Raw genomic sequence first — 57,671 nt, 5'->3', positions numbered from 1 at the left:
CACCCGAAGTCGGCGTCGCCGAAGGTCGTGTTCTCCTTGCCGAACGCCCCCAGCACCTTGAGCAGCAGCGCCGGCAGGAAGGTGATCAGGAGGCCGTTGAGGAAGGCGCCCACGACCGCCCCGCGCCGCCCACCGGTGGCGTTGCCGTAGACGCCGGCCGCGCCGCCCGTGAAGAAGTGCGGTACGAGTCCCGGCAGAACCAGTGCGAGGCCGAACGCCGGGTGGAACGCCCAGGTGAGCACGCCGAGGCCGACCAGGCCGCCGACGAAGCTGGCGAGGAAGCCGATGAGCACGGCGTTCTGCGCGTACGGGAAGACGATGGGTGCGTCCAGCGCCGGCACCGCGCCGGGCACGAGCCGGCCCGCGATGCCCTGGAAGGCGGGGACCAGCTCGGCCAGGATCGTGCGCACCCCGAAGAGGATCACCGCGACCGCGATACCGAACTGCAGGCCCTGCATGACGGAGTGCATGACGTAGTTGCCGAGGTCGGCGGCCGGGCTCCCGCCGCCGGCCGCGAACGCCTTGAAGGCCGTGGCCCGGCCCGCCTTGGCCAGGTAGACCAGCGACATGATGACGTAGATCAGCACCATGGACAGCGCGGTGGCCACCATGGAGTCGCGCAGGAAGCGCAGGCCCTCGGGGAGCTTCATGTCCTCGGTGCTGCGGCTGCGCTTGCCGACGAGCTGGCCGGCAGCGCCGGAGAGGACGTAACCGGCGGTGCCGAAGTGGCCGATGGCGATGCTGTTGTTACCGGTGACCCGCTTGGTCCAGGGATGGGCGAAGGCCGGCAGCGCTACCAGGAGGATGCCGAGCAGCAGCCCTCCTACGAGGACCACGAGCACCGAGGTCTGGCCGGAGGTGGCCAGGACCATGGTCAGCAGCGTGGCCATGAAGAGGATGTGGTGGCCGGTCAGGAAGACGTAGCGCAGCGGCGTGAAGCGGGCCAGGAGGAGGGCGACGGCGAAGCCGAGGATCATCAGCCAGGCGACCCGGGCGCCGAACTTCGCCTGGGCGATGCCGACGATCGCCTCGTTGGTGGGGATCACGCCGTGCGCGCCGGTCGCGCCCTGGATCATGCCGCCCAGTGGAGCGAGCGCGCTGACGACCAGACCGGCACCCGCGCCGATCAGCAGGAAGCCCAGCGTGGCCTTGATGGCGCCGCCGACGATCTGCCCGGCGGACTTCTTGAGCGCGATGAGACCCGCGGCGGTGATCAGGCCGATGAGGTACGCGGGTTGGCTGAGGATCTCGTTCACGAGGAACGTGGCGAGGGATATGAGCCTGTGCATGGTCCGGTCCGTCCTCCTGAGGCTGGCTGGGGTGGAGGGGGTGAGAGGGGGTGGCGGTGGGGTGGTGGGGTGGGAGGGGGTTGGAGGGGATGAAGGTGGGGGTGGGGTCCTCAGCCGTGTGCGGGGAGAGCGGGCGGCTCCGGGGCGGGCGGATCAGGACGGCTCAGACAAGGGCGGATCGGCGCAGCTCCACGAAGAGCGGGTCGGGTCGGCTCCGGGAAGGGCGGATCGGGGCGGCTCAGACGTCGTACGTATCGCGGAGTACCCGGTCGACCTCGGGGCCGCTGGTGAAGTCCTCGACGACCCTGACCGGTACGCCGACATCGCCCAGCGTCCTGGCGATTTCCCGGGAGGTGAGGATCGCCACGGCCTCCGACGCCTTGCCCCGGGCCGAAATGGTGTCGGTTGCCTCGACCGTCACATGCCGGGTCCATCCCCAGCGGTCGAGCACCTGCTCCAGGGTGTTCTTGAGGAAGAGACTGGTGCCGACGCCATTGCCGCATACGGTGAGGATCTTGTGGACGGACGGGCCGCGGGAAGGCTGTTCGCCTCGCTTCTCCGGTACCGCTCCCTTACCCGGTGTCTCCGGGAGGGCGGCTGATTCCGCCAGCACCGTATGCAGCGCCTCTGGATCGGCCGCGTCCTGGAGGGCTTGTGCCGTTGCCGGGTCGGCCAGGAGCTTCGCGAGGGCGGCCAGCGCTGCCGTGTGCGCGTCGGCGTCCTGAGCGGCGAGGCCCACGACCAACGTCACCGGATCGTTCGTCTCATGCCCGAACTCCACCGGCCGGGACAGCCGGACCCAGGAAAGTCCGGTTCTGAGGACGGCGGGTGAGGGGCGGGCGTGGGCGAAGGCGAAGCCGGGGGCGAGGACGATGTAGGGACCGTTCTCCTCGACGTTACGGATCATCTCGGCGGTGTACGCGTCGGTCGTGGCCCCCGTCTCCACCAGCAATCCGCCGACCGTCCGGATCGCTTCCTGCCAGTCCGCCGCCTGAACGTCCAGGCGCACAGCGGCAAGGGGGAGAAGATCACTCAGCGCTGCCATGGCAGCGGACTCTACCTACGCACCGGTGGCTGCGCACGGGTGCGGAAGCAGAAATTCCGGCGTGCGACGAAGTTATCCACAGCCTGGACGAGCAACCTTGACAGCCAACTCGGGCCGGAGAAGCCTTAGTTCTGGATCCAGTTCTTTTCGGCAGTTGGTGGAAGTACGGGTGATCCGGGGGTCCAGGAGACTCGAGGGATTTACGGGGCCTGAGGGACTTGCAGGAGTTGCAGGAGTTGCAGGACTTGAGGGAAGGAAGGCGAAAGCAGGGGGTTCTGGGGTTCTGGGTCTCTTGGGGCGCTGGGCCTCTGGGGCGATGGGGGCAGACGAGGGGATTCCAGAGTTCCTGAGTCCGAGGGTTGCGGGGTCTGAGGGTTCTGACGGCTCTCCGGAGTTCCATCAGACACCGAGCAATGCGGCAATACGGCACTTCAGCAATACAGCAGGATGCAAGCGGAATTGGGGGCCCGGTACCGGGAAACCGGGGGAATCAGGGGGATCAGGGGGATCATGAACAGATACATGTGGGTGCGGCGTACGCCGTCTCTGCGGGGCGGGTCGGGGGCACGGGCGCGGATGCGCCGCGGGGTCGCGCTCGGGGCGGCGGTGCTCGCTCTCTCGCTCCCGCTGTCGGCCTGTTCGTCGGGCGAAGGAAGCGAGGCCGGTGGATCGAGTGGGGTGAGCGGGTCCAGTGGTGCGTCGACGGCCGATGCGGCGTCGTCGCCCAACTCCTCCCCCACTCCGAGCGTCGACCCGGACTCCTACCGTCACGCCCTCACCAACGCCCTGGGCCCCCTCAACGGCGCCCTTCGCGCGGTCGACCGGGCGCAAGAAGGAGGATCGCTGAACCGGGCGCTGGACTCGGCGGCCAGCAAGGCCGAGGCGGCCGCGGACGCCCTGGAGACCGCCCGGACACCGGAGAACGCCAAGGCGGGCAACACCCAATTCGCCACCTCGCTGCGGGCCTTGGGACAGGACCTCAGAAGCGCACACGGGAGTGGCGGTCGGTGTGCCGACTCGCCGCGCGTGACGCTCAGTACGGCGGAGAGCCCGAAGAGCGTGAAAGAGGCGGGCCACGCGCTCACGAGCCTGGGGTACGACGCCACGCTGCGGCTGCCACGTACGGAAAAGGCGCAACACCGGCGGCTGGCCAATGGCGCGCTCATACGTGACAGCAGCCGGGGCGGGCTGGGCCGGCTGACGGTGAGGAACGGTACGAGCAGCGATGCCGTGGTGACGTTGACCCGAGGTACGCGGACGGCCTTCTCCGTCTACATACGTAAGGGATCCGACACCACCATACGCAGCGTCAACAGCGGTTCGTACACGGTGTACTTCACCACTGGAGAGGACTGGAACAGCCGGAAGAGTTCCTTCACCCGGGAGTGCAGCTTCGAGAAGTTCGACGACAAGGCGAATTTCCGGACCGTCCAGGTTTCCGGTGGGACGCAGTACACGGTGCTGACGTTCACCTTGAACAAGGTGATTGGCGGCAATGCGACCACGAGCGAGGTTGCGCCGGGCGAGTTCCCGTCGTAAGTAAGGGTTCGTTGGGCGGCGGGCAAGAGCGGAAGGTGGGTGTCGGGCGGCCGTTGGACTGCGGCGGTGGCTGGGTATTGTGCGCCGGGTGGGCGACAGCAGCTTGTGGACTATGGCAATCGCGGCGGTAACCGGCGGCACGGCGGTGTTGGCCAGTTGGGTCACCAGCCGGGGCAGCGCGCAGGCGGCGCGCATCCAGGCGGAGATCGCCGCTCGCTCGCAACGCGCCGAGCGACTGCGTGAGAGCCGGCGCACCGCGTACCTGGAGCTGATCGAACAGACCCACCGCATGGGCGAGTTGTACTGGGAGATCTCGGCGACACTGCGGCTGCCCGGCTCGGACGACCGCACGGCGACGCTGACTGAGCTGCATGACAGGGAGGTGGCCGAGTACGCCAAGATCCGTCGCTGCACGCGTGTCGTCGAGCTGGAGGGCCCGCCGTCGGCCGCAGCCGCGGCGCTGTCGCTCCAGAAGGCGACGGGCCCGTTCTACGCGGCCGTCAAGCAGGAGCTGGCCGGTGAGGGCGACGGCCGTGAGGCGTTCGACGTCGCCTACCGCCCGTTCTGGGCGGCCCTGGAGACGTTCGTGGACGCGGCCCGTGACGCGCACCAGAGGGCGGAGGCTTCGGGAGCAGATGCTTAGGGGCGGAAGCGGAAGCGGACGACGGACACGGACGCGGACGTCCGGGGCCATGGAGCACGCGGTCTGCCCCATAGGCTTGCCGCCCCCGCCCCGTAGGGCTCCCCACCCGCCCCCAGTAGGGCTCGCCGCCCCGCCGTCGTGAGGCTCGCCGACCTGCCTCGGGGCTCGTCACCCCACTCCGTAGAGTCCGCCGTCACCCTGCCCCGTAGGCCCGTGACCCCACCTCCGGGGACTGCCCGCACCCCATGGGCGCGGCGCGGCATGTGCCGTGACCTTTGTGGTCACCAGACCGGGCGGAGGGGTGGGAGGGGGGCGTTGGGGTGCAAGGCGCGGATGAGGTGGGCCAGTTCGGTGCGTAGCGGGGCGAGGTCTTGTTGGTCGGTGCCGCGGGCGGCTTCGGCTTCTACGTCGTGCAGGATGCGGCCGGCCACTGCCAGGTGCTGGTGTGCCGCGTCGGTGAGGACGACCAGTTTGCGGCGGCCGCCGGCCGGGTGAGGTTGCCGGCGTACGTAGCCGCGCTTTTCCAGGTCGTCGACGATCTGGCCGGCGGCCTGTTTGGTGACGCCCAGCCGTTCGGCGAGTTCACTGCTGGTGGCGCCGTGGCCGCGCAGCACCTGGAAGGCCATGCCGTGGACGGGGCGGAGGTCCGGATAGCCGGCCTCGGCCACGCGGCCGGTGAATTCTCCGAGCAGGAGCTGGAAGGCCATGCCGAGGAGGAAGGTCAGCTCGACGTTGGGCAGTTGGTCGTTGGGGGGCGGTGTGGGCTCGGTACCGGGGACGTTGTTGCCGGACGTCTCCGTACCGGAGTTGGCGTTGGTGGGTTCCTGGTTGCGGGGCACGGGGGCATGGTGACACAGGTGAGTCAAGCTGCTTTACTTGCCCCTCGAGAGAGTGAGTAAAGTGGCTTTACTTGCCGCTCGTTGCTCTGAGGTGTCGTGGGTTTTGAGGGGATGTTATGGACGTGAACTTGTTTGCGCGTGTGGTTACACCGTCGACCGAGGACGTCATCGCCACGCCCGCCGCCGTCATGACCGGGCTTGCCGCGCCGAGTCGGGGCAGTGCCGAACTGAGCACCTGGCAGGTGCGGATGGAGCCCGGGAGCGCCGGACCCGAGCATGTGATCGACCGGGAACAGGTGTGGATGCTGACCGCCGGATCGATCGAGGTGACGACCGGCGGGCGCACCGAGACGGTGACTGCGGGGCAGACCGTGGTGGTTCCCGCCGGCGTGGTGCGGCAGTTCCGTACGGGCGGGGAGCCGGCGGAGGCTCTGGTGGCCATGTCCGCCTCGGGGCGGGCTTCCGTGCCGGGAGGTAGGGAGAGCCGGCCGTTGCCGTGGGCGGAGTGATCCGGGTGGCGGGAGACGGCGGGAGACACCCACACCGGAACGCGCCTGGGCACTCCCGGACACGCCCCGGCGCGGGCCCGCCCCGCCCTGGCGCGCCCAGGCCCCGGGCGAGCCTGAACCCGCCCACGCGGCCCATGCGTTGGCGCGGGAAACGCCTTGGCAACCTGCGCACACCTGGGCAGCGCGCCTGCGCGCACTGGGCGCCCCGGACCCCGTAACCAACGTCCGCTCGCGACAGGCCTACGTGCGGATGCCGGGATGCACGGATGCTGGGATGCGCGGATACGCGGATACGCGGATACGCGGATATGCGGATATGCGGATATGCGGATATGCGGATATGCGGACGTGCGGACGTGATGGGCGACTTCGCGGTGTCATGTGCGGGCGGTGCTGGGCGGTGCCGGGCGGTCGTACGTAGGGCGGGTGCCGCGGCCGTCGAGGAGGGGGCGGGCGGGGTTCCAGGTGTCGCCGCGGCGGCGGGCCGCCAGGCCGGAGAGGGCCTCCAGGACGATGCGGTTGCCGAGGTAGGCCGTGATGTCGGCATGGTCGTAGGGCGGGGAGACCTCGACCACGTCCATGCCGGCCAGCGGGAGTTCGAGGGCCAGGCGGCGTACCGCGTCCAGGAGTTGGCGGGAGGTGAGGCCGCCCGGCTCGGGGGTTCCGGTGCCGGGGGCCATGCCGGGGTCGACGACATCGACGTCGACGGAGAGGAAGACCGCGTCGCAATCGTCCAGGGCGAGAGCCATCGCCTCCTCCAGGCAGGCGTCGAGGCCGCGGGCGGTGATCTCGCTCATCTCGTACGAGCGCATGTGCTGGTCGGCCATCCAGTCGAGCGTTTCCGGGCCGGGCCAGTAGCCGCGCAGGCCGATCTGGAGGAAGCGGTCGCCGCGGGCCGCGCCGGATTCGATGAGGCGGCGCATGGGCTGGCCGTGGCCGTGCAGATGCCCGAACTCGGTGTCGCCGGTGTCGGCGTGGGCGTCGAAGTGGATGATCGACACCCGGCCGAAGCCATGGGTGCGGGCGACGCCGGTCACGTCGGGGAGCGCGATGGTGTGATCGCCGCCGAGGACGACGGGTATCGCGCCGCTCGCCGCGATGGTGGCCACCGCGTCCTCGATGGCCTGGATGCTGCCCTCGATGTCGCCGGCGAACATTTCGACGTCCCCGGCGTCGACGACGCGGAGATCGGCGAGTGCGTCCACCCGCATGGCCAGAGAGGGCCGGGAGCCGTCGTGGGCGTTGTAATCGGTGGCGCGCATGGCCTGGGGGCCGAAGCGGGTGCCGGGGCGGTGGCTGACTCCGCCGTCGAACGGTGCGCCGACGATCACCACGTCGGCGCCGCGATAGGTCTCCGGCTCGTCGAGGGTGCAGCGTTCCACCCCCAGGAAGGTGATGTCGGGGCCGAACATCGATCCGTAGCGGGGCATGGCGTCCATCCATTCCTTGGAGGCGGGAACCGGCGGTCGGGACGGGTTGGCACGGGCGTACTGACGTTAAAGTCAGCCGATGGCGGGCCTGACGTTAACGTCAGGGGGTGGGGGTGGGCAATACCCGGTGTGGAAGGATCGGGCCATGGGTTCCGCGGACCGTCGCGCAGAGGTGGGTCGTCAGACAGCCGACGTCGATCGACGGACAGTCGAGGTGGATCGTCAGACAGCCGACGTCGATCGTCAGACAGCCGAGGTGGATCGACAGACAGCCGAGGCGGATCAGCACGCGCAGCTGGATCAACGCCCGCAGGTGGATCAGCCCCCGCAGGTGGACCGGCGGGCGCGGGTGTTGGATGCCGCCGTCGAGTTGATCGCCCGGGACGGTTTCGACGGGGTGCGGATCGCGGATGTGGCGCGGCAGGCGGGGGTCTCGACGGCGCTGGTGCACTACCACTTCGCCCATCGGGCCCAGCTGCTCACCGAGGCGCTGACGCATTCGCTGAGCCGGGCCGAGCAGCGGCTTGCCCGTAGCGCCGGCGAGGTGGAGCGGTCCGGTGCGGACCGGCGGCTGGCGGATCTGATCGACTTCGCGCTGCCGGTCACCGGCGACGATGTGCGGGAGGCGCGGCTGTGGGCGGAGCTGGAGTCGCGGGCGGCCGGCTCGCCGGAGCTCGCCGAGGCGCTGGCGCGGCTCAACCGGCGTACGGAGCAGCCGATCGCCGACGCGGTGGCCGCGGGGCTGGACGAAGGGATCTTCCACGACTGCGTGCCGGCCGAGGTGGCCACCGCGGCGCAGGCGCTGCTGGCGGGGCTGTCGGTACGGCTCACCGCCCATGACCCGGGGCTGGACCTGGCCGGCGTACGGGAACTGGCGGGGCGTCAGCTCGGTCGGCTGGTGGGGTACGCGGGGGTGCTGCCGTTCCGGCCGTTGCCGGAGGTGCTGAGCACGGGGCCCGGCACCGCGGCGGAGCGGGGGGAGCCGGATGGCGCCGGGCGGGCCGCGGTGACCCGGCGCCGGCGCGCCGCCCGGAGGCCGCCCGCCGGGCACTGAGTCACCAGGCATTGAGGTGACGGGCACTGACTCGGCGGGCACTGAGTCGCCAAGCACTCACCCGCCGGGCACTGACTCACCAAGCACCCACCCGCCGCGCACTGACTCACCAAGCACCCACCCGCCGCGCACTGACTCACCAAGCACCCACCCGCCGCGCACTGACTCACCAAGCACCCACCCGCCGCGCACTGACTCACCAAGCACCCACCCGTCGCGCACTGACTCACCAAGCACCCACCCGTCGCGCACTGACTCACCAAGCACCCACCCGCCGGGCACCGGGGTCGGCACGGACCACTACCGCGGCGGCCCCTCCCCCGCCCGGCCCTCCCCCACCCGGTCATTCCGGCCCCCGGTCGTCACGGCGCCCGGCCATCACGGCACCCGGTCGTCACGGCGCCCCCTGTGGCGCGATCGCCAGGATGGCCACGTCGTCGTGGAAGATCCGGGTGTGCCGGGGCAGGTCCGTGTTGAGGAAGTCGACGACGTCGGCGGGGCCGGGGGCGGGGCGGCCGGTGAAGTGGTGGCGGAGCCGGTCGAGGAGGGGGTAGAAGGCGCCGTCGTGGTCGCGGGCCTCGATCAGGCCGTCGGTGCACAGGAGCAGGACGTCACCGGGGGCGAAGCGGTGGGTGTAGGCGGTGGGCGGCACGTCGGCGAGGGCGCCCAGGCCGAGCGGGAGGGCGGGGGGTCCGAGGAGCGGGGTCACCTCGCCGTCGGAGATCAGCACCGGTTCGATGTGGCCGTGGTTGACGATCGTCACCTCGCCGGCCACCGCGTCGTACTCGACCAGGGCGGCGGTGACGAAGAGTTCGTCGTCGCGCAGCTCGGCGGCCTCGCGGGCCATCCGGCGTTCCATCCGGTCCGCGACGCTCAGCAGGTCGCCCTGGTCGTAGGCGGCCTCGCGGAAGCTGCCGAGGATGTCGGCGACGGTGCGGACGGCCTTCAGGCCCTTGCCGCGGACGTCGCCGATGATGGCGCGTTCGCAGGTCTCCGTGGCGCGGATGTCGTAGAGGTCGCCGCCGACCATGGTGCCGATCTCGCCCGAGCGGTAGAGGCCGGCCGCGAGGACGTGCCCGACCCGGTGCGGGACCGGCCGGAGCAGGGTGCGCATCAGGGCCTCGGCCACCGAGTGGGCGCGGACCAGGGACCGCTCCTGGCGTCGGCGGTGGGCGGCCAGCGCGACGCCGAGGAGGCCCACGAGGGCGGTGGCGATGTAGGCGGCGACGTGGTGGTTCTCCCAGAGCTGGTGGATGTTGTGGCCGGTGCAGCAGGGGGTGCCGGCGATCACGCCTTCCAGGGCGAGGGTGAACGCGGTGACGGCGGCGACGCTGAAGGGACCGAGGGTGTAGGCGGCGACCACGGGGAGGGCGATGAGCAGGAAGCTGACCGCCCATTCCGTGGGGGTGACGGTTTCGAGCAGCAGGACCATCGCGACGTAGGCGACCGGCAGCCAGCGCATCCAGGCCGGCGGGCGGGGGACCTCGAAGCCGCTGTTCTCCACGACCGCCGCGCGCCGGGGTGCCGGCCGGCCGCGGCCCGGCCGGCGGTCGCCGCGGATCCGTTCCATGACCGGACGGGGCGCCCCGTCCGGCCCCGAACCGTCCATCCCCGACCTGTCCACCGCGGGCTCCTGACACGACCGTGAGCACGGTCCTGCGACCGTGCTCAAGGCCCTTCAGCGTCGCGTGCCGGGACGGCCCGGCCCGGCCATTACGCCACCTGCGGCATGTCACACACAACTGTCGGACATGACCTGTCGGACCCACCTGGTGGGCGGGGCCGTCGGGCCGGTCCGTCGCCCGCCCGTCAGGGCAGTTCGAACGGCAGCTCCAGGCCCGCGAGGGTGACGGCGCAGCCGCAGGTGCGTTCCTTGGGGAGGCGGTCGAGGGTTTCCAGGACGAGGGCGCGCAGCCGCTCGGTGTTCTGGGCGAAGACCTTGAAGACCTCTTCCTGGGAGACGCTCTGGTGGGCGTCGATGCCCGCGTCGTGGTCGGTGACCAGGGCCACGGCGGTGTAGCAGACGGCGAGTTCGCGGGCGAGGACCGCTTCGGGGTGGCCGGTCATGTTGACCAGTGACCAGCCGGCCGCGGCGTACCACTGGGATTCGGCGCGGGTGGAGAACCGGGGTCCCTGGATGACGACCATGGTGCCGCCGTCGGTGGCCTCGGTGCCGGTGGCGGCGGCCGCTTCCAGGACCGCTTCCCGGCCGTGCGCGCAGTACGGGTCGGCGAACGAGACGTGGACCGCGCCCCGCTCGTAGTAGGTCTGTGCGCGGCCGCTCGTGCGGTCCACGAGCTGGTCGGGGACGACGACGGTGCCGGGGCCCAGCTCGGGGCGGAGCGAGCCGACCGCGCAGGGGGCGAGGATCTGGCGGACGCCCAGGGAGCGCAGCGCCCACAGGTTGGCGCGGTAGTTGATGCGGTGCGGGGGTACGGCGTGGCCGCGGCCGTGGCGGGGCAGGAAGGCGACGCGGCGGCCGCCGATCTCGCTGAGGGTGATCGCGTCGGAGGGCTCGCCGTAGGGGGTGTCGACGGTGATCCGTTCGGCGTCGGCGAGGAGTTCGTAGAAGCCGCTGCCGCCGATGACGGCGAGTTCGGCGGCGGGGGTGGCGGTGGTGGTCATGTGTCCTGTCTCGGTGGGTGGGCCGGGAGGTGGCTCAGGCGGCCGGGGGTGGCGGCGCGGGCGCGAGGTGGTGCAGCCCGGTGAGGTCGCCGTGGACGGGGTGGCCTGTGACGGACCGGCCGCGGGGGTCGTCCGGGCGGCGGACCGCCGCGGTCTGCCAGCCGGCCGCGGCCGCGGCGTCCAGTTCCTCGCGGACGTCGCTGAGGAAGAGCGTGTGTCCGGGCGGGACGGCCAGGGCGCGGCTGATGGTGCGGTAGGAGTCCGGTTCGCGTTTGGGTCCGGCGGTGGTCAGGTCGAAGTAGCCGTCGATCAGGCCGGTCAGGTCGCCGTGGTTGCTGTGGGCGAACCAGTCGCGCTGGGCGGCCACCGAACCGGAGGAGTAGATGTGGCGGGCGATGCCGGCCGTCCGCCAGCGGGCGAGTGCCCCGGGGACGTCGTCGTAGACGTGGCCGTGCAGGGTGCCGTCGGCGTAGCCGGCCGCCCAGATCTCACCCTGGAGGGCCTTGAGCGGGGCGGCCTTGACGTCGGCGTCGGCCCAGGCGTGCAGGGCTTCGGCGGCGCCCGCCTCGTCGAGGTCGGGGGCGTGGGTCTCGGTGCGCACGCCGTCGAGGATCCCGGTCCAGCGGGGCTCGCCGCGGTGGGCGGCGAGCCAGCCGGCGATCCGCTTGCGGGCGTACGGGAAGAGCACGGTGTGGACGTGGTCGGCGGAGCCGGTGGTGCCCTCGATGTCGAGGATGACGGCGCTGACGGGGGCACCGACCGGGGCGCGGGGCGGGGTGCCGGGGAGGGGCCGGTCGGTCACGGGGCCGCCGGTTCGGGCGTGCCGACGAGGGCGTCGAGGGTGGGGAAGGAGCGGGCGAGCGGGTCGCCGGTGAAGTCGCCGACCCAGCCGTCCTCCTCCTCGAAGAAGCGGATGGCGGTGAAGTCGGGGCGGGTGCCCATGTCGAACCAGTGGCGGGTGCCGGCCGGTACGGAGAGCAGGTCGCCCGCCTCGCAGACCGTGGCGAGGACCTGGCCGTCGAGGTGGAGGTAGAAGCAGCCCCGGCCGTGGGCGAAGAAGCGGACCTCGTTCTCGGCGTGGCGGTGTTCCTCCAGGAAGGTGGTGCGGGCCTTGGCGGCCTGCTCGGCCCAGGCGGGGTCGTCGCTGGGGTGCAGGCGTGCCACGTCGACGAGGCGGAAGCCCTCGCGGGCGCTGAGTTCGTCGACCTCGGCGCGGTAGCGCTCGAGGATCTCGTCGCTGTCGTCCTGGGGCGTGACCGGGCCGCGGACCGGCCAGTGCCGCAGTTCGACGCCGTGGCCGGCGAGGGTCTTGGCGATGACCGTGGTGTCGGTGGTGCGCAGCAGCACGGTTTCCGGTGCGTCGTCCGGCATCAGCTGAAGGAGCGTCATGCGGGGTTTCCTTCCGGTGTCGGGGCGGGCCGGGCCGGCCAGTTGCCGTCGTCGAGCAGGACGAGCCGGCAGATCGCCTCCAGGCACTCCAGCCGGTTGCGGGCCTGGGCCAGGTCCCGGCCCCAGACGGTGATGCCGTGGTCGGCGATGAGCAGCGCGGGCGGTGCCTCCGGCCGGTCCTGGAGGTGGTCGGCCACCTCGGTGGCTATCCTCCCGACATCCGCGTGGTTGGGGAAGACGGGCACTTCGGTGGCCGACGGGTCGGCCAGGCCGAGGCCCTTGAGGAGTTCGAAGGCGCGGAGCGGGAGCGGGGCCGGGCCGGTGCCGACGGCGGTCTCGCGGGCCCAGCGACCGGCCACCGCGGTGGTGTGGGGGGCGTGGACGTGGATCACGGCGCGGGCGTCGGTGGTGCGGTAGACGGCCGCGTGGACGGCGGTTTCGGCGGACGGCCGGGGGCCGTCGGAGGCGAGCGGGTCGGCGGTCTCGGCGTGCACGGCGACCAGGTCACGGGCCGTCAGTTCGCCCTTGTCGCGGCCGCTGGCGGTGATCAGCGCGGTCTTGGGGTCGGTGGCGGAGCGGACCGAGATGTTGCCGGACGTGCCGGGCATCCAGTCGCGTTCGTACAGCGCCCGGGACATGGCGGCGACCTCGGCGGCGAGTTGCCCGTCGTCGGGGAGGTCGGCGCCGGGAGGGGGTGCGGCCGCCTCCCGGGGGCGCTGCACCCGGCTCTCGGAGACGATCGCGGTGATCAGCTCGCCCGGGGTGACGTCGAAGGCCGGGTTGAAGACGGCGGTGCCGGCCGGCGCGACCGGGGTGCCGGCGAACTCGGTGACCTCGGCCGCGGCGCGTTCCTCGATGGTGATGCCGGCGCCGGTGGGCAGTGCGGGGTCGCGGGTGGATTCGGGGGCGATGACGAGGAAGGGCACCTGGCTGCGGTCGGCGGCGACCGCGAGGCCGTAGGTTCCTATCTTGTTCGCGACGTCGCCGTTGACGGCTATCCGGTCGGCGCCGACCAGGACGCAGTCGACCAGGCCGGTGGCGATCGCGGCGGCGGCCGCGGAGTCGACGCACACCCGGTGCGGCACGCCCGCCTCGCGCAGTTCCCAGGCGGTGAGCCGGGCGCCCTGGAGCAGCGGGCGGGTCTCGTCGACGAGGACCTCGGCGACTCGGCCGCGGGCGGCGAGTTCGAGGATGACGCCGAGGGCGGTGCCGACCGCGGTGGTGGCCAGCCGGCCGGTGTTGCAGTGGGTGAGCAGGCGCAGCGGGCGGTCCGGGAGCAGGTCGTCGAGGAGGTCCGCGGCGCGCCGGACCATCGCGCCGTTCACCTCGGCGTCCTCGCGCAACATGGCCAGGCCCTCGTCGAGGACGGCCCGGTGGCCTTCGCCGACCCGGGCCAGGACCCGGTGGACGGCCCATTCGAGGTTGACCGCGGTGGGGCGGGCGGCGGCCAGCCGTTGGGCGTCGGCGCGGACGGCCGGTTCGTCCAGGCTGCCGTCCGGGCGGCGGTGGCGCTGCGCGGAGAGGGCCACGCCGAGGGCGCCGGCCAGGCCGATGGCCGGGGCGCCGCGGACGGCGAGGGTGGTGATGGCCTCGATGGTCTCGTCGACCGTGCGCAGCCGCAGTTGCCGGTGGGTGTGCGGCAGGACGCGCTGGTCGATGGTGACGATGGCGCCGTCTTCCCAGTACAGGGAGGGCTGGCTGGCGTTCACGGGCCTGTCACCGCCTTAGCGCGGGCCGGATTTCCTTGGGGCAAACGGTAGTTGGGCCGCGTGGCGGCAGTATTGCCGGGGTGTTTCCGCGGTCCGGTCTCCGTGGGGCGTCGGCGGCGGGGCATGCTCCTCCTTGCGGCGGGTGGGCGGGGCCGTGGAACGGGTCAGTCCGGTGGGGCCGCCGCCTTGAGGGCGGCCTCGACGACCGGGCCGACCTCGGGCATGGCCGCGGCGGTGACGATGCCGGTGTGGTCGGCGCGGACGGCGACGGTGTCCACCCGGCCGTCGAGGAGCGGCCGCCAGTTCTCCGAGGCGGGCCCCGCGGGGTGCCGGCCGGCCGCCGCGTCGAAGCAGAGCACGGATCCGCTGTAGCGGCCCGGCCGGTGTTCGGCCAGTGCCCGGACGTTGTGCCGGGCGACCGCGACGAGCCGGCCGACGGTCCGTTCGTCGAGGGAGCCGAGGGCGCTGCCGGCGGCCCGCAGTGCGTCGTGCAGGGCGGCGGCCGGGGGCAGGTCGGCGCCCTCCGGCGGCTCGGCGGTGATGCCGTCCAGGGCGAGCGGCACCAGGGTCTGCGGGTCGAGGGTGGTGCCCCAGCCGAGGACGTCGCCGGGGTAGGCGTCGAACAGGACCAGCAGGGCGGGCGGTTCGCCCTGTGCTGCCAGGTCGGCGGCGATCTGCTGGGCGACGGTGCCGCCGAACGACCAGCCGGCCAGGACGTACGGGCCGTGCGGGCGCAGGGCGCGGATCCGGGCGAGGTAGCCGGTGGCGAGGTCGGTGACGGTGCGCGGGCCGGGGTCGCCGCCGGTGAGTCGGGGGTCCTGGAGGGCGTGCACCGGGTGGCCGGCCGGGATGTGCCGCAGCAGCGGGGCGTAGGTCCAACTCAGGCCGTTGGCGGCGGGGATCAGGAAGACCGGGGGGAGGTCGCCGTCGGCGCGGAGGGTGAGCACCTCGCCGAGGTCGGTGCCGGTGCCGCCGGTGGCCGGCAGGGCGCTCAGCGCGGCCACGGTCGGGGCCCGGAAGAGGTCCTGGACGCCGAGTTCCACGCCGAGTACCGAGCGGATCCGGTGGACCAGGCGGGTGGCGAGCAGGGAGTGTCCGCCGAGTTCGAAGAAGCCGTCGTCGATGCCGACCGGGGGCAGGCCGAGGACCTCTCCGAAGAGGCGGCACAGCACGACCTCGCGGGGGCCGCGCGGGGCCCGGCCGTGTGCGGCCGCGGCGAACCGCGGGGCGGGCAGTGCCCGGCGGTCGAGTTTGCCGTTGGGGGTCAGCGGGAGGGCGTCCAGGGTGAGGAGCGCGGCGGGCACCATGTAGTCGGGCAGCCGGTCGGCGAGTCGGTCGCGCAGGGCGGCGGGGTCGGGGGCGGGCCGGTCCGGTTCCGGCACGACGTAGCCGGCCAGGAGTTTCTCGCCGGCGGGGTCGGTGCGGACGGTGACGGTGGCCTGGCCGACGCCGGGCAGGGCGGCGAGCGCCGCCTCGACCTCGGCCGGTTCGATGCGGTAGCCGCGGATCTTGACCTGGTCGTCGGCGCGGCCGAGGAAGAACAGCCGGCCCTCGGTGTCCCGGCGGACGAGGTCACCGGTGCGGTACATCCGCTCGCCGGGGGCGCCGTACGGGCAGGCCACGAAGCGTTCGGCGGTCAGGGCGGCGCGGCCGGTGTAGCCGCGGGCCAGGCCCGCGCCGGACAGGTACAGCTCGCCCACGACACCGGCGGGGACCGGGCGCAGCGACGCGTCCAGGACGTGAGCGCGGGTGTTGTCCATCGGGCGGCCCAACGGGACGGGGCCGTCGGCGCGTTCACCGGGCTGCCAGGACGTCTGGGTGACGCACAGGGTGGTCTCGGTCGGGCCGTACAGCGCGCGGACGGCGGTGTCGGGGCAGGCGGCCAGGACCCGGGCGACGGCCTGCCCGGAGACCGCGTCGCCGCCGGTCAGCACCTCGCGGACGGGGGCGAAGCAGTGCGCGTGGTCCTCGGCGACGGTGCGGAACAGCCCTGCGGTCAGGTGGACATGGGTGATCTGGTGCCGGGTGATCAGCCGGGTCAGGGCCGGTCCGTCGAGGGCGCCCGGCGGTGCGACGACCACGCAGCCGCCGTTGAGCAGCGTCACCCAGATCTCGTACGTGGACGCGTCGAAGGCGTGCGGGGCGTGGAAGAGCACCCGGTCGCCGGGGCCGAGGCCCCAGCAGGAGTCGCGGGCCAGGTCGAGGACGCCTTGGTGGGTGGTGCCGATGCCCTTGGGCTCGCCGGTCGAGCCGGAGGTGTACATCACGTACGCGAGGTGGTCCGGGTGGGGGGCGGGCGGTGCGGTGGGCCGGCCGCGGTCCGCCGTGCGGCGGGCCCCGGGGGTCAGGACGGTGTGCCCCGCGGCCGCCGGGTGGTCCCGGAGCGCGGGGTCGGCGAGGAGCACCGGGCTGCCGGCCGCCGCCAGGGCCGCCCGGAGGCGGGCTTCCGGGTGGGTGGGCTGCAGCGGCAGGTAGGCGGCGCCGGCTTTCAGGACGGCGAGCTGGGCCACCAGGAGGTCGGCGGACCGCTCCATGAGCAGCGGGACGGCGGTCTCACGGGTCGCTCCGGACCGGATCAGTTCGCGCGCCAACTGCTCTGCCCGGTGGGCGAGTTCGGCGTAGGTCAGGGCGGTGTCACCGTGGACCACCGCGGGCGCGTCGGGTGCGGCGGCCGCCCGGGCGTCGAAGGCCTCGACGACGGTGCCGGGTGCGGACGGCCGGACGGTGCCCTGCCAGCCGCGGGTGACCTGGTCGTGTTCGGTGGCGGAGAGCAGGTCGAGGGCGCCGATGCGCTGCCGTGGGTCGGCCGCGGCCCGGTCGAGCAGCCGGAGCAGCCGCTCGCCCAGGGCCCTCGCGGTGGGCTCGTCGAAGAGGGCGGTGCGGTAGATGAGGGTGAGTTCCAGCAGGTCCTGGTCGGGCCGCTCGTCGAAGGCGAACTCCAGGTCGAACTTGGCCCCTTGGGCCTGCGCTCGGTCCGTGACGCAGGTCGCGCCGGGCAGTTCCAGGCCGAGGTCGCCGCCGTACGCCCAGGAGAGCATCACCTGGAACAGCGGGTGCCGGGAGAGCGAGCGGGGCGGCTGGAGTTCCTCGACGAGCCGGTCGAAGGGCAGGTCCTGGTGGCTGAAGGCCGCGAGGTCGGTGTCCCGCACCCGGGCCAGCAGGTCGCCGAAGGCGGGGTCGCCGGAGGTGTCGGTGCGCAGCACCAGCGTGTTGACGAAGAAGCCGATCAGGTCGTCGAGGGTGTCGTGGGTGCGGCCGGACACGACGGTGCCCAGCGGGATGTCGGTGCCCGCGCCCGTCCGGGTCAGCAGGGCGGCCAACGCGGCCTGGGTGACCATGAGTTCGGTGGCGTGGCCGGTCCGGGCGAGGTGCCGGATGCCGGCGCGGGTGGTGGCGTCGACGGGCAGGCGCAGGGTGCCGTGGGCGGTGTCGGCGCGGGCCGGGCGGGGGCGGTCGGCGGGCAGCGGCAGTTCCTCGGGCAGGTCGCGCAGCGCGGTGCGCCAGTGGGCCAGTCCGCGGGCGACCGGGGAGCCGGGCACGGACTCCTCGTCGAGTGCGGCGCGCTGCCGGAGCGCGAAGTCGGCGTACTGGACGGGCAGCGGCTCCCAGTCGGGCGCCCGGCCGTGCAGCCGGGCGGCGTACGCGGCGGACAGGTCGCGGCCGAGCCGGCTCACCGACCAGCCGTCGCAGGCGATGTGGTGCAGGGCGAGGACGAGCACCCACTGGTCCGGAGCGGACCGCAGCAGCTCGGCGTGCAGCGGGAGTTCGGCGGTGAGGTCGAAGACATGGGCGCTGGCGGCGGCCACCGCGGCCGGCAGGGTGTCCGGGGTGCGGTCGGTCACCGGCAGGTCGATGCGCACCTCGTCGGCGGGCAGTACCCGCTGGGTCGGCTCGCCGTCCCGCTCGCCGTAGAGGGTCCGCAGCGCCTCGTGGCGGGTGACGACGTCGCCGAGCGCGGCGGCCAGTGCGCGGTGGTCGAGGGTGCCGGTGATCCGGGTGACGACCGGGATGTTGTAGGTGGCGCCGGGGCCGGCGAGCCGGTCGAGGAACCACAGACCGCGCTGGCCGGAGGAGAGCGGTACGGATTCCGGGCGGGGCGTCACCCGGGTCACGGGGTGGGGCGCGGGGTCGTCGGCGGCGAGGTGGGCGGCGAGCTTGGCGACCGTCTGGGCGCCGAACAGTGCCCGCACCCCGAGCTTGACGCCGAGCACCGCCCGGATCCGGTTGATCAGCCGGACGGCGAGCATGGAGGTCCCGCCCAGCGCGAAGAAGTTGTCGTCGGGCGTCACGTCGGGGGCGTCGAGGACCTCCGCGAACAGACCGCGCAGGATCTCCTCGCGGGCGCCGCGCGGACCGTGCGGTGCGGCGCCGGTGCCGTCCAGTGTCATCGGGAAGACCTCATCCCATTGCGCTCTTAAGGAAATGCAAAAGGAATGTGCGGAAAGGCGATGCGGCGGTCATTCAACCGGCCGTCGGGAATCCGCACAAGCAAGGTCCGGTGTCCCGCCGGCGGGACACCTCGGGTTCCTTGACACCCCTTCCGGCGCCGACCTACGTTGCCGAGCGCCGTCGCCGGACCTCGGTGGAAACCGAATCCGGATCCGGCCCAACTCGTCCGCGCCGAAAGGGGATTCGGCTTGTCGGAAGCGCCGAGCACCATCACATCGGTATTCGCCGCCCGGGTGGGCGAGAAGAAGGACGCGCCCGCGGTCGGTCACGACGGCGGTGCCGCGCTGTCCTACGGCGCGCTCGACGAACGCAGTGACGCCCTCGCCCGCGCCCTGGCCGGTTGCGGGGTCCGGCCGGAGGACCGCATCGGCATCCTGATGGAGCGCGGCCCGGACGTGGTGGTCGCGCTGCTCGGCACGCTGAAGGCCGGGGGTGCCTATGCCCCGCTGGACGTCCGCTCCCCCGCCGCCCGGCTGCGGACGGTGATCGGCGAGTGCGGGACCCGGCTGGTGCTGGTGGACACCGCGGAGCGGGCCGCGGAGCTGCGCGCGAGCTGCGCCGCGGACCCCACCGGCGCTCTCGCCGGCGTGGCGGTGCGGGTCGTCGGGGAGCTGCTGGACCGCGCGCCGGCGGGCCCGGTGGCTCCCCCGCCGCCCGTGTTACCCGAGCAACTCGCGTACGTCATCCACACGTCGGGCTCGACCGGCCGCCCGAAGGGCGTGGCCATCAGCCACCGGGACGTGGTGGAGTTCGCGGCCGACGACTGCTGGGCCGGTATCGACGCGCGGGTGCTGCTGCAGTCGCCGCTGGAGTTCGACGCGTCGGTGTACCAGATCCTGGTGCCGCTGCTGCGCGGCGGGACCGTGGTCGTCGCGCCGCCGGGGCGGCTGGATCCGGCCACGCTGGTGCGGACCCTCGCCGCCGAGCGGATCACCTCCACGTTCATCACCCCGTCGATGTTCAACCTGATGACGGAGGAGTCCCCGGACGCCTTCGCGCACGGCTGCCAGGTGTGGATGGGCGGCGAGGTGGCCTCGCCCAGCGCGGTCGCGCGGACGCTGGCGGCCTCCGGCCCGGGGTCGGTGGTCAATGTCTACGGGCCGACCGAGGTGACCGTGTTCGCCACCCGGCACCTGGTCACGGGGGTGGGCGACGGGCCGGTCCCGATCGGCTCGGCGCTGGCCGGAGTCCGCACCCATGTGCTGGACGAGCTCCTGCGGCCGGTCGGCCCGGGCGAGGTGGGCGAGCTCTACCTCGCCGGGCGGGGCGTGGCGCGCGGCTACTGGGGGCGGCCGGAGCTGACCGCCGGCCGGTTCGTGGCGGACCCGTTCGCGCGGGACGGCAGCCGGATGTACCGCACCGGCGATCTGGTGCGACGCCGCGCGGACGGACTGCTGGAGTACTTCGGCCGCGAGGACAACCAGATCAAGCTGCGCGGTTTCCGTATCGAGCTCGGGGAGATCGAGCACCAGCTGACCCGCCGGGACGACGTCGCCGGGGCGGCGGTCGTTCCGCTGCCCGACCATCACGGCGGCAAGAACCTGGTCGGGTACGTCGTTCCGGCCGCGCCGGCCACCGCCGGGACCGTCGGGGAGGACTGGCCGGCCCGGCTGCTGGACGCGCTGCGGCTGGCCCTGCCCGGGCACATGGTCCCGGCCGCCTGTGTGGTGGTGGACCGGCTGCCGTTGACGAACAACGGCAAGCTGGATGTGCGGGCGCTGCCGGCGCCGGTGTTCGAGGGTGCCGGCCGGGCCCCGCGCGACGAGACCGAGCGGCTGCTGTGCCGGGTCTTCGCGGACGTGCTGGGCGTGGACCGGGTCGGCATCGACGACAGCTTCTTCGCGCTGGGCGGGCACTCGCTGACCGCGACCCGCGCGGCCGCGGGCATCGGCGCCGCGCTCGGCGTCCGGCCGGGCCTGGAGGACCTGTTCGCGGCGCCGACGGTCGCCGGGCTGGCGGCCCGGCTGCAGCACCGCAAGGAGGCCGGCCCGGCGGCCCGCGTCCCGCTGGTGGCGGGACCGCGCGCGGGCCGCGCCGAACTGTCGCACGCGCAGCGGCGGTTGTGGCTGCTGTACCAGCTGATGGGGGACGCCGACCCGGGCTATCACATCCCGCTGGTCTTCCACCTGCCCGGCCCGGTGGACATCGACGCGCTGCGCGCCGCCCTGGCCGATGTGACGGCCCGTCACGAGAGTCTGCGGACGGTCTTCCCCGCCGACGGCGAGACCTCCTACCAAAGGGTCCTCGACCCGGCCGACGCCCGGCCCGATCTGACCGTCACCGACTGCCGGCCCGCCGAGGTGGAGCAGCTGCTGGTTCGCGCCGTCCGCGCCCCGTTCGACCTGGAGAGCGAGCTGCCGCTGCGGCTGTCGCTGTTCCGCACCGGTGAGGAGAACGTGCTGCTGGTGGTGTTGCACCACATCGCCGCCGACGGCTGGTCCTTCACCCCGCTCTTCCGCGATCTGTCCCGGGCCTACGCCGCGCGGCGCGCGGGCAAGGCGCCCGATTTTCCCCCGCTGCCGGTCCAGTACCGGGACTACGCGGCCTGGCAGCACCGGATCCTCGGCGACCGCGACGATCCGGACAGCCCGCTCGCGCGGCAGCTGGCGCACTGGCGTACCGCGCTGGCGGGGATCCCCCGGTGCACCCCGCTGCCCGGTGACCGTCCGCGCCCGGAGATGGCCGGCGGCGCGGGCGACGTGGTGGAGTTCGTGATCCCCGCGGAGCTGCGCCGGGCGCTGGACGAGCTGGCCCGGACCAGCGGCTGCACGCTGTTCGTGGTGCTGCAGGCCGCGCTGGCCGGACTGCTGACCCGGCTGGGCGGCGGTGAGGACATCGTGGTGGGGACGCCGACCGCGGGCCGCGCGGACGAGGCGCTGGACGATCTCGTGGGCTTCTTCGTCAACACCGTGGTGCTGCGCACCGACACCTCCGGCGATCCGCCGTTCGGCGAGCTGCTGCACCGGGTGCGGCAGGCGTGGATCCCCGCCTACGCCCATCAGGACGTCCCGTTCGACCTGCTGGTGGAGGCGGTCAACCCACCGCGGAGCCTGGCCCACCACCCGCTGTTCCAGATCGCGTTCGGGCTGCTGAACACCGCCGGGTCGGCGCTGGTGCTGGACGGCACCGCGCATGAGTGGCGGCTGGCGGGCTCCGGCGCGGCCCGCTTCGACCTGGCCTTCGACCTGGTCAGCCGGACGGCGCCGGACGGTGCGCCGGGCGCGCTGGACGTCAGCCTGGAATACGCGACCGAGCTGTTCGACCGTGCCACCGTGCGGCAGCTGGCGGACCGATACGTCCGGCTGCTGCGCGAGGTGGCCGCCGACCCGGACCGGCGGCTCGGCGCACTCCCCCTCGATCCTCCGGAAAGGTCATCATCATGAACCCCTTCGACGACGCGGACGGCACGTTCAAGGTCCTGGTCAACGCCGAGGGCCAGTACTCCCTGTGGCCGTCGTTCGCCGAGGTCCCGGAAGGCTGGGAGGTGCGGCTGGACGACCGCGGGCGGGCGGAGTGCACCGCGTACATCGAGGAGCACTGGACGGACCTGCGGCCGGCCTCCCTGGTGGCGGCGATGGCCGCGGCGCAGGACGGCAGGGGCTGACCCGGGATGTCCGCGACGACCTCTGTCCCTGCCGGGCCCTTGAGCCAACTCGGCCTGGATCACCTCGGTTTCGCGGTCGGTGATCCGGCGGCGGCCGCCGAGCCGTTCACCGCGCGCTTCGGCTTCGGCGTCCTGGACCGCTTCCCCGGCGCCGCGGGTGCCCCTGAGGACGGTGTCCGTACGGTGGCGGTGGGTGCCGGCGGCATCCGGCTGGTGCTGACCGCCGCGCAGGACGCCGGGCATCCGGCCGCCCGGTACGTCGCGCGCCACGGCGACGGGGTCCGCGACATCGCGCTGCGCACGCCGGACGCGGCGGCCGCGTTCGCCGAGGCGGTGCGGCGGGGCGCCGAACCGGTGGCCGGGCCGGCCGGGCGGGACGGGGTGGTGACCGCCTCGGTCACCGGGTTCGGCGACGTGGTGCACACCTTCGTGCAGCGGCCGGGACCGGCGGCCGGTGTCCCGGGCCCGGCGGCGACCGGACTGCACGGGATCGACCACCTCGCGGTGTGTCTGGAGCCGGGGCGGCTGGGGCCGACCGCCGAATACTACGAACGGGCGCTGGGCTTCGCCGCGGTGTTCACCGAGCGCATCGTCGTCGGCGCACAGGCGATGGACTCGGTCGTGGTGCAGAACGACGCCGGGACCGTCACGCTGACGCTGATAGAGCCGGACACCGGCCGGGCGCCGGGCCAGATCGACCGGTTCCTGGCTTCCCACGGCGGCGCGGGCGTGCAGCACGTCGCGTTCGCGTCGGACGACATCGTTCGCTCGGTGGGGCTGCTGTCGGCGCGCGGCATCGGCTTCCTGGACACCCCCAGCACCTATTACGACCTGATCCCGGGCCGGCTCACGCTCTCCCGGCACTCGGTCGACGAGCTGCGGGACCTGAACGTGCTGGCCGATCAGGACCAGGACGGCCAGCTGCTGCAGATCTTCACCCGGTCCCGGCACCCGCGCGGCACGCTGTTCTTCGAGGTCATCGAGCGGCTGGGCGCCCGGACGTTCGGCAGCGGCAACATCAAGGCGCTGTACGAGGCGGTGGAGTTGCAGGAGAACAGGTCGGACGCGACCCGGTGAGCCCCGCCGGCCCGTGTCCGGGCCGGTCAGAAAGTCCGTTCCCGCGGAGCTGCGCCGGGCGGCTCGGGCAGCCACAGCAGGCCGGAGGTGGCCAGCAGATAGCCGAGCTGGGCGCGGCTGTTGCTGCCCAGTTGCCGGGAGACCCGGCTGATGTGCTTGGCGACGCTGCGGCGGCTCATGCCCATCCGGCGGGCGATGGAGTCGTCGGTCTCGCCGGACACCACGGCCTGCAGGATGGCCCGCTGGACGTCGGAGGTGATCAGCGGGGAACGGGCCGGTACGCCGCCCGGTCCGACCGGCACCGAACGGGACCAGGCACTGTCGAAGAGCGCGGCGAGGAAGCGCAGCAGGGCGGGGTGCCGGATCTGCAGGGCGCTGTCGCTGCGTTCCTCGGAGGTGGGGATGAAGGCCACCTGCCGGTCACAGATGATCATCCGCTCGAACACCTCGACCAGGGTGTGCACTTCGGCCCCGGCGGCGGTGACCTTCTCGACGTAGGCCAGCGTGGGTGCGTGCGAGCGGACGGTGTGCTGGTAGATCGTCCGCTGCCGGACGCCCCGTTCGAGCATCCGCAGGTCCCGGTCGAGCGCCTCGCTCAGCAGGTGTTCGGGGCGTCCGCCGCCCGGCTGGGTGGTCAGGAGTTCCTCGCGGCAGCCGTCCACGGCGGCCTCCAGGGCGTTGCTGATGACCGTGGCGCCGTTGAGGACGGTGAGCGTGGGCTGTTCGCGCTTCCTGGCGTCGTCGTAGGTCCGGGTGAAGACGGAGAGGGTGGCCTGGACGGAGCGGTAGGCGCGCTGCTGGTCGGCGATCGCCTCTTCTATGGGGCGCAGCGCGGCGATCGCCGCCGCCTCGGGCGGAACGAGGGTGGTGGCGCCGGGAGTCCGTGGATCGTCGGTGACGAGACCGAGTGCGCGCAGGCACGGCGGGGCGGTCTCGCGGCTCGCCGTTCCGTCACGGAGAATGCTCCGGTAGTAGCTCAGCGCATCGCCGCATACCCGACCTGAGGGTAATTCACCCCCATTGCACCGACATCGACCCAGTTCTTCATCGTTCACAACTATGCAGGTTACATTTGTGCACCCCGCCCGCAGTCCAATGATCTTGATGTGCCGAAGAGGATAAGCGGCGCCAGCCACACTCTTGGCCGCACAATGGGGGACCACGATGCCTCGCATCCTGCGCGTTTTCACCATCGCCGCCGTCCTGGCCACCGCCGCCGGATATGGAATTGACCATTCCGCTCCGTCCGTCGCGCGCGCGGGCCACCTCACCTCCGGCACCCCGGGCGTCGTCCTCGGCGACTCGGCCTGGGGCCGCGTTCCCACCCCTCACACCGGGCCGTTCTGAGCGCCCTGGGCTGAGCATTTTCTGACGGGCGGCCGTCCCACCCGGACCTCACACGGGGTCCGGCCGGTGCGCGGAACCCGTCCGGTTCGAAGCAACTGCACCGAGGAGAAGCTTTGAGCACATCGTCCGCAGCCCTGGGCACCCCTCCGCGCGCCGGGTCGGGCAAGGAAATCGCCGAACTCCCCGCCGTACGGCCCCGGCAGACCGCGCCGGACGACGCCGCGCGGGGCGTGTTCGTCACCCGCGTCGGCCTCCGGATCCCCGCCGCGGTCAGCTACGACACCTGGAAGAGCGCGGGCCGGAGGATCTCGGCCGTCGCCAACTCGTCGGCCTGGTGCCTGGGCGACTGGCTGATCTACGGCCAGTGGCGCTACACCGACCGCTACCGCAGGGCCGTCGACGCCGTCGGCCTCGACTACCAGACCCTGCGCAACTACGCCTGGGTGGCCCGGCGGTTCGAGGTGTCCCGCCGGCGGGACAGCCTCAGCTTCCACCACCACGCGGAGGTGGCGTCGCTGCCGCCCCATGAGCAAGACTACTGGCTCAACCGGGCCGAGGAACTGGGCTGGTCGCGCAACCAGTTACGGGCGAACGTCCGGGCCGCCCGGGAAACCGGACCGGCCGCCACCCGCAAGACCGCATCCGTCGGAATCCAGCTCACCCCGGAACGCATCGCCCGCTACCGCGCGGCCGCGGAACGCAGCGACAGCAGCCTGGAAACCTGGATGGTGGACCGGCTGGACCTCGCGGCCAGCAACGCGCTCGGCAGTTACAGCGGCTGACCTCCGGTGCCCCGGAACGCCGTACCCGAAAAGGCGCTGAGTGAAAGGTGCTGAACGTGCGTCCTGCCAACCTGCCGGATTCCCCGTCGCTCGCCTGGGAACTCGCCCCGGGAAAGCCCGCACTGGCCCGGATACCCGGCCTGGCCGACATGGCCGCGGCCCGTGCCTGGCTCGCCACCGCCCGCCCGGAACTGACCCGGGCGCTGCACACCCACGGGGCGGTCTGCCTGCGCGGTCTGCCCCTGGCGGAGGTCGGTGACGTCGCCGCGGTCCGCGACGTCCTGATCCCCGAGGCCACGCCGTACCGCGAAAAGGCCACCCCGCGCAGCGACTTCGGCCAGGGCGTCTACTCGTCCACGGACCTGCCGGCGTCCCAGCGCATCCACATGCACAACGAGAACAGCTACACCCTGACCTTCCCCGGTCTGCTGCTGTTCGCCTGCCTGACCGCGCCGGAGGAGGGCGGCGCCACCCCGGTCGCCGACTGCCGCAAGGTGCTCGACCGCATCCCCGCGCCCCTGGTGGCGAAGATGCGGCAGACCGGCTGGCTGCTCCGCCGCAGCTACTCCGACCACATCTCCACCGACTGGCGCAGCGCGTTCGGCTCCGACGACCGGGCGGCGGTGGAGCGCTACTGCGCGGACAACCTGATCGCGCACGCCTGGCAGGAGGACGGCAACCTGCGCACCGGCCAGGTGCGGCCCGGCGTCGTCAGCCACCCGGTGACCGGGGACGAGGTCTGGTTCAACCACCTGGTCTTCTGGAACGAGTGGTCGCTGGACGAGGAGCTGCGGGAGATCCTGCTCGACGAGTTCGGACCGGACGGGCTGCCCTTCCGCACGGCCTTCGGCGACGGCAGCCCGCTGACGCGGGAGGACCTCGCGGCCATCCAGGCGGCGTACGACGCGGCGACGGTCCGCGAGCCCTGGCAGCCGGGCGATCTGCTGCTGGTCGACAACATCCTCACCGCGCACGGCCGCGACCCGTTCCGCGGCGACCGCCGGATCGCGGTGTCGATGGGCGCGCCGGTCGAACTGGCCGCCTGCCGACCCACCGTGCCGCCGGCCGCCGCGTTCGGCTGACCGGCCGCCGCACGGCCCGCCGCCCTTCCCCTTCCTCCCCCTCCGCGGGACGCCCCCGCGCGGCACAAGGAGTCTGTTCATGGCTGACCTCCGTCCGGAGCCGGTCGACGCCGTCCGGCGCTTCGCCCGGGTGGTGCGGGACCACCCGGAGCGGATCGCGGTACGGGACGGCGCGGGATCGCTGACCTTCGCCGAACTCGACCGCCGCACCGCCCGGTTGGCCCGCGCGCTGGCCGCCCGCGGCATCGGCCGCGGCGCCCGGGTCGGGGTGGCCCTTCCTCGTACTTCCCGGCTCGTGGTGGCGCTGCTGGCGGTGTGGCGGGCGGGTGCGGCCTACGTACCGCTCGACCCGCACTATCCGCGGGCGCGGCTGGAGTTCATGGCGCGGGACGCCGGCATCGCGGCGCTGCTCGCCGAGGAGGACACCCCGCTCCGGACGGCGGCCGGGGCCCTGGTCCTCGATCCGGACGTCCCGGACGCCGCCGCTCCGTCGGAGGGTGACCTCCCCCTGGACCCGGCGGGCGGCGGTCCGCTCGACCCCGCCTATCTGATCTACACCTCCGGGTCGACCGGCCGCCCCAAGGGCGTGGCGGCGACCCGCGGCGGGGTGGCCGCCCTGCTGGCGGGGCTGGAGGAGGCCGGTGCCTACGCGGACGCGCCCCGGGTGGTCGCCTGGAACGCCAGCGTCTCCTTCGACGCGTCGGTGCAGCAGTGGGCGCGGGTCTGCCGGGGCGACACCGTGGTCGTGCTGACCGAGGAGGACCGCAAGGACCCGGCCCGGCTGGCCGCCGTGCTCGATGCGCACGCGGTCACCGACCTCGATCTCACCCCGTCCCACTGGGAGTTGCTGCGCGGGACGCTGGCCGGGCCGCGGGCCGACGGGCGGAGGCTCCGGCTGTTCATGGGCGGCGAACCGGTGCCGGCACGTACCTGGCGGGAGCTCGCGGAGGCGGCCGGTGCCGGCGGTCCGGAGGCCCTGAACCTCTACGGCCCGACCGAATGCACGGTCGACGCCACGGTCACCTGGATGACCGGCCAAACCCCGCACCTCGGGGACGCCCTTCCGGGCGGCAGGCTGTACGTGCTCGACGAGGCGCTGCGCCCGGTGCCCGAGGACGCCGAGGGCGAGCTGTATGTCGCGGGACCGCGGCTGGCGCACGGCTACGCCGGCCGCCCGGCCCTGACCGCCGAGCGGTTCGTCGCCGATCCGTTCGGCGGACCCGGCGAGCGGATGTACCGCACCGGCGACCGGGTGCGGCGCACCGCCGGGGGCCTCCTCGCGTTCCTGGGCCGGGCCGACCGCCAGATGAAGTTCCGCGGCTTCCGCATCGAGCCGGGCGAGATCGAGCACGCGCTGGCCTCGTACGAGGGCGTCGGCAGCGCCGCCGTGGTGGTCCGCGACGACGGGCCGGCCGGTGAGCGGCTGGTGGCGTACGCGGTGCCGTCCGGCGGGGCGGCGCCCGACCCCGGCCGGCTGCGGGACCATCTCGCCTCGGTGCTGCCGGACTTCATGGTGCCGTCGGACTGCGTGCTGCTCGACGCGCTGCCGCTGACGGCCAACGGGAAGCTGGACGTGGCCGCGCTGCCGGAGCCGCCGGACGGCCCGGGGGCGGACGCGCCGGCCGCCGAACCGGACGGCCCGTTCGAGAAGCTGATCGCCGAGGTGTGGTCGGAGGTGCTGGGCCGGCAGCGGGTCGGTGCGGACGACGACTTCTTCGCCCTGGGCGGGCACTCGCTGATGGCACTGCGGGTCGTGGGGCGGCTCAAGCGGAACCTCGGCGTGGTGATCTCGGTCAAGGAGGTCTACCGCCACCCGCGGCTGCGGGACCTGGCGCAGTACGTCCAGCGCCACCACGAGGCCTCCGCACCGGCCGGCTGAGCGCGCGCCGTCCCGCCCGTCCGCGTACGGACAGACCCCGCCGAGCAGCGCTTCCGCTTCCCGAGAAGAGAGACGCACCCATGCAGGACACCATCGTGGTCCGCCCCCAGCCGGTCCCGGACGCCGCGCGGCGGCTGGTCTGCCTCGGCTTCTGCGGCGGCGGGGCCGGCTCGTACCTCGCCTGGACGGAGGCGATGCCGCCCGGCACGGAGCTGGCGGCGGTCTGCTACCCGGGACGGGAGGGCCGGTTCGCCGAGGACTACGCCCAGGACTGGGACGAGCTGGCCGAGGACGCGGTCACCGCGGTGCTCTCCGCCGCCGGCCTGCCCTATGTCCTCTTCGGGCACAGCATGGGCGGCTGGATGGCCTTCGACGTCGCGGCACGCATCGAGGAGCGCGGCGGGCCGGCCCCGGCGGCGGTCGTGGTGTCCTCGGCCAACGCGCCCAGCCGGGGGCTCACCCCACAGGACATGTTCCCGGCGCAGCACCAGTCGGACGACGAACTCATGGACTGGATGCGGGAGTTCGGGCTGCTGCCGGGGCACGTGCTGGGCGACCCGGACCTGTGCGAGATCGCGGTGGAGCTGATGCGGGCCGACCTCCGGGTGCGCGACTCCTTCTACCACCGGGCGGGCGCGGCGGTGCGGGCGCCGCTGCAGGTGCTGACCGGGGCGGCCGACGAGGTGATCGATCCGCGGACGGCGCGGCAGTGGCGGAAGCTGGCGGCCGGCCCGTTCCGCCACGACGAGCTGCCGGGCGGGCACTTCTACACCCCGGAGGTATGGCGGACCCTGCCGTCCCGTATCGCCGCGCTCGGGACACCGGCGGCCTGACGGTCCGGACGGGGGGCGGGGGCAGTGGGGGCGGTGGCGCGGGCCTCAGCGCTCGGCGCGGGCGTACTCCGCGGCCCGGGCCAGCCGGAGTTCGCCGGCCGCGGCGGCCGCGGTGAGGACGAGGGTGAGCAGCACCCCGGCGAGGATCGCGGTGCTCGGTGTGGCCACCCCCAGCACCACGCCGGAGAGCGAGGCGCTGGCGGCGTATCCGGCGCCGACCACCGAGTACATCATCGAGTAGCCCGCGGCCAGGGCGCTCTGCGGCAGCACGGCGCGCAGCCCGAGCGCCCGGGTCACCTGCAGCCCGGCCTGCAGCAGCCCGGCCAGGGACAGCGCCGCCGCGATGGCGCCGAGCAGCGGGACCACCCCGGCGGCGGTCACACAGGCGGCGACGGCGAGCAGCAGGACCAGGCTCTGGGTGCCGAGGCGGCCGGGCCAGCTGCGCAGCCCGTAGAGCAGCGAACCGGCCGCGGAGGCGAGGGCGTACCCGGCCAGCAGCGGACCGGACCAGCCGACCGCGAGGTGACGCTGTTCCAGCAGGGCGGGCAGCACGAGTTCGGCCAGGGCGAGCAGCGACATGGCCGCGGCGCCCGACACGTAGACCGGCCAGGCCGCGGCGAGGGTACGGAGCATCGGGACGCCGGCGCGGTCGGCGGGGTCCGACCGCCAGCCGGGCGGCAGCATCCACAGCCCGGCGGCGGAGAGCGCCATCAGGCCCGCCGCCAGCAGCAGCGGGGCGGAGGGGGCCACGCCGAAGGCGAGGGCGCCGGCCGCGGCGGGCGCGGCGGCCCAGACCGCGTAGGTGAGGGTGGCCTCCGCGCTCAGCGCCTTGGTGACCAGGCCGGGGTCGACGTGCTCGGTCAGCAGGGTGCGCAGGCCGCCGGGGGACGCGCCCGGGGCGGCCCCGGCGACCAGGGCGAACGCGCCGAGCAACAGGTCGGGGGCGTCGGGCAGCAGTCCCAGGCCGGCGAACGCCGCGGCGCCCGCGCCGAGTCCGCCGGCGAGGTGGCGCCGGGCCCGGTCAGGCCGCAGTCTCGCCCCGAGCAGCGCGGCGCCGATAACCTCACCCACCACGTAGACGGCCGCGAGTTCGGCGCCCAGCACATATCCGCCGGGCCGTTCCCGGACGAGGAAGACGAACGCCAGCGGGGCCATCGCCACCGGCAGACGCGCCGCGGCGGCGACCGCGGCCCAGCTCAGCACGTGCCGGGTCAGGAGCGCGCGATAGGAGTGGGCTGCCATCCCCGGACTGTAGGTCGGGCCGGAAATGGCGGACAAGGCGGAAGGGCACCGCCCGCGCATAAAGAACCGGCCGGCCGGGCCGTACCCCGAAAGTCTTGCTCCCCCTCGGGGGAGCGGCATTACGTTTCTCCATCGCGCCGCCCGAACACGCCGGCCGGCCCCCACTGCCGGGCCCGACGCACCGAGTGCCCCGAGAACTCCCGAGCTCCCTCCTCCGAGTTGACCACCGATCAGGAGTTACGCATGCTCATACGCCAGACGGTCGTTCACGATGACTTCCGCACCGCCGCGGACATGGCTGCGGATTCCGCCCGGGAATTGAGGCTGCTGCGCGAGTCGCGGATCGCCGAACTGGTCGCGCGGGCGGGCTGCGCCGGGCCCGCCGAGGTGCCCTGGCACGCCCGGAGTTTTCCGGTGCTCGCGGCGCTCGCCCCGGTCATGACGTCACCGGAGGGCGAAATCACGTATCCGGGCGATCCGATGTGTCTTTATGCGGCGCTGAGCGTTCCGGTCGACAGTGCGTTGCGGTCCGCCCGGCTCGGCGCCGGAACGGACGTCCCGTTCAGCGATCTCTGCCCCAGTTGGGGAAAGCCGCCGTCGAAAGCGCACCGGCTGAGCGCGGAACACGGACTTCCGTCGCAGCGTGCGAGTACCGGTACGTCGGACGCCACGGTCTTCGACCCGCGGGTGTGGGACGCGGAGGCCCGGGCGGAATTGCGGGCCGAACTCCGCCGGCACCGGCCGCGGGTGTTCCTGGTCAGTACGGTCTCCCCCGGCCATCGGTACGCGCTGGAAATGGCCCGCATCGTCAAACAGGAACTGCCGGACTGCCTGGTGGTGTTCGGCGGCCGCCACATGGACGAGACGATGCGGTACGCCCCGGCGAAACGGTCCGTCGTTCTGGAATACAGCTCTACCCTCCAGGCCATCGACGACCGGCGGGCGGAGGCGGTGGTGGACTTCTGTGTCAGCGGTGAGGGGCAGTTCGCCCTCGACCTGCTGATGAAGGCGATCGCCCTGGCCATGGACCTGGACCGGACCCGGGCCACGGTGTGTGAGGTGGTCCGGATCCTGCGGCTCTTCGGCGCCGCCGGCACCCGGGTCCCGGGCAATTCCCTGGTGTGCGCCCTGGACCTGGACACCGTGCACGCCTTTCCGGTAGCCGGCGAAAAGCTCGATCTGGCCGCGCTCCCCTCCCCCTATCAGGGCTTCGCGATCCGGTCCCGTTTCCCGGTCTTTCCGCTGCCGGACGGTTCCCCGGCCCGTACGGCCCATATGACGGTGTCCAACGCCTGTCCGTACCACTGCGATTTCTGTTCCGAATCGGCGCTGGTGGTCGGCGGACTGAAGCGGTTCCGGGGCTCGCCGGCCGAAACCGCGCTGGAGCGGCTCTGCGAATACGTCAGTTACGGCGCCGAGGCGGTCTTCTTCGACGACTCCATTTTCTGGACCGGTTCCTTCCCCCTGATGCGGGAATTCTGCGCCCTGCTGCACGCGGCCCGCACCGCCCCGGGTCCGGAGAAACTGCCCGAGGGCTGCCGGCGGTGGATCACCGACGAGGGCGACTGGCAGCGGCTGCGGCAGCTGCAGTTCGGCTGCCAGGTCACCGCCGACCTGCTCACCACCCTGCACAAGGAGGACGAGGTGCGCGACCTGCTGGTGGCGCTGCGCGACGCCGGCTGCACCTACCTCTACATGGGCATCGAAAGCATGTCGACGGACGTCATGCAACACGTCCACAAGAACATCCGGCGGATCACCGACTTCCCGTGGAAGGCGAAGGTCCGTACGGCCCTGGAGCGCATCCGGGACACCGGCATCCCGGTCGGCAGCTCGGTGCTGTTCGGCCTGGAGGGCGAGACCCGCAAGACCATCGAGGAGACCGTCTACGAGGTCGGCCGGCTGGTCGACGACGGGCTGATCATGCTGGCCAGTCCCAACATCCTCACCTACCACCCGGCCACCAAGATCACCCGGGCGCACGGCATGCACGACCGGCTCGACTACCACTCCCCCGACATCGACAACCGGCCGCCGTACATCTTCTTCGAGGAGGCGTTCCCCGGCGTCGTCTCCCGGCGTCTGACCGAGGACGACATCTGGTTCATCCACGAGCAGACCGCCACCCGCTGGGGCGCCATCCGCAATTCCGCGGAACCCGAGGTCAGGAAGGTGGAGACGGCCGGCTGAGGGGGTACCGGACCGCTCCCGGCCACCGCTCGGCGTCACCCGATCGGACGAACGTGAACACGCACCGGCGCGAGACCCCGCTCGGCCTTGGGGGACGGCGGGCAGCGGCCTCCTCCCGCCGTCCCCCGGCCCCCGGACAGCCGGGCCGACCCGTCGCGCCGCTTCTACGCTGATCGGGATGTCAAGGCCTGTCTCCGCCCTTCCGGGAGGTCAGCATGGAGCCCGACTCCACCGTCTGGAACTGTCCCTTCGACTACGCCGAGGCCCTGGAGTTCGATCCCTCGCTCAAGCGCCTGCTGACCGAGGAACCGGTCGCCCGCATCCAGCTACCGCACGGCGAGGGCTGGGCCTGGCTCGTCACGCGCTACGAGGATGTGCGGACGGTGACGACCGACCGGCGCTTCAGCCGCCACGCGGTCGTCGGCCGCGACTTCCCGCGGATGACGCCCGAGCCGATCGTCCAGGACGAGGCGATCAACGTGATGGACCCGCCCGCCAGCAGCCGGCTGCGGAGCCTGGTGTCCAAGGCGTTCGCACCGCGGCACGTCGAGCGGATGCGGGAACGCACCCGGCACGTCGTCGACGACCTGCTGACGCGGATGGCCGAGCACGGTCCTCCGGCCGACCTGATGGAGCACCTCGCGGGCCCGCTGCCCCTGATCACGATCTGCGAGGTCCTCGACATCCCCGAGGGCGACCAGGCGCAACTGCGCGCCCACGCCCGGACGATGATGAACCTCCGCGTCGACAACAAGGAAAACGCCATCCGGTCCAAGGCCGAGATGCGGGAGTACTTCCGCGAGTTGACCGCGGAGCGGCGCCGGAATCCGGGCGACGACCTGATCAGCGTCCTGGCGACGGCCCGCGACGGGGACGAGATGCTCGGTGAGCAGGAACTCACCGTGATGGCCATGGTCCTGCTCATCACCGGTCAGGACACCACCACCTACGAGATCGCCAACCTCTCCTGCCTGATGCTGTCCCGGCCGGAGGTGCTGGCGCAGGTGCGCTCCCGTCCCGCTCTGCTGCCGCAGGCGATCCAGGAGATGCTGCGCTTCATCCCGTTCCGCAAGGGCGTGGGGATCCCCCGCGTCGCCCTCGAGGACGTGGAACTGAGCGGGGTGACCATCCGGGCCGGCGACATCGTGCACGTCTCGTATCTGACGGCCAACCGCGACGGGCGCAAGTTCGACCGGCCCGACGAGCTGGACCTCGACCGTGACGGCCCGAACCACATGACGTTCGGCTGGGGCGGGCACCACTGCCTGGGCGCCCCGCTCGCCATCACGGAGCTGGAGGTCGCGCTCGGTTCGCTGCTGGAGCGCTTCCCCGAGCTGGCGCTGGCGAAGCCACCCGGGGAAATCCGCTGGAACCAGAGTTCCATCTGGCGTTATCCGCTGGAATTGCCGGTGGTGTGGTGAGTCCGGCGGAGGTGCCGACAGGCGCCGGGTACCGGCCGCGACATGCGGAGATCAACCACCCGGCGTACCGTATCTAACTCGAACGGCTCGGCCGCAGAAAGGCCGTTCCGCTCACCTTCGAAATCACGGGGAGATCGGGAGAGTTCCTATCGGGAGAGTTCATTCTTCGACGACTGGTTCGCTCGCATTTTCCCAAAGAGCCCGGACATACCGGCGGCCGGCGGATTTCCTGAAACCGGCGGCCGGTGCGGCTCCACACTGCAGAGCAGGAACTGCACCGGGCGGACCACAGTTCTGCTGCAAGGAGTGCTTCCCATGGCGGTACTGTGCAAACCGGCAATCGCGGTCCCCGAATACGTCATCACCCAAGAAGAAACCCTCGAACTGGCCAAGCGGCTGCACAAGGACCACGCGCAGCTGCGACTGGTCCTCCGGCTGATCGAGCACACCGGCGTGCTCACCCGGCGACTGATCCAGCCGATCGACAAGGTGCTCAAACACCCCGGGCTGGAGGCCCGCAGCACCGTCTACGAGCAGGAATCCAAGGCGCGGGTGCCCGCGGTGGTGCGCCAGGCCCTGGACGAGGCCGAACTGGAGCCGCAGCAGATCGACTTGATCGTCTACGTCTCCTGCACCGGCTTCATGATGCCGTCCCTCACGGCGTGGCTCATCAACACCATGGGCTTCCGTACGGACACCCGGCAGATGCCGATCGCGCAACTCGGCTGCGCCGCGGGCGGTGCCGCGATCAACCGTGCGCACGATTTCTGCACGGCCTATCCCGACGCGAACGTCCTGGTGGTCGCCTGTGAATTCTGCTCACTGTGCTACCAGCCCACGGACCTCGGCGTCGGATCGCTGCTGTCGAACGGGCTGTTCGGCGACGCGATAGCCGCCGCCGTGGTCCGGGGGCGCGGCGGCACCGGCGTCTCCCTGGAGCGCAACGGCTCGTACCTCATTCCGCACACCGAGGACTGGATTTCCTACGCGGTGCGCTCGACGGGATTCCATTTCCAGCTGGACAAGCGGGTACCGGGCACCATGGAACCGCTCGCCCCGGCCCTGCGGGAACTCGCGCAGCAGCACGAATGGAACGCGGGAAAGCTGGACTTCTACCTCGTCCACGCGGGTGGTCCGCGCATTCTGGACGACCTCAGCCGCTTCCTCGACGTTCCGCCGGACGCCTTCCGCTTCAGCCGTGCCACGCTCACCGAGTACGGCAACATCGCCAGCGCGGTCCTCCTCGACGCCCTGGGCCGGATGTTCGACGAGGGCTGCGCGGACGACGGTCACCGCGGCCTGCTCGCGGGCTTCGGCCCGGGCATCACGGCCGAGATCGCGCTGGGGAGCTGGACGACGGACTCGTAGCGTCCTCGGCCGCCTGCCGGGACTGGTGCCGGCGCGCACGGAGGATCTCCGCGCTGCGCCGGCACCAGTCCCGGTTTTCCCGCTCGAACGCGAGGCCGCGCAGACAGGTCAGATAGGGGCCGATCCGTTCGCCGTGGCGCAGGAACTCCGCTTCGTCGCGGTCCCCGCGCATCTGCCGCAACAGGCCGCCGAACAGCTCGATCTTGGCCTCGGCGAACCTCTCGCGCTCCGCGAGCCCGGCGATCAGCACGTCCGTGTCGAGGTGGTCGGCGGCCTGGACCTTGACCAGCAGGTCGTCGCGGACGAAGGAGGGCTTGGCGGCCTCGGCCGCGAACCGCTCCAGCGCGGCGAGCCCGTCCGCGGTGACGTGGAACAGCCGCTTGTTCGGCCGGGCGTCCTGGACCACCTCCCGCCCGGCGACCAGCCCTTCCTTCTCCAGCCGGGTCAGCTCGGCGTACAGCTGCTGGGGCAGCGCGTGCCAGAAGTTCGCCACACCCAGGTCGAAGGCCTTGGCCAGCTGGTAGCCGCTGAGTTCCCCGTCCAGCAGCGCCGCCAGGACGGCATGTCGGAGCGCCATGCGCCGCCCTCCTCTCCTTCGCCCTCTGCCGGTCACCCTCTTCCGGACCGCTCCCGGGCATGATACTCAAGAAAGTGAGTAGTCAGATTCTTGAGTATGAGGACGATCGAGGACCACGAGGACGCCCGTCCCGTGTCCCGCGAGCGAGGAGACCCTTGTGACCACCGCCGACCGCTTCCGTGCCGCCGTCGAGAACCGCGACCTTTCCGCCCTGGAGGACCTGTTCAGCGACGACATCCGCTTCTACAGCCCGGTGAAGTTCTCCCCCTTCGAGGGCAAGCCGCTGGTCATGGGGCTCTTCGGGGTCCTGCTGCGCACGTTCGAGGACTTCCGCTACGTCGGCGGCTTCCGCGGCGAGGCCGAGACCACCGCCGACGGCACCCAGGCCGCCGCGGACGTGCTGCTCTTCCGCGCCACCGTCAACGGCCGGCAGATCCACGGCATCGATCTGCTGCACCTCGACGACGCCACCGGCCGGATCAAGGAGTTCACCGTGATGGTCCGGCCCCGGTCCGCCGTGGACGCCCTCAGCGAGGCGGTGTACGCCGGCCTGGTCGCGGACGGCCTGGTGCCGGCGGCGTGACGCCGAGATCATGCCGAAGCCCCGGCTCCCTCCACGGGAACCGGGGCTTCGCGCCGTGCATCGCGCAGGGTGTCAGCCGACCCGTGCGGGCACCAGCACCCGCTCCCGCCCCAGGGCGGTGAGTGTGGTGTCCCCGTTCATGGCGAGCTTGCCGCCCGGCCAGAGGGCGATCAGATCGTCCTGACGGGTGCCGCCGCCGTACGCCCCGGCGGTGACGAGACGGCCGTTGCGCCAGGCGGACTTCGCGGGCCGGAGCTGACGTTCGCCCTTCAGGCCCTTGGCCGCGACGTTCTCGTACCCGGTGACCTCGCCGTCCGACCACCGGACGACCAGGTCCTGGTCGCCGGCCGCGGTCCGGAAGTCCCCGGCGACGAGATCGGCGGCGTGCGTCCAGGTCGGGTTCCGCTTGGCGAGCTGCTTCTCGGCGTGCAGCCCCTTGCCGTCGACGTTGGGGTAGAGCGTCACCTCACCGTCGGACCAGCGCACCACCAGGTCGTCGCGGCGCGTGTTGCCACCGCCGAACCGGCCGGCGGCGAGCCCGTAGGCGTGCGTCCACGTCCCGTTGGGCGCCTTGAGCTGGATCTCGTTGCGGAGCTTGTTGGTCTCGTTGACGTCCTTGTAGAGGGTCAGTTTGCCGTTGGCCCAGCGGACGAGCAGGTCGTCGGTGGAGTCGCCGGTGAAGTCCCCCGCGGTGATGGCCCTGGCCTGCTTCCAGAGCTCGTTCTTCTTGACGAGCGTGATGTCCGTGCCGAAGCCGTACTGCCGGTTGCCGGGGTAGAGGGAGAGCTCGCCGTCGGACCAGCGCACGATCAGGTCACCGGTGCCGTTCCGCACCGAGGTGGTGTGGAACCGGCCGCCGGTCATCGCCGTGGCGTGCTGCCAGGTGGAGCCGTCGCCCAGCGGACCGGCGCTGTCCGGCACCGCGTCGTCGACCGCCTGGCGGTAGAGCCGGAAGACGTCACCGTCGAACTGCGACGAATAGGAGACGTCGGCGGTGGGCCCACCGGTCTTGTAGCCGCCGATGGCGCCCACGAGGTCGCCCCGGCTCCCGTCGAAGTGCTCCAGGAACGGCCCGCCGCTGACGCCCGAGCGGTACCCGTCGCACTGGATCTGCAGGAACCGGCCCTGGAACGCCGTGGTGTCGTTCACGCAACTCAACGGGGTCTTCTGGCCGCCGGGATAGCCGACGAGGGTCACGTTCTTGCGGGCCAGCTGCGCCGAGGAAACGGAGGTGAGGCGGTTCCCGCCGCCGACCGCGTCCTCCAGCAACTGCCCCTGGGAGTTGGGTCCGACCCGCACGACCGCGAAGTCCACGTCGTCGCTGGGCGACGAGGTCAGATACCGCCCGTCGATCCAGACCTTGCCCACCTGCACCGGGAACAGCCCGTACGGCGTCTCCCCGGCCTCCCCCGCCTGCGAGTCCCCGGCGCGATAGCCCGGCACGAACGCGGCGTCGCGGTACGGCTTGTCGCCCTTGAGGCAGTGCGCGGCGGTCAGCACCAGGCTCTTGGTCGGCGACGCCACGGCGCTGGCGCTGCAGAACTGGTTGGGCGTCGCCGACCCGTCCTCACTGCGGATCAGGAACACCCCGACGGTGGCCACGCCCGCGTCGGCCCGATGGGTCGGCACCATCGAACGCCGCCCCGCACCCGGGGCACCCGCCGCTTCCCGGCCCTTCCCGCCGTCCTGCACCGCGTCCATCGGCACGGCGGCGCGGATCCGCTCCGGCGTCCAGTACTGCTCGGTCGCGCGCGCATCGCGGATCGCCTCCGCCGTCACGGGCGGCGGGCTCGGCGCGGCGTCGGTGGCAGCCGCACGGGGAACGGGCTGGCTCTCCGTGTCCCGAGCGCCGAGCGCCGGCACGGCGATCGCGAGGGACACACAAGCTCCGAGCGCGGCGGCCCGCGCCCACGGTATTCGTTTCATGGACCTGTCTAGGGACGGACGACCTCGGTCGTGGAGTCAACTGGCGGCTCCGGGCGCACGAAAGAAGCGCCGCCGGGCCGGCGCCCGCATGATCTCATCCCCATGAGCACCCAGGCGAACGAATGACCGATCCGACCCCTCGCCCCCTGGGGCGAGAGAGCGAAACACGCCACGCCCGGCGGACAGAACCACTAAGCTACCGTTCAGTAGCACTCAACTTCAGACTCGTGCAGTCCGCCTGCCCAGGCCCTGAGGAGCCCCATGCAACTCGCCGCGATCCTCGTGTCGTTGGTCCTCACAGCGGTCGGCGTTGCGCTCATCGGCCGCGCCGTCGCCCACCTCGTACGGTTCGTCAGACTCGGCGCACCCGTACCGGCGGGCAGCCGCACCGACGCCCCCAAGCAGCGCAGCCTCACGCTGGCCAAGGAGTTCGTCGGCCACACCCGGATGAACCGCTGGGGCGTCGTCGGCGTCGCGCACTGGTTCGTCGCCGTCGGCTTCCTCACCCTCGGCCTGACGATCGTCACCGCGTACGGCCAGCTCTTCAAGGCCGACTGGATCATCCCCGTCATCGGCGACTGGCTGCCGTACGAGCTGTACATCGAGTTCATCGCGCTGGCCACGACCGTCGGCATCCTGGTGCTGATCGCGATCCGGCTGATGAACCTGCCGTCCCGGGCCGGCCGCAAGTCGCGCTTCGCCGGATCGACCGCCTGGCAGGCGTACTTCGTCGAGTACGTCATCCTCGTCATCGGCATCTGCATCCTCGTCCTGCGCGGGCTCGAGGGCGTCCTGCACCACGTCGAGGGCTACGAGGCCGGGTACTGGGTGTCGTACCCCCTGGTCGCGGCCTTCAGGGGCCTGAGCGTGGCGACCCTGCAGAACCTGGTCTACCTCTTCGCGATGATCAAGCTCGGGGTGACCATGACCTGGGCGATCACCATCGGCCTCAACACGGACATGGGTGTGGCCTGGCACCGCTTCCTGGCCTTCCCCAACATCTGGTTCAAGCGCGAGGCCGACGGCGACGTCGCCCTGGGCGCACTGCAGCCGATGACCTCGGCCGGCAAGCCCATCGACTTCGAGGACCCGGGCGAGGACGACCAGTTCGGCGTCTCCCAGATCGAGCACTTCTCCTGGAAGGGCCTGCTGGACTTCTCCACCTGCACCGAGTGCGGCCGCTGCCAGTCCCAGTGCCCCGCCTGGAACACCGGCAAGCCGCTCTCCCCCAAGCTGCTGATCATGGCCCTGCGCGACCACGCACACGCCAAGGCGCCCTACCTCCTCGCCGCCTCCGACGAGGCCCGCGCCGAACTGCCGCAGGCAGTACGGGACGAGGCCGAGCGCCCCCTGATCGGCACCCTCGAAGCTGCATCCGACGGCGGCTCCGCCGCGGGCGGCGTCATCGACCCCGACGTACTGTGGTCCTGCACCACCTGCGGCGCCTGCGTCGAGCAGTGCCCCGTCGACATCGAGCACATCGACCACATCGTCGACATGCGCCGCTACCAGGTCATGATCGAATCCAGCTTCCCCAGCGAAGCCGGCACCATGCTCAAGAACCTGGAGAAGAAGGGCAACCCCTGGGGCCTGGCCAAGAAGCAGCGCCTGGAATGGACCAAGGACGTCGACTTCCCCGTCCCCGTCGTCGGCAAGGACGTCGAAGACCTCACCGAAGTCGACTACCTCTACTGGGTCGGCTGCGCCGGCGCCCTCGAAGACCGCGCCAAGAAGACCACCAAGGCCTTCGCCGAACTCCTCCACATCGCCGGCGTCAAATTCGCCATCATGGGCGGCGACGAGAAGTGCACCGGCGACTCCCCCCGCCGCCTGGGCAACGAATTCCTCTTCCAGCAACTCGGCGCGGAGAACGTCGCCACCCTCAACGCCGCCTTCGGCGAGGACGACGAAGACGACTCCACGAAGAAGCCCAAGGCCGCCAAGAAGATCGTCGCGACCTGCCCGCACTGCTTCAACACCATCGCCAACGAATACCCGCAGCTCGGCGGCCACTACGAGGTCATCCACCACACCCAGCTGCTGCAACACCTCATCGACGAGGGCAAACTCATCCCCGTCACCCCCGTCGAAGGCCTGATCACCTACCACGACCCCTGCTACCTGGGCCGCCACAACAAGGTCTACACACCCCCGCGCGAGATCATCGCCAAGGTCCCCGGCCTGCGCAACGAAGAAATGCACCGCCACAAGGAACGCGGCTTCTGCTGCGGCGCCGGCGGCGCCCGCATGTGGATGGAAGAGCGCATCGGCAAACGCATCAACAACGAACGCGTCGACGAAGCCCTCTCCCTCAACCCCGACATCGTCTCCACCGCCTGCCCCTTCTGCCTCGTCATGCTCACCGACTCCGTCAACGGCAAGAAGGCCGCATCCGACAGCGGCTCGGCCTCGGGCGGCAAGGCAAAGGAATCCATCCAGGTCGTCGACGTCGCCCAACTGCTGCTGGACGCGGTCAAGTAGCCCCGTACGTAATCGGCCGGCCCTCCCCCTCCCGTGAGGGGGAGGAAAATGCCCGGCGGGGGCGGACGGGACCGCCTACGCTCGCGCAGTGGAGCGACAACGCCCACCCCCTCGGACCCATCCTGCGAGGTCAGCCATCATCACCATCCGCCGTGCCGAGCAAGGTGACGCATCCGCGATAGCCGCCATTCACCAGGCGTCCCGGGCGGACACCATGCCGTATCTGCCGCCGCAGCGCCGTTCGCACGGCGAAGTCACGTACTGGATCCGCGAGATCGTGCTGCCGGAGAGCCACACCCTCGTCGCCGTCCAGGGCGAGGAGATCCTCGGGTACGCCGCGGTGCGCGGCGAGCTGCTCGATCAGCTCTATCTGCGGCCGGACGTCCGGCGGACCGGCATCGGCAGCCGGCTGCTCGGTGCGGCGCGGGAGCACTCCCCGGACGGGCTGACCCTGCACGTCTTCCAACTCAACGTGGAGGCGCGGGCGTTCTACGCGCACCACGGGTTCCGGGTCGTGGGCACCGACGACGGCAGCGGCAACATGGAGAATCTGCCGGCCCTCACCCTGCGCTGGACTCCGGAGCCCGCCGCCCGGTGAAGGGCAGGTGCCGAGCGGCCCCGTCACGGACCGGGGCACTGTTGCCCCTATGGGTGGTTTAGGGCGATTTTTCTGGCTCGGGCGGGAAGTGTGGTCTTCCATGGCGGCGTGAAGGCACGTGAAAGAGGCACCGCCAGGGAGGAGCCGCACCGTGCACGAGCTCGTCGCCGCCCTGCTCGATCCGGACGTCACGGCCCGGGAGCTCGCCGCTCTGCCCCTGCCGCGGACATACCGGGCGGTGACCGTGCACCGTGCGGACGCCGCGCTGTTCACCGGGGTGCCGCACGAGGAGCGCGACCCGCGTGCCTCGCTCCACCTCGACGAGGTACCGGTCCCCGAGCCGGGCCACGCCGAGGTGCTGGTCGCGGTGATGGCCTCGTCGGTCAACCACCACACCATCGCGTCCGCGCTGTTCGAGCCGGAGCCGACGTTCCGCTTCCTGGCGGAGTACGCCCGCAGATCACCGGCCGGGCGGCGGCACGACCTGCCGTACCACGTCCTGGGGTCGGACCTCTCCGGCGTGGTCCTGCGCACCGGCCCCGGCGTCAGCCACTGTCAGCCCGGTGACGAGGTCGTCGCGCACTGCCTCGTGGTGGAGCTGGACGGCCAGGACGACGCGATACGCGCGCCGGCGCAGCGCGTCTGGGGATACGAGACCAACTTCGGCGGGCTGGCGGAGCTCGCGCTGGTCAAGGCCACCCAGCTGATGCCCAAGCCGCCGCACCTGACATGGGAGGAGGCCGCCTGCTGCGGGCTGGTCAACTCCACGGCGTACCGGCAGCTCGTCTCCCACAACGGTGCGGCCATGAAGCAGGGGGACACCGTTCTGATCTGGGGCGCGGCGGGCGGGCTGGGTTCGTTCGCCACGCAGTACGCGCTGGCCGGCGGGGCCACACCGGTGTGTGTGGTCTCGTCGCCGGAGAAGGCCGCGCTGTGCCACGGGATGGGCGCGGACCTCGTCATCGACCGCACGGCCGAGGACTACCAGTTCTGGAAGGCCCTGGAGACCCCCGACCCGGGTGAGTGGCGGCGCTTCGCCCGGCACGTGCGGGACCTCACCGGCGGGGAGGATCCCGACATCGTCTTCGAGCATCCGGGGCGGGACACCTTCGCCGCCTCGGTGTACGCGGTCCGGCGCGGCGGCACCGTGGTCACCTGTGCCTCCACCACGGGCCCCGGGCACCTCTACGACAACCGCTCGCTGTGGACCGGGCTCAAGCGGATCCTCGGTACGCACTTCGCCAGCAACCGGGAGGCGTGGGAGGCCAACCGCCTGGTTTTCAAGGGCCGCATCCATCCGCCGCTGTCCGTCACCCACCCCCTGGAGGCCACCACCGACGCCGTGGCCGCCGTACGGGCGGGCCGCCACCACGGGAAGGTGGGCATCCGCTGCCTCGCGCCGCGGGACGGTCTCGGCGTCCGCGACCCCGAGCTCCGCGAGGACCTGCTGCCGTGGCTCACCCTCTTCCGGGACGGTTGAGCCCCGGAAGAGGGCGCACGGCGCGAGCGTCAGGCGTCGATGCGCACCACGGCCTCGATTTCGACCGCGATGCCGAAGGGGAGGGCCATCATGCCGACGGCGGAGCGGGCGTGCGAGCCGCGCTCGGAGCCGAAGACGTCGGTGAGGAGGTCGGAGGCACCCTCCGCGACCACGTGCTGTTCCTGGAAATCGGGGGCGGACTGCACCATCACGAGCAGTTTGACGAATTCCCGTATCCGGTCGAGATCACCGAGTTCGGCGTTGAGCGCGGAGAGGATGTTCAGCGTGACGAGCCGGGCGGCTTCCTTGCCCTCGTCGATGGTGAAATCCGCGCCCAGGCGTCCCCGGTATTTCACCGAGCCGTCCGGATTCAGCGGGCCGTGACCGGAGACGAAGACGAGATCGCCGACCGTCTTCGTCGGCACGTAATTCGCCAGCTTCGGCAGCAGCGGCGGCAGCGTCAGTCCGAGTTCTTCCAGACGGCGGGATACCTGTCCCATTGCTTCTTTCCCCTCAATCCTGCGTAGGTGAATACGTGGTGGTCATTCGTCGGTCGGTGTGGCGGAGGCCACCGGCGCGGCGGGCGGGGCCGTCTGCGGTGCCTCGGGTTCGGTGGCGGAACGGGCCGTGACGGCCCGGAGGCAGTGGAATGCGGTCAGTCCGGTCAGCGCGAGGACCGCGACCAGGATCGCGAACGACCTGATGTCCGGCGGGATCTTGCTGACGACCAGGGACGAGAAGCTGCCGCCGGCCATCTGGACCGCCCCCAGCAGCCCGGAGGCGGCGCCGGCCATGGCGGGGAAGGAGGTCACCCCGCCCGCCACGGACATCGGGAAGAGGAAGCCGTTGCCGATGGTCACGGCCGTCATCAGCACCAGCAGCGGCCAGGGCGTCTGCGGATCGGTCAGCCCCACCGCCAGCAGCACCAGGGCGCCGCTGGAGAAGATCAGGTGCCCCCGGACGAGCAGCCGGTCGATGGAGTGGCGCTTGACCAGGCGGCGCGAGACGAGGTTACCGGTGATGTACGCGGCGGCGATGCTGATGTAGCAGTAGCCGTTGATCTCGGTGCTCATGCCCAGGCGCTGGAAGATCACCGGTGAGGCGACCAGATAGCCGGTGTAAACGGCGTACCCCACACCGAGGTTGAGGCCGTAGCCCCAGAATTTGCCGCTCACCAGCAGCCGGCGGTAGTTCCCCACCGTCGTGCGCAGCCGCCGTGCGCGGCGTTCCGCGGGCAGCGACTCGGGCACCCGGAGTGCGACGGCGAGCACGGTGACCAGGGCGATCAGCGCGGTCAGGAAGAACGGCGCGCGCCAGGAGAGGTAGGTGGTCAGATAGCCGCCCATGAGCGGGGAGATGGCCGGTGAGGCGCCGACCACCGGCATGATCGTGGTGAAGACGCGGGCCGCGGTCTGCTGGCCGTAGAGGTCGCCGACGATGGCCCGGGCCAGCACGAGACCGGCGCCCGCGCCGAGGGCCTGGAGGAGGCGCGCGCCGGCGAAGACCGCGATGTTCGGGGAGAGGGCGCAGCCGAGCGAGGCCACCGCGTAGAGCGTGAAGCCGCCGATGACGAGCCGCCGCCGGCCGATCGCGTCGGACCAGGGGCCGTAGATGAGCTGGGCGACGAGCAGGCCGACCAGATACGGGCTGAAGGTCGCCTGGACCGCGGAGACGGAGGTGCCCAGGGCGTGGGCGGTCTGTGCCAGGCCGGGGAGGTTGATGTCGGAGGACATCAGGCCGCCCACGCTCAAGGAGATGAGCACCGCGAGAAGTAAGGGCGGGACTTTGGCTTCCGTGGTCTGCATGCATGCCCTTCCGGACGCGGAATGCGCCCCCTGGGCCCGCCGCCTCGATTCCGGGGCGGTGGCCGGCGGTTCGACGTTCGGATCTGAATCCTAGTGATCGCGTGGAGGGGTAAACAGGCTCCTCTCGGACCGTTCCCCCTGATCCGATGGGCGCCGGAATGCGGTACCAACAGCGGCAAGTGCCCTCATTTCACCCCTTGGCGCCTTACCGACAGTAGCTTCAAGCCATGCGCACCTTCATCGTCGATGCGTTCACCGACCGGCCGTTCGCCGGTAATCCCGCCGCTGTGTGTCTGCTGGAGAAGCCGGCCGATGTGGCCTGGATGCAGCAGGTCGCGGCCGAACTGAATTTGTCGGAAACCGCTTTCGTGCACCGTGTCGGGCAGAACTCCTACGGGCTGCGGTGGTTCACGCCGACGGTGGAGGTGGACCTCTGCGGTCACGCCACCCTGGCCACCGCCCATGTGCTCCACACGACGCGGGCCGCCGCCCATGACTCCCCCCTGCGCTTCGAGACGCTGAGCGGGGTGCTCACCGCTCGGCGGCACGGCCTCGGTGACATCACCCTGGACTTCCCGGCGGACCCGCCGACCGCCGAGCCGGTGCCGTTGGGGCTGGCCAAGGCGCTGGGCACCGACCCGGTGTGGACCGGCCGGGCCCGGCACGACCTGCTGGTGGAGCTGGCGGAAGCCACCGCGGTACGGGACCTGGCCCCGGACATCGTCGCGCTGGCCGCCTTCAGCGGCCGAGCGGTCATCGTGACCGCGGCCGCCCCGGCGGACGCCGACCACGACTTCGTCTCCCGGGTCTTCGCCCCGGCCGCCGGCATACCCGAGGACCCCGTCACCGGCGCCGCCCACTGCGTACTGGCGCCCTTCTGGTCCGAGCGGCTCGGCCGGACCGAGCTGACCGGCCTCCAACTGTCGCCGCGCGGCGGCCGGGTGGGCGTCGAGCTGCGCGGTGACCGGGTGACCCTGCTGGGGCAGGCGGTGACGGTGTTCAACGGGGAGCTGAGTACGAGGGGTTCGACGGCGAGCTGACGCGGTACGGCGGCCGGCCCGACGACGTGCGCCCCGCTTCCCGGTACGGCCGGGAAGCGGGGCGCGGGAACGAGACGAGCGGCGGGTCCTCAGGGGCGGATGAGCACCTTGAGGGCCTCGCGTTCGGCCATGGCCTTGTAGCCGTCCGGGACGCCGTCCAGCCCGACGGTGCGGTCGAAGATCGCGGACGCGTCGAGACGTCCGGACAGCACGTCGGGGAGGAGCTCGGGGGCGTAGGCCCGGGCCGGGGCGACGCCGCCGGCGAGGGTGACGTTGCGGCGGTAGAAGCGCCGTGCGTCGACGCCGTCGCCGTCCTGGGGCACGCCGACGTAGCCGACGGCACCGCCGGGGCGGGCCATGTCCAGGGCGTCCCGCAGGGCCGCGCCGGTCCCGACGCACTCCAGCACCGCGTGCGCCCCGTGGCCGCCGGTGAGCTCCTTGACCCGCTCGACGGCCTCGGTGCCGCGCTCCGGCACCACCTCCACGGCGCCGAACCGCCGCGCGAGGTCCGTCCGCGCGGTGTGCCGGCCGAGGACGATGATGCGCTCCGCGCCCAGCCGGGAGGCGGCCAGCACGCCGCACAGGCCGACCGCGCCGTCCCCCACCACGGCGACCGTCCGGCCCGGGCCGACCTGCGCGGCGCGCGCCGCGTGGTGCCCCGTGCACAGCACGTCGGACAGGGCCAGCACCGCCGGCACCCGGGGGTCGTCCGGCTCCATCGGGAGCGGGAGGAGCGTGCCGTCGGCCTGCGGGACGCGGACCGCCTCGCCCTGGCCGCCGTCCAGCTCCCCGCCCCAGAACCCGCCGTTCAGGCAGGAGTTGGGCAGCCCGTCCCGGCAGAACTCGCAACGGCCGTCGGACCACTTGAAGGGCGCGAGGACGAGGTCTCCGCGGCGTACCGAGGTGACCTCGGCGCCGGTCTCCTCGACCACGCCGATGAATTCGTGCCCGAGGCGCACCCCGTCCGGGTTCGGCGGCATCTTCCCGTAGCGCCACAGGTCGCTGCCGCAGATCGCGGCGTGGGTGACCCGCACCACGGCGTCGGTCGGCCGGTCGATCCGGGCGTCGGGCACCTCCTTCACCTGGACGTCCCCTGCCCCGAACATCACTGCTGCCCGCACGGTCGTACTCCTGGATTCGCTCGACGAGGGCCGGTCCGGCCCGGTACGGCTCGGGGGTCACGCGCGGCGCGCTAGGCGTGGACGGTCCACTCGCGGCGCCGGAGTTCGGCCGTGAGTGTGTCGGCCGAGCCGTCCGCCACCAGGAGTTCCGCCAGTCCGGCGGAGCCGTCCGTGGCGTGCTCCAGGCGGACGTCCTCGATGTTCGCCCCCACCGCCGAGGCGGCGGAGAGCAGTCGGGCCAGCTCACCCGTCCGGTCGCGCAGGACCACCCGAACTGATCTGTACGCTACGGCAGTTCCGCCGTGTTTGCCGGGGATCCGGGCATATCCCGCGTTGCCTCGTTCGAGCAGCGCGGTCAGCTCCGCCGGAGCCGGCTCGCGCAGCGCGCGGCGCACGGCGTCCAGGTCGCCGGCCAGCCCGTCCAGCACGGCCGCCACGGCCTCCGCGTTGGTCGCCAGGATGTCCGTCCACAGTCCGGCGTCGCCCGCGGCGATCCGGGTGACGTCGCGCAGCCCCTGGCCGGCGAGCCGCAGCGCCACCTCTTCCCCGTCGTCCAGCCGGGCCGCCAACAACGTGGCGAGGAGGTGCGGAACATGGGAAATGAGCGCGACGGCGTGGTCATGGGCCTCGGCGTCGAGGACGACCGGCGTCCCGCCGCACAGCCGGACCAGTTCCAGCGCCCGCCCCAGCACGGCCGGTTCGGTCGCCGGGTCGGGCGTGAGCACCCAGGGCCGGCCCTCGAACAGCTCGGCCCGGGCCGCCAGCGGACCCGAGCGTTCCCGCCCCGCCATGGGGTGTCCGCCGACGAAGGAGGCCAGGTCACCGCCGCGGGCCGCGATCTCGTCCAGCGGCGGCCCCTTCACGCTGCCGACGTCGGTGTACGCCCGCGCCAGACCGTTCTTCTGGTGCTCCTCCAGGACACCGGCCACGCTCCCGGGCGGTACGGCGAGCACCGCGAGGTCCACCGGTCCGGGCGGTGCGCCGGCCGTCCCGGCGCCCAGCGCGGCGGCGGTGCGGGCCGCGGCGCCGTCCCGGTCGATGAGATGCGTGGTGATGCCCCGCGCCGCCAGGGCGAGGGCGACGGAGGTGCCGATGAGCCCGGTGCCGACGACGGCGACGGTGCGCAGTGCGTTCGCGGTCATCTACTGTCCCCGGGTGATCCGCTGGATGATGTGCGCGGCCAGCCGGCGCACCCCTTCCTCGATCCGCTCGGGCGTCAAATAGCTGGCCGACAGCCGTAGTTGCCGCTCTCCGCCGTCGCCCAGGTAGAAGTAGCTCATCGGGGTCCAGATGACGCCGTGGTCGCGGGCCGACTCCTCCAGGAAGGCGTTGTCGGCGGCGAACGGCAGGGTCAGGACGAGGAAGAACCCGCCGTCCGGCACGTTCCACCGCACCCCCCACCGGTCCTGCGGCAGGTGGCGCGCGAGGGCGGCCAGCAGCGCCTCCATGTTGCCGCGGTAGAACTCGATGAGGTCCTTGTTGGCGTCGCGCAGCCGGCACCCGTGGGCGAGCAGCATGCCCCCGATGGCCGCCTGGGCGATCGCCGGGGTGTTCACCGTGACCATGCTCTTGATCTTGGACAGTTCGTCGGCGAGCAGGGTGCGCTCGCCGTTCTCACCGATGACCGGCTGGTCGGCGATGACGTAGCCGACCCGGGCACCCGGGAAGCAGGTCTTGGCGAACGAGCCGAAGTAGATCACCCGGTGCCGGGTGTCCAGGGACTTCAGGGTGGGCCGCTGCTCCCCGGTGCGGCTGAAGAACCCGTACGGGTTGTCCTCCAGCAGCAACAGGTCCTCCTCCGCCGCGAGATCGAGCAGCGCGTGCCGCTTCTCGGTGGGCATGGACGCCCCGGAGGGATTGGCGAAGTCGGGGATCACGTACACCGCGCGCGGCCGCTTGCCCCGGGCGCGGAGCTCCCGGACGGTGGCGCGCAGGGCGTCGAGGTCCAGACCGGTGGCGTCCTCGGGCACCGGGACGGTCGCGGCGTCCAGCAGCCGCGCGGCGCCCGTGATGCCGACGTAGCCGGGGTCGGTGACCAGCAGGACGTCGTCCGGGCCGGCGATCAGCGCCCGCAGGACCAGGAGCATCGCCTCCTGGCAGCCGACGGTGACCACGACGGCCGACGGGTCGGTGTGGATGCCGTCGTCGTGCGCGATCGTCCGGGCCACCAGGTCGTGGATCTGGCCGTTGGTGCGCCCGTACTGGAACAGCGCGGTGCGCACCTCCTCGGGTGAGCGGCCGAGGTCCTGCTCCAGGTGACGCGTGTAGGTGTCGAGGTAGCCGCCGATCCGGTCCACCTCGAAGAACCCGTCGTAGGGGCGGCCCGGACCGAACGAGATCGCCTCGGGGTACCGCAGCGTGACCTCGTTGAGGAAGTTCATCACCTCGAGCAGCGGGTCCGAGAGGGACGCGTGCAGATCGGCCGGCCTGAGCTCGGCGTCCGGTCCGGGCCGCGGCATTACGCCTGCTCCTGCCAGAGCACCGGGCAGAAGTCCGGGTCCTGGTAGTCGGGGTTGCCGTTCGCGTCCTTGCGGACGAGGACGTCGTTGTTGTAGACGACCCGCTCGCCGGTGGAGATCTCGAACGGCCGCCACTGGTTCGTGCGGTCCTGGAGGTGGAACGAGATCGCCCGGCGCGGGCGGTCGCTGCGGTTGAGCCCGCTGCCGTGGTAGGTGCGGCAGTGATGGAAGCTGATGTGCCCCTTCGGGATGACGACGGGCACCTTGCGGACCGTCTCGTTGTTGAAGGCGGCGTTCTCCTCCAGCATCTCGTCGAGTTCGGAACGGTCCCGCTCGGCGAAGTGCTTGGTGGTCGCGTCGTTGCCGCCGATCTCCTTCCACCGGTGGCTGCCGTCGACCATGGTGATGGTGCCCATCTCCTCGTCACAGTCGTGGAAGGGGATGAAGGCGGTCAGCATCTCGTCGGAGGTGCAGGTCTGCCAGTAGTGCCGGTCGAAGTGCCAGGGCACGATGTTGCCCTCGTCCTCGGGCCGCGGCGGCTTGTAGATCAGGGTGCTGTTCCACAGCCGTATCTGGCTGGTCTCCGCGATGCGCGCGGCGACCGCCCCGATGAGCGGCTTGGACAGGATGCTCCGGATCGTGTCGTCCTCGTAGAAGATGTAGTCGTTGTGCCGGTGGACGTCGCCCTTCTCCGGCTCCCAGTACGCCAGCCGCGGCGGCCGGACCGGGAGGGTCCGGTCCCGGTGACCGGCGTAGAACCGCTCACTGGCCTCCACGAGCGTGTCGACCTCGTCGTCGGTCAGCAGCTTCTTCGACAGGTACCAGCCGTGCTCCTGGTAGAACTGCACGTCGTCGTCGGAGGGCAGCAACGCCCGGTCGTGGTCGCTGAGCTGGAACGGCTCGGTGGTCATCATGGTCCTTTCCGAAGATCCGGGTCCTCGTACGATTCGTTCGGTGCCGCCGCGGCCGGGCCGCGGGCCAGCAGCTCCGGGCCGAGGGCGGCGAGGGAGGGTCGGCCGGCCAGCGCCATGGCGTCCTCCAGTTCGTCCCGCAGCAGGGTGAGCACCTCGCGCGCCCCGGCCTCTCCGTCGGCGGCCAGTCCCCACAGCACGGGTCTGCCGACGAAGACCGCCCGGGCACCCAGCGCCAGCGCCTTCAGCACGTCGGTCCCGTGCCGGATGCCCCCGTCGAGGAACACCGGGCAGCGGCCGCCGACCGCCGCCACGACCTCCGGCAGCGCGTCCAACGTGGCGACGGAGCCGTCGAGTTGGCGGCCGCCGTGGTTGGACACCACGATCCCGTCGATGCCGAGCCCGGCGGCGCGGGCCGCGTCCTCGGCGGTGAGGACGCCCTTGAGGACGAGCGGCAGCCGGGTCTGCTCCCGCAGCCAGTCCAGGTCGGACCAGCTCAGCGAGGGGTCGATGAAGGCGTCGGCGTGCCGGGCCAGGGCGGAGCTGCCGTCCTGCCGGTCGTGCAGGAATCCGGTGACCTCGCCGTCCAGGTTGCGGGCGGCGATGCCCGGGGGCAGGTGGAAGCCGTGCCGCACCTCGCGCAGCCGTCTGCCGAGCCGCGGGGTGTCCACGGTGAGCACCAGCGCGCGGAACCCGGCGGCCTCCGCGCGCCGCACCACCGTGCGCAGCACGTCCCGCCGGTGCAGCCAGTAGAGCTGCAGCCAGAGCGGTCCGGTGGCCTCGGCGGCGAGGTCCTCGAAGGTCCGGCTGGCGAAGATGCTGACAATGGTCGGAACCCGCAGCCCCGACCCACCGGCGGCCCGCACGGTGGCCACTTCGCCGTCCGCACAGGCCAGTTGGTGGTAGGCCATCGGCGCGACACCCAGGGGTGCGCCGATGGGATCCCCCAGCACCGTGGTCGACAGATCACACCGGGAGACATCGGCCAGCACCCGGGGCCGCAGACGGACCTGACGGTACGCGGCGCGGTTGGCCCGAACGGTGCTCTCCGTACCGGCGCCGCCCTGGAAGTAGTGCCATGTCGCGGCGGGCAGCCGGTCCTTGGCGAGCGCGGCGTACCCGCCGACGGTCAGCGGCCGGGGGGCGGCGTCGGTGGCGGGGTCGGCGTCAGTGGCTGGATCGGTGCCGGTGACTGGATCCGTGCCGGTGACTGGATCGGTGCCGGTGTCAGTCATTGAGCGCCGGTGAGGGCCTGGGCCCGCTCGACCGCCTCGTAGAGGCCCTTGATGTTGCCGCTGCCGAAGGTCTGCGCGCCGCGCCGCTCGATGAGTTCGAGGAAGAACGTGCCGCGGGCGTGCGGCGAGCGGGTGAAGATCTGGTACAGCAGCCCCCAGTCGTCGCGGTCGGCGAGCACGCACAGGTCGCGCAGCACCTCCAGGTCGCCCCCGAGGGAGCCGACCCGGCCCTCCACCGCGTCGTAGTACGTGGCGGGCGTGTGCAGGAATTCCACCCCCTGCGCGGCGATGTGCGGTACGGCGGCGGCGATATCCGACGTACCGAATGCCAGATGCTGCACGCCGGCGCCGCCGTGCGCGTCGAGGAAGGTGTCGATCTGCCCCGGCTTACGCCGCACATCGGGCTCCAGGAACGTCAAGGTGACGGCCCCGGACGGGCTGCGCACCACCTTGGATTCCATCGCCTGGTCCCCGACTTCGATGAACTCCTCAAACGCCTCGTCGAATCCGAGACCCTTTTCGTAAAAGGCCACGGTTTTGGCGAGTTCACCGGCCGGAAGGCACACGGCGAAATGATCGAGCGAATGCAACTGCGCTTCGCCGCCGGCGATCTGCGCGCCGGCCTCCGCATCCGCATCCGTCCACCGCAGCCGAGGATGCGGCAACTGCCGGCCCGCGTCCGCGTACTGCACGAAGGTGTGCACGGTGTCCCCGAAGGCTCTGACCGCGGCGGACACGGCAACGGAGCCGTCCTCGTACTGGACCTCGGCCGGCTCGGCCACCACCTCCGCCCCCCACTCGACGGCCCGCCGGAACACGCCCTCGGCGTCCCCGGTCCGCAGCGCGATATTGGCCACGCCGTCACCGTGGCGCGCCACATAGCGGGCCACCGGCCCGTCGGCGGTCAGATCGGAGGTCATCAGGAGGCGAATGTCCCCCTGCCCGAGAAGAATGGACCTGCGGTCCGCGAGCCCGGTTTCCGGACCCCCTTCGGCTAACGTTTCGAACCCGAATGCGGTGCGGTAGTAATAGGCGGCTTGCCGGGCATCCCCGACATGGAATTCGACATGGCTGACGGTGTAGTCGCTCAACGGGACCCCCGCTGTTTGTATGGCGAGATACGGCCCACCGGCCGCCTATATCGGGCAGCCGGCCGAACCGAAAGAGCGAAACAAAATTAACCGCTGGTTGACACCTGACAGAACACACCTTCGGAGACTTGCGGTTCCTCGATCGTCACCGGCCGCTGCTCCGATGGTCGCCCGCCGGGCCGCCGCCGGGCGCCACCCACCTCGGCCCCAACCACCCGAAAATGCCGCGCGGGTGGCCGTACGGCCCGGCCCGCAGCCTGTCCGGCTGCGGGCCGGTCCCCCGATCGTCACCGGCACCCGCTCCGATGGTCGCCGGGCACGCCCCTCAGGTGCCAACCATGCCGACGGTCAACTACCCGAAAATCCCGTGCTGGTAGGCGTACAGCCCGGCCCGCAACCGGTCCGGCTGCCCGATCTTCCGCATGGCCTGCGTCAGATGCTTCTTGACGGTGGCCTCCGCCAGGAACAGCTCCGTGGCGATCTCCGCGTTGCTCAACCCCCGCGCGAGCTTGCCCAGCACCGCCCGCTCCCGCTCGGTCAGACTGGCCTCGGCCGGACTGGGCCCGTCGATCGCCAGCGTCAGCTCGACCGGCTGCACCTTGGGCGCCGGCAGGAACACCGCACCGCCCAGCGCCACGGTCGTCACCGCGCGAATGATCTGCTCCTCATCCACCGCCGGATCGATGCATCCGTGCACGCCCCCCGTGAGGACCTGCGAGACCTCCACACTGGTCTCCGCGGGGTGCAGCAGTATCGCCTTCGCCCCCGGCGCCCCGTTCACCGACACCAGCCGCTGCGCGGCCGCCGCATCCGCGGTCAGCCCCTCCCGCGTACCGACGAGGATCACCTCGGGCTGCTCCTCGCGCGACGCCTCAACAGCCTTCTTCGGATTCCCGAAACTACTGACCACGCGTAACTCCGGCGCCGCGGTCAATATCGACCGCAACCCGGCCCGCGTCACCGACTGCTCCGCCACCAACATGACCCGCACCACGGGCCGCGCTAACGACTCGCCCGGCACCCCCGGCGCCCGGTACGCGTGAACGCTCCCGCCGTGCCCGTGAGCGCTCTCATGCGAGGCATGAAGACCCCTCCCGTGTGCCTGTCCTTGACGGTGCGCCTGCCACTGACTGCTCGCCTGCTCTCGGCCGTCCACCTGCGCCTGGCCGTTCACCTGCGATAACTGCGCTGCCTCCAGCACCGTGATCCCCCGTTCCTTCAGAGAACGTCTCTCGCCTCAGAACAATGTCGTCGAGCCGGTCAAACAGGACTGTAAGCCCGAATCACCTCCGAACTCCCGGCTCCCCGTTCACCATTGAGCAAAAAAACGACCGGTGCGTCGGTGCTTACTGGGAGCTATATGGGGAGGTCAGGAGGGTGGTTGCCCGAGTCATCAATGCGGCGCGAGGCAAGAAAGTCGAGACCTGTGGTGCATCGCGCGGAGAGGAACGCCCGGCTCATCAACTGCAACAAGAAAGCTGAACGGTGTTCAGCGGGAAACCCCTGGGCAGCAAACCTCGTCGAACTGCCTTTTGTCGCCACCACCGCTGCCGGATGGCCATGATGAGGTGCCGTCATGAATCGCGCCGTAGAAAGCACCGACCGCCGCACGGTGCGGAACACGTTCCAACTGGTTTCACTCCCCCACAGTGTTTGCGGGGTTCGCAAGCGAGATCGCCCAGGAGGAACCTTCGACCAGGCCGTCATGGCGAAGCCGTTCTGCGACGATGCTTTTCTGCCTGGCTGACGGCCGCCGGTGCGACCACGCTCCAGGCATGTGAGCCATAAACCGTCACCTCGCTGTGCGTGCCGCCTGTGCGACCGTGCTGGTCACGGGACGAGAAATCGATCACGCTCAACACCTGCCTGTACTAGGGTTGTTCGTGCTGCGCACCTTCCCGGAGGGTACGTCGGCGGCGTTGCGTGCCGATCCCCGGCTGTGACTGACAAGTGGTTTCCATCGCGTGCTGCACGTGGTGTGAGTGCGGATGCCCGGTAGGGCGATCCCTGCCACTTCCAGTTCACGTCGAGGAGTGGTTACGCATGAAACCCGTCGAGTACAAGTCTGCACGTCGCTACTGGCTTCGCGAGATCCTGTTCGACGTCGCCGTAGGTGTCATCGCCAATCTCTTGGTGACGGCCCTGACCGCGGCAGCGCGCCTGCTCTCCTGACAGGCAAGTGGCGGGCCCGGAGAGCCCGCCACTCCCTGTCGTCGATGGCGTCCTTCAGAACAGTCGCAGATCCTGGCCGTGACTATCCGGCCTACTCCGATTCCTCCGGGGGCGCTTCCCTCGCCGGGGCCGAGGCAGGTGCGGTATGCGTGCCTCCTGCGGCAGGTTCTCCCAGGTGGGACGAAGCCCATGGATCTGTAGCTCACCGGTGAGGTCCTTCAGGTAAGCCCGTGTCTCCTCGTCAGTGGAGTAGAGCACCATCGCACGGCTGGCCCGGGTCATCAACACGTGGTAAGCGTGGCGGACGAGTCTGGCGAACTCGGCGTCATCGACGCTGCTGGCCTTCACCTTCGGGTCGAACGATCCGGGCACGGCGACGCGCTTGACGCCCGGCTCCAGACCCTTGCGCTCCTTGCCCCGACGGAACACCCATTGGCCGTCGCGGCGCACCATGTCCTCACCCATGATCACGCCGCACCAATCCCATTCGAGGCCCTGCGCTGTGTAGACACAGCCAATCTGGTCGATGCCATTCTCGTGCACGGACCAGATCTTCGACGGTGGTGCGTCGTTCTCGCAGAAGGTGTCGCTGTCCGCGTTCCACTTCCTCTGCCAGTCACCGATGCGGACGTCCGTCTCCAACCGCTTCTCCTCGCCGAGCGGCTTCGTCCAGGGCCAGCAGTAGCCCGCGACCATGCGCGCGGACGCTCCGGCCAGCGCTTCGGCTCGAATAATGCGCTCGAGTTCCTCTGGGGTGTCCGCCACCTCGACGTGCATCAGCCCGTCCGGTGTCCACTGCTCCGGCACCTCGTCCGTCACCCCGAGGACGGCGCGTACCCAGCGGATGTAGGCGTCGCTGCCGCCGCACCGAAACTGTTCCCGGAGGCGGTACCTGACGAGTCGGGCATTGCGCCGTTCCGCCGCGTCCTTGATGAGACCGACGGTGCCGACCTCGTTCGGCCGCACGGACTGGCCCTCGTCCAGGAAGAACACCGTCAAGCGAGACGCGTCGAGAAGCTCGTCCACCTGTGGTCGTGTGCCCTGTTGTTCCGGCTTCCAGAAACGGCTGGTCGAGCGGTCCCGCAGGCGGTGCGCCTCGTCGCAGATGAGCACGTCGAGCGGCGGGTCCGGTGGGGTGACGAAGCTGCTGAAGTAGGTGAAGCTCTCCCGGAACTTCCGGTCGCCGTACCCTACGTGTTCCTGGATCGCGCCGTTGAAGGCCCTGCTGCCGCTGGCGTACTTGACCGTCCGCCCTTGGGCCTCCAGCTCCGCCTTGACCTGGAGGCCGATGGCGCTCTTCCCGGTGCCGGCACCACCGGTCACCAGGAAGATCACGCGCCGCTCGTCCGGGACGAGGGCAGGACGCTGAGGATCCGGAAGCACCTTCGAAGCCGCGTCCAGGATCTGATCAGCGACCTTCTTCTGTCGCCCGCGCAGGGTGAATACGGTGTCCTCTCCGCGGGACCAGATCATGGCATCGAGCAGGGGTGTATTGCGCAGGCCCATGCTCTGCAGAAGTATTTCGGCCGCGGAGGCGCCACCGTGGTCGGTGAAGCTTTTCCGGAGGTCGGACAGCAGCTGTTCGCGCCGGTCCTCCGTGTACACAGAGGCGTATGCCCCGGTCGGTGCATCTACGTCAATCAGGGCGCGTACGGAGGCCTCCGTGGCCTTGTGCAGGTACGCGAAACCACCGCATTCGAAGTCGAGCCCGTTGAGCGGCCCGCTGCTGCTCGTAAAAGCCTCGTAGTATTCGCGAAGTTGAACGGCCGGGTGCTTCTTCCTGCCCATCCCCGGTACGTGCACCAGCTCCGCAGTCGCCTGTTCCACTCTGGTCACCATCGACCAGCGCTTCAACTCGACGAGTTGAACGGACAGGCCCCCCTCCGGATGATGGCCTACGAGTACGACATCGATGAGTCGAGGATCACCCGGCCGGTCGGTCTCATGGAGTGTGGCAGCGCACTCGACGATCATCTCGACCCTCCCTCGACCGGCGGCGACCAGGTCCTCAGCGAGGCTCACCAAGCTTTCCGCCCATGCGGAACGTTCCGTCAGCGAAGCGTCAGTCCCTCGAAAGTGCCGCCACCTGGCAGCGAGGTGCGGCACCATACGACGTCTTGCGTTCAGGGCAAGCAGATCCTGAGCTGCCAGTTTCAACAGGAGCATGGACACGAGGTGGTTCCCCCAGGGCACGAGTGACTCGTGCGGGTGGGGGCATGTCCGCGTAGGAAGCCCGTCGGGCCGCAACCGATGCGGTGATCTTAGGGACATGACCGCTCACCAAGAAACAGCGGAAGCCTCGACCACGAGCCACCGATGACGGCGCGACGGGTTAGCTACGTGCGCCTGCGGGCGGGGATATCCCCGCCGGATTGCCCGCCAACCATCCGGCGGCCGACGGCAGTGCAGCACGCGCGCTTCCGTGCGTCGACCTCCGGCGCCGTGCACGGGCTCAAGTTCTCCGCCTGGGCCTGCCGCACTGGCCCAGGATGCGCGACACCACGTTCACGCTCTTTCGGGGGGGGGGGCGCGTCGCAGTGGCCCCCAGGAACCCACACGGGCCCCAACCGAGGACCGACCGAGCACCCTCCTCGCCAGATGACGGAATGCACCTGTCCGGGGCCGGGAGCAACCCCCTGTTCTAGGATGGTTGGGATCATCTCAGCGGCCCGACGGGCTTCCGCTCCGCGTTCGCGGAACAGAAGGACATGCCCCCACCCGCACGAGTCACTTCGTGCTGCCTGGGGGCGTTTTCTTGCTGTTCCGTGAGTCTGCGGCATCGCTGGCCGACCGCACCCACCTCGAAGGACGGCTGGCGGAACTCCTGACAGAGAACTTCCTGCACAA

46 protein-coding genes (1 of these 46 running past the window's edge) are annotated in these 57,671 nt (G+C 71.6%); 21 read left to right on the top strand and 25 right to left on the bottom strand.

The annotated features are described in order from the left end of the window. Both V2J85_RS21905 and V2J85_RS21900 read right to left on the bottom strand, forming a co-directional pair. Window positions 1-1,289, bottom strand: partial view of a PTS ascorbate transporter subunit IIC gene (locus V2J85_RS21905; RefSeq protein WP_330822511.1) — the 5' portion only. It extends 316 nt beyond the left edge of the window; the window shows 1,289 of its 1,605 coding nt (coding positions 1-1,289); the start codon lies at window positions 1,287-1,289; the stop codon falls past the left edge of the window. Between the two features lie 238 nt (window positions 1,290-1,527). Beyond that, a complete protein-coding gene (locus tag V2J85_RS21900; protein WP_261955200.1) occupies window positions 1,528-2,334 on the bottom strand; it encodes a PTS sugar transporter subunit IIAB in 807 nt (268 codons plus the stop codon). 678 nt (window positions 2,335-3,012) lie between these two features. Here V2J85_RS21900 and V2J85_RS21895 point away from each other — a divergent pair. Beyond that, window positions 3,013-3,873, top strand: coding sequence for a hypothetical protein (locus V2J85_RS21895; protein WP_261955201.1), 861 nt, complete (start codon window positions 3,013-3,015; stop codon window positions 3,871-3,873). 112 nt (window positions 3,874-3,985) lie between these two features. Further along, window positions 3,986-4,516 (top strand): hypothetical protein, encoded by a 531-nt coding sequence (locus tag V2J85_RS21890; protein WP_410011250.1) that lies wholly within the window; start codon window positions 3,986-3,988, stop codon window positions 4,514-4,516. A 281-nt stretch (window positions 4,517-4,797) separates the two neighbouring features. Here V2J85_RS21890 and V2J85_RS21885 read toward each other — a convergent pair whose 3' ends face one another. Next, entirely contained in the window at window positions 4,798-5,223 is a 426-nt protein-coding gene (locus V2J85_RS21885) for a MarR family winged helix-turn-helix transcriptional regulator (RefSeq protein WP_261957388.1), read from the bottom strand. Window positions 5,224-5,477: 254 nt separating this feature from the next. On the opposite strand from V2J85_RS21885, the gene V2J85_RS21880 reads away from it, so the two are divergent. Further along, complete coding sequence (locus tag V2J85_RS21880; protein ID WP_330822510.1) at window positions 5,478-5,864, top strand: cupin domain-containing protein; 387 nt, start codon at window positions 5,478-5,480, stop codon at window positions 5,862-5,864. A gap of 377 nt (window positions 5,865-6,241) precedes the next feature. Here V2J85_RS21880 and speB read toward each other — a convergent pair whose 3' ends face one another. Further along, window positions 6,242-7,303 (bottom strand): agmatinase, encoded by a 1,062-nt coding sequence (speB, locus tag V2J85_RS21875; RefSeq protein ID WP_261955204.1) that lies wholly within the window; start codon window positions 7,301-7,303, stop codon window positions 6,242-6,244. A 91-nt stretch (window positions 7,304-7,394) separates the two neighbouring features. Continuing rightward, the gene (locus tag V2J85_RS21870) at window positions 7,395-7,598 is read right to left on the bottom strand and encodes a hypothetical protein (RefSeq protein ID WP_330822509.1); all 204 of its coding nucleotides are present in this window, start codon (window positions 7,596-7,598) and stop codon (window positions 7,395-7,397) included. A gap of 9 nt (window positions 7,599-7,607) precedes the next feature. Here V2J85_RS21870 and V2J85_RS21865 point away from each other — a divergent pair, with 9 nt between their 5' ends. After that, entirely contained in the window at window positions 7,608-8,348 is a 741-nt protein-coding gene (locus V2J85_RS21865; protein ID WP_261955206.1) for a TetR/AcrR family transcriptional regulator, read from the top strand. Between the two features lie 394 nt (window positions 8,349-8,742). On the opposite strand, the gene V2J85_RS21860 is transcribed toward V2J85_RS21865, so the two are convergent. The 6 genes from V2J85_RS21860 to V2J85_RS21835 form a co-directional block, all read right to left on the bottom strand. Continuing rightward, window positions 8,743-9,972, bottom strand: coding sequence for a PP2C family protein-serine/threonine phosphatase (locus V2J85_RS21860; RefSeq protein WP_261955207.1), 1,230 nt, complete (start codon window positions 9,970-9,972; stop codon window positions 8,743-8,745). 185 nt (window positions 9,973-10,157) lie between these two features. Beyond that, on the bottom strand, window positions 10,158-10,973 hold the full coding sequence (locus V2J85_RS21855) for an S-methyl-5'-thioadenosine phosphorylase (RefSeq protein ID WP_261955208.1): 816 nt from the start codon (window positions 10,971-10,973) through the stop codon (window positions 10,158-10,160). Window positions 10,974-11,007: 34 nt separating this feature from the next. Beyond that, window positions 11,008-11,775: an acireductone synthase gene (gene mtnC, locus V2J85_RS21850; RefSeq protein WP_330822508.1), complete on the bottom strand. Its 768-nt coding sequence runs from the start codon at window positions 11,773-11,775 to the stop codon at window positions 11,008-11,010. Beyond that, entirely contained in the window at window positions 11,772-12,362 is a 591-nt protein-coding gene (locus V2J85_RS21845; RefSeq protein WP_261955210.1) for a 1,2-dihydroxy-3-keto-5-methylthiopentene dioxygenase, read from the bottom strand. The genes mtnC and V2J85_RS21845 overlap by 4 nt, the downstream gene beginning before the upstream one ends. Then, entirely contained in the window at window positions 12,359-14,071 is a 1,713-nt protein-coding gene (mtnA, locus tag V2J85_RS21840; RefSeq protein ID WP_261955211.1) for an S-methyl-5-thioribose-1-phosphate isomerase, read from the bottom strand. Before mtnA ends, V2J85_RS21845 begins: the two co-directional genes overlap by 4 nt. A 164-nt stretch (window positions 14,072-14,235) precedes the next feature. Beyond that, window positions 14,236-18,459 carry a non-ribosomal peptide synthetase gene (locus V2J85_RS21835; protein WP_330822507.1) on the bottom strand — a complete coding sequence of 1,408 codons (4,224 nt, stop codon included), beginning with the start codon at window positions 18,457-18,459 and terminating at the stop codon, window positions 14,236-14,238. Between the two features lie 249 nt (window positions 18,460-18,708). Between V2J85_RS21835 and V2J85_RS21830 the strand changes: the two genes are divergently transcribed. The 3 genes from V2J85_RS21830 to hppD (V2J85_RS21820) are packed head-to-tail and all read left to right on the top strand — an operon-like array spanning window position 18,709 to window position 23,201. Then, complete coding sequence (locus V2J85_RS21830) at window positions 18,709-21,903, top strand: amino acid adenylation domain-containing protein (protein ID WP_330822506.1); 3,195 nt, start codon at window positions 18,709-18,711, stop codon at window positions 21,901-21,903. Then, a complete protein-coding gene (locus tag V2J85_RS21825) occupies window positions 21,900-22,124 on the top strand; it encodes an MbtH family protein (RefSeq protein WP_410011251.1) in 225 nt (74 codons plus the stop codon). The genes V2J85_RS21830 and V2J85_RS21825 overlap by 4 nt, the downstream gene beginning before the upstream one ends. 6 nt (window positions 22,125-22,130) lie before the next feature. Then, window positions 22,131-23,201: a 4-hydroxyphenylpyruvate dioxygenase gene (gene hppD / locus V2J85_RS21820; protein WP_330822505.1), complete on the top strand. Its 1,071-nt coding sequence runs from the start codon at window positions 22,131-22,133 to the stop codon at window positions 23,199-23,201. A 26-nt stretch (window positions 23,202-23,227) separates the two neighbouring features. Here hppD (V2J85_RS21820) and V2J85_RS21815 read toward each other — a convergent pair whose 3' ends face one another. Further along, window positions 23,228-24,256 (bottom strand): LuxR C-terminal-related transcriptional regulator, encoded by a 1,029-nt coding sequence (locus V2J85_RS21815; protein ID WP_261955215.1) that lies wholly within the window; start codon window positions 24,254-24,256, stop codon window positions 23,228-23,230. 109 nt (window positions 24,257-24,365) lie between these two features. Here V2J85_RS21815 and V2J85_RS21810 point away from each other — a divergent pair, with 109 nt between their 5' ends. The 5 genes from V2J85_RS21810 to V2J85_RS21790 all read left to right on the top strand — a co-directional run bounded on the left by V2J85_RS21810 (window position 24,366) and on the right by V2J85_RS21790 (window position 29,124). Continuing rightward, window positions 24,366-24,548 (top strand): hypothetical protein, encoded by a 183-nt coding sequence (locus tag V2J85_RS21810; RefSeq protein WP_261955216.1) that lies wholly within the window; start codon window positions 24,366-24,368, stop codon window positions 24,546-24,548. Between the two features lie 113 nt (window positions 24,549-24,661). Further along, window positions 24,662-25,330, top strand: coding sequence for an LmbU family transcriptional regulator (locus V2J85_RS21805; RefSeq protein ID WP_315975442.1), 669 nt, complete (start codon window positions 24,662-24,664; stop codon window positions 25,328-25,330). Between the two features lie 56 nt (window positions 25,331-25,386). Next, the gene (locus V2J85_RS21800; protein WP_261955217.1) at window positions 25,387-26,412 is read left to right on the top strand and encodes a TauD/TfdA family dioxygenase; all 1,026 of its coding nucleotides are present in this window, start codon (window positions 25,387-25,389) and stop codon (window positions 26,410-26,412) included. 79 nt (window positions 26,413-26,491) lie between these two features. After that, window positions 26,492-28,291 (top strand): non-ribosomal peptide synthetase, encoded by a 1,800-nt coding sequence (locus V2J85_RS21795; RefSeq protein ID WP_330822504.1) that lies wholly within the window; start codon window positions 26,492-26,494, stop codon window positions 28,289-28,291. An 80-nt stretch (window positions 28,292-28,371) separates the two neighbouring features. Continuing rightward, window positions 28,372-29,124 (top strand): thioesterase II family protein, encoded by a 753-nt coding sequence (locus V2J85_RS21790; protein ID WP_330822503.1) that lies wholly within the window; start codon window positions 28,372-28,374, stop codon window positions 29,122-29,124. A gap of 45 nt (window positions 29,125-29,169) precedes the next feature. Here V2J85_RS21790 and V2J85_RS21785 read toward each other — a convergent pair whose 3' ends face one another. Further along, window positions 29,170-30,366 carry an MFS transporter gene (locus V2J85_RS21785; protein ID WP_330822502.1) on the bottom strand — a complete coding sequence of 399 codons (1,197 nt, stop codon included), beginning with the start codon at window positions 30,364-30,366 and terminating at the stop codon, window positions 29,170-29,172. Window positions 30,367-30,609: 243 nt separating this feature from the next. Between V2J85_RS21785 and V2J85_RS21780 the strand changes: the two genes are divergently transcribed. The 3 genes from V2J85_RS21780 (at window position 30,610) to V2J85_RS21770 (ending at window position 35,345) form a co-directional block, all read left to right on the top strand. Beyond that, window positions 30,610-32,556, top strand: a complete 1,947-nt coding sequence (locus V2J85_RS21780) for a B12-binding domain-containing radical SAM protein (RefSeq protein WP_330822501.1) — start codon at window positions 30,610-30,612, stop codon at window positions 32,554-32,556. A 215-nt stretch (window positions 32,557-32,771) separates the two neighbouring features. After that, complete coding sequence (locus V2J85_RS21775) at window positions 32,772-33,977, top strand: cytochrome P450 (RefSeq protein WP_261955222.1); 1,206 nt, start codon at window positions 32,772-32,774, stop codon at window positions 33,975-33,977. 315 nt (window positions 33,978-34,292) lie between these two features. Continuing rightward, window positions 34,293-35,345, top strand: a complete 1,053-nt coding sequence (locus tag V2J85_RS21770; protein WP_261955223.1) for a type III polyketide synthase — start codon at window positions 34,293-34,295, stop codon at window positions 35,343-35,345. On the opposite strand, the gene V2J85_RS21765 is transcribed toward V2J85_RS21770, so the two are convergent. Further along, window positions 35,302-35,922 (bottom strand): PadR family transcriptional regulator, encoded by a 621-nt coding sequence (locus V2J85_RS21765; protein ID WP_261955224.1) that lies wholly within the window; start codon window positions 35,920-35,922, stop codon window positions 35,302-35,304. The genes V2J85_RS21770 and V2J85_RS21765 overlap by 44 nt on opposite strands. 157 nt (window positions 35,923-36,079) lie before the next feature. Between V2J85_RS21765 and V2J85_RS21760 the strand changes: the two genes are divergently transcribed. Then, window positions 36,080-36,505, top strand: a complete 426-nt coding sequence (locus tag V2J85_RS21760; protein WP_261955225.1) for a nuclear transport factor 2 family protein — start codon at window positions 36,080-36,082, stop codon at window positions 36,503-36,505. A gap of 72 nt (window positions 36,506-36,577) precedes the next feature. On the opposite strand, the gene V2J85_RS21755 is transcribed toward V2J85_RS21760, so the two are convergent. Continuing rightward, window positions 36,578-38,431, bottom strand: coding sequence for a trypsin-like peptidase domain-containing protein (locus V2J85_RS21755; protein ID WP_330822500.1), 1,854 nt, complete (start codon window positions 38,429-38,431; stop codon window positions 36,578-36,580). A gap of 261 nt (window positions 38,432-38,692) precedes the next feature. On the opposite strand from V2J85_RS21755, the gene V2J85_RS21750 reads away from it, so the two are divergent. From V2J85_RS21750 to ccrA, 3 genes are all read left to right on the top strand, one after another. After that, entirely contained in the window at window positions 38,693-40,912 is a 2,220-nt protein-coding gene (locus V2J85_RS21750; protein ID WP_419836821.1) for a (Fe-S)-binding protein, read from the top strand. A gap of 214 nt (window positions 40,913-41,126) precedes the next feature. Further along, the gene (locus V2J85_RS21745; RefSeq protein ID WP_261955227.1) at window positions 41,127-41,510 is read left to right on the top strand and encodes a GNAT family N-acetyltransferase; all 384 of its coding nucleotides are present in this window, start codon (window positions 41,127-41,129) and stop codon (window positions 41,508-41,510) included. Between the two features lie 151 nt (window positions 41,511-41,661). Next, complete coding sequence (gene ccrA, locus V2J85_RS21740) at window positions 41,662-42,990, top strand: crotonyl-CoA carboxylase/reductase (protein ID WP_261955228.1); 1,329 nt, start codon at window positions 41,662-41,664, stop codon at window positions 42,988-42,990. A 29-nt stretch (window positions 42,991-43,019) separates the two neighbouring features. Here ccrA and V2J85_RS21735 read toward each other — a convergent pair whose 3' ends face one another. Together V2J85_RS21735 and V2J85_RS21730 are read right to left on the bottom strand one after the other, a co-directional pair. Further along, window positions 43,020-43,490: a RidA family protein gene (locus V2J85_RS21735; protein ID WP_261955229.1), complete on the bottom strand. Its 471-nt coding sequence runs from the start codon at window positions 43,488-43,490 to the stop codon at window positions 43,020-43,022. Window positions 43,491-43,532: 42 nt separating this feature from the next. Continuing rightward, window positions 43,533-44,795: a multidrug effflux MFS transporter gene (locus tag V2J85_RS21730; RefSeq protein WP_330822499.1), complete on the bottom strand. Its 1,263-nt coding sequence runs from the start codon at window positions 44,793-44,795 to the stop codon at window positions 43,533-43,535. Window positions 44,796-45,022: 227 nt separating this feature from the next. On the opposite strand from V2J85_RS21730, the gene V2J85_RS21725 reads away from it, so the two are divergent. Then, entirely contained in the window at window positions 45,023-45,835 is an 813-nt protein-coding gene (locus V2J85_RS21725) for a PhzF family phenazine biosynthesis protein (protein ID WP_261955231.1), read from the top strand. A gap of 89 nt (window positions 45,836-45,924) precedes the next feature. Here the strand turns inward: V2J85_RS21725 and V2J85_RS21720 are convergent, their stop codons facing one another. The 7 genes from V2J85_RS21720 to V2J85_RS21690 all read right to left on the bottom strand — a co-directional run bounded on the left by V2J85_RS21720 (window position 45,925) and on the right by V2J85_RS21690 (window position 53,562). Then, window positions 45,925-46,956 (bottom strand): zinc-binding dehydrogenase, encoded by a 1,032-nt coding sequence (locus tag V2J85_RS21720; protein WP_419836820.1) that lies wholly within the window; start codon window positions 46,954-46,956, stop codon window positions 45,925-45,927. 71 nt (window positions 46,957-47,027) lie between these two features. Further along, a complete protein-coding gene (locus V2J85_RS21715; protein WP_261957391.1) occupies window positions 47,028-48,083 on the bottom strand; it encodes a prephenate dehydrogenase in 1,056 nt (351 codons plus the stop codon). A gap of 15 nt (window positions 48,084-48,098) precedes the next feature. Further along, window positions 48,099-49,415, bottom strand: coding sequence for an aminotransferase-like domain-containing protein (locus V2J85_RS21710; RefSeq protein ID WP_330822498.1), 1,317 nt, complete (start codon window positions 49,413-49,415; stop codon window positions 48,099-48,101). Continuing rightward, complete coding sequence (locus tag V2J85_RS21705; protein WP_315975443.1) at window positions 49,415-50,329, bottom strand: phytanoyl-CoA dioxygenase family protein; 915 nt, start codon at window positions 50,327-50,329, stop codon at window positions 49,415-49,417. The genes V2J85_RS21710 and V2J85_RS21705 overlap by 1 nt, the downstream gene beginning before the upstream one ends. Continuing rightward, a complete protein-coding gene (locus tag V2J85_RS21700; RefSeq protein WP_330822497.1) occupies window positions 50,326-51,561 on the bottom strand; it encodes an alpha-hydroxy acid oxidase in 1,236 nt (411 codons plus the stop codon). The genes V2J85_RS21705 and V2J85_RS21700 overlap by 4 nt, the downstream gene beginning before the upstream one ends. Then, a complete protein-coding gene (hppD, locus tag V2J85_RS21695; protein ID WP_261955234.1) occupies window positions 51,558-52,652 on the bottom strand; it encodes a 4-hydroxyphenylpyruvate dioxygenase in 1,095 nt (364 codons plus the stop codon). Before hppD (V2J85_RS21695) ends, V2J85_RS21700 begins: the two co-directional genes overlap by 4 nt. 352 nt (window positions 52,653-53,004) lie before the next feature. Continuing rightward, window positions 53,005-53,562 carry a response regulator transcription factor gene (locus V2J85_RS21690; RefSeq protein ID WP_261955235.1) on the bottom strand — a complete coding sequence of 186 codons (558 nt, stop codon included), beginning with the start codon at window positions 53,560-53,562 and terminating at the stop codon, window positions 53,005-53,007. Window positions 53,563-54,695: 1,133 nt separating this feature from the next. Between V2J85_RS21690 and V2J85_RS21685 the strand changes: the two genes are divergently transcribed. Then, the gene (locus V2J85_RS21685) at window positions 54,696-54,824 is read left to right on the top strand and encodes a DUF6408 family protein (protein WP_330822496.1); all 129 of its coding nucleotides are present in this window, start codon (window positions 54,696-54,698) and stop codon (window positions 54,822-54,824) included. Between the two features lie 54 nt (window positions 54,825-54,878). Here V2J85_RS21685 and V2J85_RS21680 read toward each other — a convergent pair whose 3' ends face one another. Next, a complete protein-coding gene (locus V2J85_RS21680) occupies window positions 54,879-56,990 on the bottom strand; it encodes a DUF2075 domain-containing protein (protein WP_330822544.1) in 2,112 nt (703 codons plus the stop codon). Window positions 56,991-57,671: the final 681 nt, after the last annotated feature.

This window comes from Streptomyces bugieae (assembly GCF_036352915.1).
Taxonomy (GTDB): domain Bacteria; phylum Actinomycetota; class Actinomycetes; order Streptomycetales; family Streptomycetaceae; genus Streptomyces; species Streptomyces endophytica.
Note: the sequence above shows the minus strand (reverse complement) of the source record. Positions and strands in the feature narration are given on the sequence as shown.

Coding starts and splice junctions, on each gene's coding strand:
- V2J85_RS21825 (WP_410011251.1), top strand. CDS start 21,900: ATGAACCCCTTCGACGACGCGGACGGCACGTTCAAGGTCCTGGTCAAC.
- V2J85_RS21900 (WP_261955200.1), bottom strand. CDS start 2,334: ATGGCAGCGCTGAGTGATCTTCTCCCCCTTGCCGCTGTGCGCCTGGAC.
- V2J85_RS21835 (WP_330822507.1), bottom strand. CDS start 18,459: ATGACACTGGACGGCACCGGCGCCGCACCGCACGGTCCGCGCGGCGCC.
- V2J85_RS21750 (WP_419836821.1), top strand. CDS start 38,693: ATGCAACTCGCCGCGATCCTCGTGTCGTTGGTCCTCACAGCGGTCGGC.
- hppD (WP_330822505.1), top strand. CDS start 22,131: ATGTCCGCGACGACCTCTGTCCCTGCCGGGCCCTTGAGCCAACTCGGC.
- V2J85_RS21700 (WP_330822497.1), bottom strand. CDS start 51,561: ATGACTGACACCGGCACCGATCCAGTCACCGGCACGGATCCAGTCACC.
- V2J85_RS21745 (WP_261955227.1), top strand. CDS start 41,127: ATGCCGTATCTGCCGCCGCAGCGCCGTTCGCACGGCGAAGTCACGTAC.
- V2J85_RS21855 (WP_261955208.1), bottom strand. CDS start 10,973: ATGACCACCACCGCCACCCCCGCCGCCGAACTCGCCGTCATCGGCGGC.
- V2J85_RS21810 (WP_261955216.1), top strand. CDS start 24,366: ATGCCTCGCATCCTGCGCGTTTTCACCATCGCCGCCGTCCTGGCCACC.
- V2J85_RS21765 (WP_261955224.1), bottom strand. CDS start 35,922: ATGGCGCTCCGACATGCCGTCCTGGCGGCGCTGCTGGACGGGGAACTC.
- V2J85_RS21795 (WP_330822504.1), top strand. CDS start 26,492: ATGGCTGACCTCCGTCCGGAGCCGGTCGACGCCGTCCGGCGCTTCGCC.
- V2J85_RS21790 (WP_330822503.1), top strand. CDS start 28,372: ATGCAGGACACCATCGTGGTCCGCCCCCAGCCGGTCCCGGACGCCGCG.
- V2J85_RS21735 (WP_261955229.1), bottom strand. CDS start 43,490: ATGGGACAGGTATCCCGCCGTCTGGAAGAACTCGGACTGACGCTGCCG.
- V2J85_RS21780 (WP_330822501.1), top strand. CDS start 30,610: ATGCTCATACGCCAGACGGTCGTTCACGATGACTTCCGCACCGCCGCG.
- V2J85_RS21730 (WP_330822499.1), bottom strand. CDS start 44,795: ATGCAGACCACGGAAGCCAAAGTCCCGCCCTTACTTCTCGCGGTGCTC.
- V2J85_RS21705 (WP_315975443.1), bottom strand. CDS start 50,329: ATGATGACCACCGAGCCGTTCCAGCTCAGCGACCACGACCGGGCGTTG.
- V2J85_RS21725 (WP_261955231.1), top strand. CDS start 45,023: ATGCGCACCTTCATCGTCGATGCGTTCACCGACCGGCCGTTCGCCGGT.
- V2J85_RS21770 (WP_261955223.1), top strand. CDS start 34,293: ATGGCGGTACTGTGCAAACCGGCAATCGCGGTCCCCGAATACGTCATC.
- V2J85_RS21785 (WP_330822502.1), bottom strand. CDS start 30,366: ATGGCAGCCCACTCCTATCGCGCGCTCCTGACCCGGCACGTGCTGAGC.
- V2J85_RS21685 (WP_330822496.1), top strand. CDS start 54,696: ATGAAACCCGTCGAGTACAAGTCTGCACGTCGCTACTGGCTTCGCGAG.
- speB (WP_261955204.1), bottom strand. CDS start 7,303: ATGGACGCCATGCCCCGCTACGGATCGATGTTCGGCCCCGACATCACC.
- V2J85_RS21710 (WP_330822498.1), bottom strand. CDS start 49,415: ATGCCGCGGCCCGGACCGGACGCCGAGCTCAGGCCGGCCGATCTGCAC.
- V2J85_RS21885 (WP_261957388.1), bottom strand. CDS start 5,223: ATGGCCTTCCAGCTCCTGCTCGGAGAATTCACCGGCCGCGTGGCCGAG.
- V2J85_RS21775 (WP_261955222.1), top strand. CDS start 32,772: ATGGAGCCCGACTCCACCGTCTGGAACTGTCCCTTCGACTACGCCGAG.
- V2J85_RS21680 (WP_330822544.1), bottom strand. CDS start 56,990: ATGCTCCTGTTGAAACTGGCAGCTCAGGATCTGCTTGCCCTGAACGCA.
- V2J85_RS21890 (WP_410011250.1), top strand. CDS start 3,986: ATGGCAATCGCGGCGGTAACCGGCGGCACGGCGGTGTTGGCCAGTTGG.
- V2J85_RS21755 (WP_330822500.1), bottom strand. CDS start 38,431: ATGAAACGAATACCGTGGGCGCGGGCCGCCGCGCTCGGAGCTTGTGTG.
- V2J85_RS21845 (WP_261955210.1), bottom strand. CDS start 12,362: ATGACGCTCCTTCAGCTGATGCCGGACGACGCACCGGAAACCGTGCTG.